68 protein-coding genes and 1 riboswitch (2 of these 69 only partly in view) are annotated in these 54,339 nt (G+C 46.3%); of the genes, 15 read left to right on the top strand and 53 right to left on the bottom strand.

Features of this window, described 5'->3' with window-relative positions; genetic code table 11:
- Positions 1-870, top strand: the 3' portion of a protein-coding gene (locus QMZ64_RS02030) for a TIGR03943 family putative permease subunit (RefSeq protein WP_265626749.1). Its footprint begins 3 nt before the window's first position; only the last 870 of its 873 coding nucleotides appear in the window; its start codon lies beyond the left edge, outside the window; its stop codon occupies positions 868-870.
- 71 nt (positions 871-941) lie between these two features.
- The gene (locus QMZ64_RS02025) at positions 942-1,073 is read left to right on the top strand and encodes a hypothetical protein (protein WP_023857374.1); all 132 of its coding nucleotides are present in this window, start codon (positions 942-944) and stop codon (positions 1,071-1,073) included.
- A 36-nt stretch (positions 1,074-1,109) separates the two neighbouring features.
- Here QMZ64_RS02025 and QMZ64_RS02020 read toward each other — a convergent pair whose 3' ends face one another.
- The 3 genes from QMZ64_RS02020 to QMZ64_RS02010 form a co-directional block, all read right to left on the bottom strand.
- Positions 1,110-1,421 carry a YodL domain-containing protein gene (locus tag QMZ64_RS02020; protein WP_243941189.1) on the bottom strand — a complete coding sequence of 104 codons (312 nt, stop codon included), beginning with the start codon at positions 1,419-1,421 and terminating at the stop codon, positions 1,110-1,112.
- A gap of 63 nt (positions 1,422-1,484) precedes the next feature.
- Positions 1,485-2,096 (bottom strand): phosphatase PAP2 family protein, encoded by a 612-nt coding sequence (locus QMZ64_RS02015; protein WP_301441108.1) that lies wholly within the window; start codon positions 2,094-2,096, stop codon positions 1,485-1,487.
- A 110-nt stretch (positions 2,097-2,206) separates the two neighbouring features.
- Positions 2,207-2,377 (bottom strand): YozD family protein, encoded by a 171-nt coding sequence (locus QMZ64_RS02010; protein ID WP_020451846.1) that lies wholly within the window; start codon positions 2,375-2,377, stop codon positions 2,207-2,209.
- Positions 2,378-2,498: 121 nt separating this feature from the next.
- On the opposite strand from QMZ64_RS02010, the gene QMZ64_RS02005 reads away from it, so the two are divergent.
- A complete protein-coding gene (locus QMZ64_RS02005; protein ID WP_243940926.1) occupies positions 2,499-2,633 on the top strand; it encodes a hypothetical protein in 135 nt (44 codons plus the stop codon).
- Here QMZ64_RS02005 and QMZ64_RS02000 read toward each other — a convergent pair.
- From QMZ64_RS02000 to msrA, 14 genes are all read right to left on the bottom strand, one after another.
- On the bottom strand, positions 2,626-3,306 hold the full coding sequence (locus tag QMZ64_RS02000; RefSeq protein WP_043054349.1) for a hypothetical protein: 681 nt from the start codon (positions 3,304-3,306) through the stop codon (positions 2,626-2,628). The two genes, QMZ64_RS02005 and QMZ64_RS02000, sit on opposite strands and share 8 nt — an antisense overlap.
- 165 nt (positions 3,307-3,471) lie before the next feature.
- The gene (locus QMZ64_RS01995) at positions 3,472-3,693 is read right to left on the bottom strand and encodes a YozE family protein (protein ID WP_020451849.1); all 222 of its coding nucleotides are present in this window, start codon (positions 3,691-3,693) and stop codon (positions 3,472-3,474) included.
- An 86-nt stretch (positions 3,694-3,779) separates the two neighbouring features.
- Positions 3,780-4,061 (bottom strand): YokU family protein, encoded by a 282-nt coding sequence (locus QMZ64_RS01990; RefSeq protein WP_301441107.1) that lies wholly within the window; start codon positions 4,059-4,061, stop codon positions 3,780-3,782.
- Positions 4,058-5,467, bottom strand: a complete 1,410-nt coding sequence (gene kamA, locus QMZ64_RS01985; protein WP_265626739.1) for a lysine 2,3-aminomutase — start codon at positions 5,465-5,467, stop codon at positions 4,058-4,060. The genes QMZ64_RS01990 and kamA overlap by 4 nt, the downstream gene beginning before the upstream one ends.
- 98 nt (positions 5,468-5,565) lie before the next feature.
- Positions 5,566-6,399, bottom strand: a complete 834-nt coding sequence (gene ablB, locus QMZ64_RS01980) for a putative beta-lysine N-acetyltransferase (RefSeq protein WP_301441106.1) — start codon at positions 6,397-6,399, stop codon at positions 5,566-5,568.
- Positions 6,400-6,426: 27 nt separating this feature from the next.
- Complete coding sequence (locus QMZ64_RS01975) at positions 6,427-7,695, bottom strand: peptidase (protein ID WP_243940936.1); 1,269 nt, start codon at positions 7,693-7,695, stop codon at positions 6,427-6,429.
- A 13-nt stretch (positions 7,696-7,708) separates the two neighbouring features.
- On the bottom strand, positions 7,709-8,362 hold the full coding sequence (locus QMZ64_RS01970) for a 3-oxoacid CoA-transferase subunit B (RefSeq protein WP_243940938.1): 654 nt from the start codon (positions 8,360-8,362) through the stop codon (positions 7,709-7,711).
- Positions 8,344-9,036, bottom strand: a complete 693-nt coding sequence (locus QMZ64_RS01965; protein WP_265626732.1) for a CoA transferase subunit A — start codon at positions 9,034-9,036, stop codon at positions 8,344-8,346. Before QMZ64_RS01965 ends, QMZ64_RS01970 begins: the two co-directional genes overlap by 19 nt.
- Complete coding sequence (locus tag QMZ64_RS01960) at positions 9,033-10,373, bottom strand: aspartate aminotransferase family protein (RefSeq protein WP_265626729.1); 1,341 nt, start codon at positions 10,371-10,373, stop codon at positions 9,033-9,035. The genes QMZ64_RS01965 and QMZ64_RS01960 overlap by 4 nt, the downstream gene beginning before the upstream one ends.
- A gap of 168 nt (positions 10,374-10,541) precedes the next feature.
- Positions 10,542-11,777: an MFS transporter gene (locus tag QMZ64_RS01955; protein ID WP_265626727.1), complete on the bottom strand. Its 1,236-nt coding sequence runs from the start codon at positions 11,775-11,777 to the stop codon at positions 10,542-10,544.
- Positions 11,778-11,909: 132 nt separating this feature from the next.
- Positions 11,910-12,038, bottom strand: coding sequence for a YjcZ family sporulation protein (locus tag QMZ64_RS01950; RefSeq protein WP_003182774.1), 129 nt, complete (start codon positions 12,036-12,038; stop codon positions 11,910-11,912).
- A gap of 80 nt (positions 12,039-12,118) precedes the next feature.
- Entirely contained in the window at positions 12,119-12,889 is a 771-nt protein-coding gene (locus QMZ64_RS01945) for a GNAT family N-acetyltransferase (protein ID WP_265626725.1), read from the bottom strand.
- Positions 12,890-13,324: 435 nt separating this feature from the next.
- Positions 13,325-13,765 (bottom strand): peptide-methionine (R)-S-oxide reductase MsrB, encoded by a 441-nt coding sequence (gene msrB, locus QMZ64_RS01940; RefSeq protein WP_165427271.1) that lies wholly within the window; start codon positions 13,763-13,765, stop codon positions 13,325-13,327.
- Positions 13,752-14,297 (bottom strand): peptide-methionine (S)-S-oxide reductase MsrA, encoded by a 546-nt coding sequence (gene msrA, locus QMZ64_RS01935; protein WP_265626723.1) that lies wholly within the window; start codon positions 14,295-14,297, stop codon positions 13,752-13,754. Before msrA ends, msrB begins: the two co-directional genes overlap by 14 nt.
- 356 nt (positions 14,298-14,653) lie before the next feature.
- Here msrA and QMZ64_RS01930 point away from each other — a divergent pair, with 356 nt between their 5' ends.
- On the top strand, positions 14,654-15,088 hold the full coding sequence (locus tag QMZ64_RS01930; RefSeq protein ID WP_020451863.1) for a MarR family transcriptional regulator: 435 nt from the start codon (positions 14,654-14,656) through the stop codon (positions 15,086-15,088).
- A gap of 65 nt (positions 15,089-15,153) precedes the next feature.
- Positions 15,154-15,405, top strand: a complete 252-nt coding sequence (locus tag QMZ64_RS01925) for a DNA alkylation repair protein (protein WP_065643838.1) — start codon at positions 15,154-15,156, stop codon at positions 15,403-15,405.
- Between the two features lie 49 nt (positions 15,406-15,454).
- Here the strand turns inward: QMZ64_RS01925 and QMZ64_RS01920 are convergent, their stop codons facing one another.
- Together QMZ64_RS01920 and QMZ64_RS01915 are read right to left on the bottom strand one after the other, a co-directional pair.
- On the bottom strand, positions 15,455-16,543 hold the full coding sequence (locus QMZ64_RS01920) for a diguanylate cyclase (protein ID WP_301441105.1): 1,089 nt from the start codon (positions 16,541-16,543) through the stop codon (positions 15,455-15,457).
- A 133-nt stretch (positions 16,544-16,676) separates the two neighbouring features.
- Positions 16,677-18,008 (bottom strand): MATE family efflux transporter, encoded by a 1,332-nt coding sequence (locus QMZ64_RS01915; RefSeq protein WP_243940954.1) that lies wholly within the window; start codon positions 18,006-18,008, stop codon positions 16,677-16,679.
- A 96-nt stretch (positions 18,009-18,104) separates the two neighbouring features.
- Here QMZ64_RS01915 and QMZ64_RS01910 point away from each other — a divergent pair, with 96 nt between their 5' ends.
- Entirely contained in the window at positions 18,105-18,809 is a 705-nt protein-coding gene (locus QMZ64_RS01910; protein ID WP_265626719.1) for a DUF4397 domain-containing protein, read from the top strand.
- A 94-nt stretch (positions 18,810-18,903) separates the two neighbouring features.
- Here the strand turns inward: QMZ64_RS01910 and ypmT are convergent, their stop codons facing one another.
- The 7 genes from ypmT to ilvA form a co-directional block, all read right to left on the bottom strand.
- Positions 18,904-19,104: a protein YpmT gene (gene ypmT, locus QMZ64_RS01905; protein WP_020451868.1), complete on the bottom strand. Its 201-nt coding sequence runs from the start codon at positions 19,102-19,104 to the stop codon at positions 18,904-18,906.
- Between the two features lie 31 nt (positions 19,105-19,135).
- Positions 19,136-19,708, bottom strand: coding sequence for a YpmS family protein (locus QMZ64_RS01900; RefSeq protein ID WP_265626716.1), 573 nt, complete (start codon positions 19,706-19,708; stop codon positions 19,136-19,138).
- A gap of 9 nt (positions 19,709-19,717) precedes the next feature.
- The gene (locus QMZ64_RS01895; protein ID WP_265626714.1) at positions 19,718-20,470 is read right to left on the bottom strand and encodes an SGNH/GDSL hydrolase family protein; all 753 of its coding nucleotides are present in this window, start codon (positions 20,468-20,470) and stop codon (positions 19,718-19,720) included.
- A gap of 142 nt (positions 20,471-20,612) precedes the next feature.
- On the bottom strand, positions 20,613-21,203 hold the full coding sequence (locus QMZ64_RS01890) for an SCO family protein (protein WP_301441104.1): 591 nt from the start codon (positions 21,201-21,203) through the stop codon (positions 20,613-20,615).
- Between the two features lie 8 nt (positions 21,204-21,211).
- Positions 21,212-22,054, bottom strand: a complete 843-nt coding sequence (locus tag QMZ64_RS01885; protein ID WP_065643831.1) for a DegV family protein — start codon at positions 22,052-22,054, stop codon at positions 21,212-21,214.
- Between the two features lie 148 nt (positions 22,055-22,202).
- The gene (locus QMZ64_RS01880; protein WP_301441103.1) at positions 22,203-22,454 is read right to left on the bottom strand and encodes a YpmP family protein; all 252 of its coding nucleotides are present in this window, start codon (positions 22,452-22,454) and stop codon (positions 22,203-22,205) included.
- Between the two features lie 92 nt (positions 22,455-22,546).
- Positions 22,547-23,815, bottom strand: a complete 1,269-nt coding sequence (ilvA, locus tag QMZ64_RS01875) for a threonine ammonia-lyase IlvA (protein ID WP_265626707.1) — start codon at positions 23,813-23,815, stop codon at positions 22,547-22,549.
- 232 nt (positions 23,816-24,047) lie between these two features.
- Between ilvA and QMZ64_RS01870 the strand changes: the two genes are divergently transcribed.
- Both QMZ64_RS01870 and trhA read left to right on the top strand, forming a co-directional pair.
- Positions 24,048-25,049, top strand: a complete 1,002-nt coding sequence (locus tag QMZ64_RS01870) for a sigma 54-interacting transcriptional regulator (protein ID WP_265626706.1) — start codon at positions 24,048-24,050, stop codon at positions 25,047-25,049.
- A gap of 15 nt (positions 25,050-25,064) precedes the next feature.
- Positions 25,065-25,706: a PAQR family membrane homeostasis protein TrhA gene (trhA, locus tag QMZ64_RS01865; RefSeq protein WP_065643827.1), complete on the top strand. Its 642-nt coding sequence runs from the start codon at positions 25,065-25,067 to the stop codon at positions 25,704-25,706.
- Between the two features lie 40 nt (positions 25,707-25,746).
- Here trhA and QMZ64_RS01860 read toward each other — a convergent pair whose 3' ends face one another.
- From QMZ64_RS01860 to QMZ64_RS01810, 11 genes are all read right to left on the bottom strand, one after another.
- Positions 25,747-26,370, bottom strand: a complete 624-nt coding sequence (locus tag QMZ64_RS01860; RefSeq protein ID WP_265626703.1) for a 1-acyl-sn-glycerol-3-phosphate acyltransferase — start codon at positions 26,368-26,370, stop codon at positions 25,747-25,749.
- 15 nt (positions 26,371-26,385) lie between these two features.
- On the bottom strand, positions 26,386-26,874 hold the full coding sequence (locus tag QMZ64_RS01855; protein ID WP_075754175.1) for a dihydrofolate reductase: 489 nt from the start codon (positions 26,872-26,874) through the stop codon (positions 26,386-26,388).
- Positions 26,875-27,233: 359 nt separating this feature from the next.
- Positions 27,234-27,782 (bottom strand): phosphatidylglycerophosphatase A family protein, encoded by a 549-nt coding sequence (locus tag QMZ64_RS01850; protein WP_165427277.1) that lies wholly within the window; start codon positions 27,780-27,782, stop codon positions 27,234-27,236.
- A gap of 15 nt (positions 27,783-27,797) precedes the next feature.
- Complete coding sequence (locus QMZ64_RS01845; protein ID WP_265626699.1) at positions 27,798-28,400, bottom strand: YpjP family protein; 603 nt, start codon at positions 28,398-28,400, stop codon at positions 27,798-27,800.
- Positions 28,401-28,670: 270 nt separating this feature from the next.
- Positions 28,671-29,441, bottom strand: coding sequence for a class I SAM-dependent methyltransferase (locus QMZ64_RS01840; RefSeq protein WP_265626697.1), 771 nt, complete (start codon positions 29,439-29,441; stop codon positions 28,671-28,673).
- Between the two features lie 36 nt (positions 29,442-29,477).
- On the bottom strand, positions 29,478-29,912 hold the full coding sequence (locus QMZ64_RS01835) for a BrxA/BrxB family bacilliredoxin (RefSeq protein ID WP_025811259.1): 435 nt from the start codon (positions 29,910-29,912) through the stop codon (positions 29,478-29,480).
- An 88-nt stretch (positions 29,913-30,000) separates the two neighbouring features.
- Positions 30,001-31,677 carry a dihydroxy-acid dehydratase gene (gene ilvD / locus QMZ64_RS01830; protein WP_265626694.1) on the bottom strand — a complete coding sequence of 559 codons (1,677 nt, stop codon included), beginning with the start codon at positions 31,675-31,677 and terminating at the stop codon, positions 30,001-30,003.
- Between the two features lie 342 nt (positions 31,678-32,019).
- Positions 32,020-33,156 (bottom strand): conserved virulence factor C family protein, encoded by a 1,137-nt coding sequence (locus QMZ64_RS01825; protein ID WP_265626692.1) that lies wholly within the window; start codon positions 33,154-33,156, stop codon positions 32,020-32,022.
- Between the two features lie 30 nt (positions 33,157-33,186).
- Positions 33,187-33,858: an HD domain-containing protein gene (locus QMZ64_RS01820; protein ID WP_265626690.1), complete on the bottom strand. Its 672-nt coding sequence runs from the start codon at positions 33,856-33,858 to the stop codon at positions 33,187-33,189.
- Positions 33,846-34,325 carry a glutathione peroxidase gene (locus QMZ64_RS01815; protein ID WP_265626687.1) on the bottom strand — a complete coding sequence of 160 codons (480 nt, stop codon included), beginning with the start codon at positions 34,323-34,325 and terminating at the stop codon, positions 33,846-33,848. Before QMZ64_RS01815 ends, QMZ64_RS01820 begins: the two co-directional genes overlap by 13 nt.
- A 15-nt stretch (positions 34,326-34,340) precedes the next feature.
- Positions 34,341-36,020, bottom strand: a complete 1,680-nt coding sequence (locus QMZ64_RS01810) for a formate--tetrahydrofolate ligase (protein ID WP_265627798.1) — start codon at positions 36,018-36,020, stop codon at positions 34,341-34,343.
- Between the two features lie 151 nt (positions 36,021-36,171).
- Between QMZ64_RS01810 and metA the strand changes: the two genes are divergently transcribed.
- Together metA and QMZ64_RS01800 are read left to right on the top strand one after the other, a co-directional pair.
- A complete protein-coding gene (gene metA, locus QMZ64_RS01805) occupies positions 36,172-37,080 on the top strand; it encodes a homoserine O-acetyltransferase MetA (RefSeq protein ID WP_020451889.1) in 909 nt (302 codons plus the stop codon).
- A 269-nt stretch (positions 37,081-37,349) separates the two neighbouring features.
- Positions 37,350-38,501, top strand: coding sequence for a diglucosyl diacylglycerol synthase (locus tag QMZ64_RS01800; RefSeq protein WP_065643814.1), 1,152 nt, complete (start codon positions 37,350-37,352; stop codon positions 38,499-38,501).
- Between the two features lie 55 nt (positions 38,502-38,556).
- On the opposite strand, the gene QMZ64_RS01795 is transcribed toward QMZ64_RS01800, so the two are convergent.
- Entirely contained in the window at positions 38,557-39,246 is a 690-nt protein-coding gene (locus QMZ64_RS01795) for an AIM24 family protein (protein WP_065643813.1), read from the bottom strand.
- Between the two features lie 284 nt (positions 39,247-39,530).
- On the opposite strand from QMZ64_RS01795, the gene cspD reads away from it, so the two are divergent.
- Positions 39,531-39,731, top strand: coding sequence for a cold-shock protein CspD (gene cspD, locus QMZ64_RS01790; RefSeq protein WP_003230776.1), 201 nt, complete (start codon positions 39,531-39,533; stop codon positions 39,729-39,731).
- A gap of 54 nt (positions 39,732-39,785) precedes the next feature.
- Here the strand turns inward: cspD and QMZ64_RS01785 are convergent, their stop codons facing one another.
- Positions 39,786-39,968, bottom strand: coding sequence for a hypothetical protein (locus QMZ64_RS01785; protein WP_003182837.1), 183 nt, complete (start codon positions 39,966-39,968; stop codon positions 39,786-39,788).
- Positions 39,969-40,128: 160 nt separating this feature from the next.
- Here QMZ64_RS01785 and QMZ64_RS01780 point away from each other — a divergent pair, with 160 nt between their 5' ends.
- Entirely contained in the window at positions 40,129-40,395 is a 267-nt protein-coding gene (locus QMZ64_RS01780) for a DUF2564 family protein (RefSeq protein ID WP_265626660.1), read from the top strand.
- Between the two features lie 68 nt (positions 40,396-40,463).
- Here the strand turns inward: QMZ64_RS01780 and QMZ64_RS01775 are convergent, their stop codons facing one another.
- The gene (locus QMZ64_RS01775; protein ID WP_003182841.1) at positions 40,464-40,649 is read right to left on the bottom strand and encodes a zinc-finger domain-containing protein; all 186 of its coding nucleotides are present in this window, start codon (positions 40,647-40,649) and stop codon (positions 40,464-40,466) included.
- 14 nt (positions 40,650-40,663) lie between these two features.
- Positions 40,664-41,305: a reverse transcriptase-like protein gene (locus QMZ64_RS01770; protein WP_301441102.1), complete on the bottom strand. Its 642-nt coding sequence runs from the start codon at positions 41,303-41,305 to the stop codon at positions 40,664-40,666.
- A gap of 93 nt (positions 41,306-41,398) precedes the next feature.
- On the opposite strand from QMZ64_RS01770, the gene QMZ64_RS01765 reads away from it, so the two are divergent.
- From QMZ64_RS01765 to sspL, 3 genes are read left to right on the top strand one after another with little or no spacing between them, the layout of a single operon-like run.
- Positions 41,399-42,100, top strand: coding sequence for a queuosine precursor transporter (locus QMZ64_RS01765; RefSeq protein ID WP_265626655.1), 702 nt, complete (start codon positions 41,399-41,401; stop codon positions 42,098-42,100).
- Positions 42,090-42,488, top strand: a complete 399-nt coding sequence (locus QMZ64_RS01760; RefSeq protein WP_265626653.1) for a reverse transcriptase-like protein — start codon at positions 42,090-42,092, stop codon at positions 42,486-42,488. Before QMZ64_RS01765 ends, QMZ64_RS01760 begins: the two co-directional genes overlap by 11 nt.
- A gap of 42 nt (positions 42,489-42,530) precedes the next feature.
- On the top strand, positions 42,531-42,677 hold the full coding sequence (sspL, locus tag QMZ64_RS01755; protein ID WP_003182847.1) for a small, acid-soluble spore protein L: 147 nt from the start codon (positions 42,531-42,533) through the stop codon (positions 42,675-42,677).
- Positions 42,678-42,686: 9 nt separating this feature from the next.
- On the opposite strand, the gene QMZ64_RS01750 is transcribed toward sspL, so the two are convergent.
- The 12 genes from QMZ64_RS01750 to QMZ64_RS01695 all read right to left on the bottom strand — a co-directional run.
- Positions 42,687-43,574, bottom strand: coding sequence for a 5'-3' exonuclease (locus QMZ64_RS01750; protein WP_409365385.1), 888 nt, complete (start codon positions 43,572-43,574; stop codon positions 42,687-42,689).
- 84 nt (positions 43,575-43,658) lie between these two features.
- Complete coding sequence (locus QMZ64_RS01745) at positions 43,659-43,808, bottom strand: hypothetical protein (RefSeq protein WP_003182852.1); 150 nt, start codon at positions 43,806-43,808, stop codon at positions 43,659-43,661.
- 78 nt (positions 43,809-43,886) lie between these two features.
- Positions 43,887-44,156, bottom strand: a complete 270-nt coding sequence (locus QMZ64_RS01740; protein WP_065643900.1) for a YpbS family protein — start codon at positions 44,154-44,156, stop codon at positions 43,887-43,889.
- Between the two features lie 74 nt (positions 44,157-44,230).
- Positions 44,231-47,794: a dynamin GTPase gene (dynA, locus tag QMZ64_RS01735; protein ID WP_301441101.1), complete on the bottom strand. Its 3,564-nt coding sequence runs from the start codon at positions 47,792-47,794 to the stop codon at positions 44,231-44,233.
- A 144-nt stretch (positions 47,795-47,938) separates the two neighbouring features.
- Entirely contained in the window at positions 47,939-48,034 is a 96-nt protein-coding gene (gene fbpC, locus QMZ64_RS01730; protein ID WP_003182857.1) for a Fur-regulated basic protein FbpC, read from the bottom strand.
- A gap of 63 nt (positions 48,035-48,097) precedes the next feature.
- Positions 48,098-48,604, bottom strand: a complete 507-nt coding sequence (locus tag QMZ64_RS01725) for an isoprenylcysteine carboxyl methyltransferase family protein (RefSeq protein ID WP_301441100.1) — start codon at positions 48,602-48,604, stop codon at positions 48,098-48,100.
- A gap of 7 nt (positions 48,605-48,611) precedes the next feature.
- Positions 48,612-49,709, bottom strand: a complete 1,098-nt coding sequence (locus QMZ64_RS01720) for a type III polyketide synthase (RefSeq protein WP_265626646.1) — start codon at positions 49,707-49,709, stop codon at positions 48,612-48,614.
- A gap of 41 nt (positions 49,710-49,750) precedes the next feature.
- Positions 49,751-50,302 carry a GNAT family N-acetyltransferase gene (locus tag QMZ64_RS01715; RefSeq protein ID WP_265626644.1) on the bottom strand — a complete coding sequence of 184 codons (552 nt, stop codon included), beginning with the start codon at positions 50,300-50,302 and terminating at the stop codon, positions 49,751-49,753.
- Positions 50,303-50,375: 73 nt separating this feature from the next.
- On the bottom strand, positions 50,376-51,692 hold the full coding sequence (pbuX, locus tag QMZ64_RS01710) for a xanthine permease PbuX (protein ID WP_265626642.1): 1,317 nt from the start codon (positions 51,690-51,692) through the stop codon (positions 50,376-50,378).
- A complete protein-coding gene (gene xpt, locus QMZ64_RS01705) occupies positions 51,689-52,273 on the bottom strand; it encodes a xanthine phosphoribosyltransferase (protein WP_243941003.1) in 585 nt (194 codons plus the stop codon). The genes pbuX and xpt overlap by 4 nt, the downstream gene beginning before the upstream one ends.
- A 117-nt stretch (positions 52,274-52,390) precedes the next feature.
- A riboswitch (purine riboswitch) is annotated at positions 52,391-52,490 on the bottom strand.
- A 140-nt stretch (positions 52,491-52,630) separates the two neighbouring features.
- The gene (locus tag QMZ64_RS01700) at positions 52,631-54,133 is read right to left on the bottom strand and encodes a carboxypeptidase M32 (protein ID WP_265626640.1); all 1,503 of its coding nucleotides are present in this window, start codon (positions 54,131-54,133) and stop codon (positions 52,631-52,633) included.
- Positions 54,134-54,248: 115 nt separating this feature from the next.
- Positions 54,249-54,339, bottom strand: the end of a protein-coding gene (locus tag QMZ64_RS01695; RefSeq protein WP_301441099.1) for an ATP-dependent DNA helicase. It continues 1,829 nt past the right edge of the window; the window shows 91 of its 1,920 coding nt (coding positions 1,830-1,920); the start codon falls outside the window, past its right edge; its stop codon occupies positions 54,249-54,251.

Raw genomic sequence — 54,339 nt, 5'->3', positions numbered from 1 at the left:
GTTTTTCAGCCTCGGCAATTTTTGCGCGCCCTCGTGTTGGCGGCTTTTTCCGTCTTGATTTTCAAGCTCCATTACACAGGGGAAATTGATAAGCTGATCAATCCGAAATACGATTACACAAGCCTCATCGCCGCAGGTGTGTTTGCGTTTCTGTTTATCATTCAGCTGACAAGGATCTGGACGGTGAAGGATGACCACACTGGAGATTGCGGCTGCGGACATGATCATGGCGAGTCAAAACCTTTTTTCATCAGACTGATGCATAATGGCATAATCGCTCTTCCCCTTATCACCGGATTCACCCTTGCCCCGGCTGTACTGAATTCGTCTGTCGCCGCCAAAAAAGGGACGATGCTCACCAAAACGGAGATCGCCCCTCAAACCGAAGGCGAAAAGGAACATGTCATGACACCGGAGATTCAGCAGGGGCTCGCCGATTCAGCAATGCCGAAGTCGGCGTATGACCGGAAGATGGAGCAATTTAAACATGAAAAGCGAATTGTCATGAATGACGATATGTTTGCAGACTATTATGATGAAGTGACAAGCCGTCTTGATCATTACATTGGAAAGGAGATCACGGTCAAAGGCTTCGTCCATAAGGAAGCGGGGCTGAGCGCACGCCAGCTCGTGCTGTCCCGATTTATGATCACGCACTGCATCGCAGACGCCAGCCTGATCGGGTTTCTCGCCGAATGGAACGGCGCAGAACAATTGCAGCCTGATACATGGATTGAATTGGAAGGTACGCTCGGCAAAGCATCTTATAACGGCGCTGTCATCCCGATCATCCGCACGAAACGATGGAAGGAGATCAGCGAGCCGGAGCAGCCGTATGTCTACCCGGCCGCAATCAATATGACAGAATAAAGACGACTTTCTCCTGGATAAATAGCGGGGCGTTTAGTCATCCTATTTTTTGAGGAAGGAGGTCATAAATGATGGGCAAAAAACAGCGAAACAGAGTCACCGGACTGAAAAAGAACAACCACATCCCGACAAAGGACGTCATTGCGGCAGAGGATGCACACGAAAAGGAATTCAGCGCCAGAAAACGAAAGAATACAACATAAAAAAACTGCGGACAGCGCTTCCGCAGTTTTTCTGCCTTACGATGACTGCAGCAAAATGCGGTTGATTTTGCTCCATCCCGTAGACAGCAGTTTATAATAGGTTTTTCCCTTTCTTCCTTCATCGATTAAAACGATGTCGCCTGTTGCAAGGAATCTCGCCTTATAATCATTCGGCACCGTGTCATAAACATTGAAAGTGGAAAATGTCCGCTCCAGCACATCTTCATGGGTTCTGCCGTTTATTTCCGTTCTGTAAACCATTTCATATCCCTTATCTTCACCAAAGCAAGGCGTTTGAAAAATCGTCACATCATAAAGTGTCAGCTTCTTTTTAAACAGTTGAAACATTAACGGCAATACAGATCCCTCCTTTTTTTATACAATTGGCGCTTCGCGGCTCAATCCCTTTGACTACTTTTGTCGAACAAGCGGGTACTTTTCGCCAATTTTTTTGAAGATGAAAAACAGCGCCAGACCGAGAGAAAATCCTGAGATGACATCTGTCATATAATGAACGCCAAGATACATGCGGCTAATGCCGATGAGTCCGACGATAAGGCCTGTCCACATGTAAAGTGCGCGGCTGCGTTGTTGAAAAAAAGGAATGCAGAGCAAAAGGAGATATGCGATAAACGGATATATGCTCGCCGCATTCATTGAATGGCCGCTCGGAAAGCTGTGTGACGGTTCGTGCACGAGCGGGTTTATCGCAGGGCGCTCTCTGGCAATCCAGCCTTTTAAAACTTCATTGGCCGTTCTCTCAACAAAAAATAATAAATAAAGATACAGTGATGCCGCTGCTTTTTTATAGACGGCAAGTACCAAAGTTAAAGCAAGCATCAGCGGCAGCATGAAGCCGCTTGATCCAAGCTCTGTCACCGCCTTAAAAAACGCTGTGAGAACCGGGTGTCTGACAGATTCGAGAGCTTGTATCACGCTCACATCAAACGATTGAACCGCCGGGATGCGGATAAGAATGGCCATGATTGCAAAGACAGCGGCTGAAAATAGTGCTTTATACATTGAAAAAATCAGTGCCTCCTTGTCATTGTTTTTAAACATTTTACACCCGGCTCCCCCGCCGGGCAAATATATAAGAAAAACCGGAGCAGTTGCGCCCCGGTTCCCTTTTTTCAATCCTCTATATGCTCATCTATCATACATTTTGCAATCAGATAATCAAAGGTGATATCGGCAATTTCGAACAGTTCGTCCTCGCTCGGTATGTAGCCTCTTCTTGTCAGCTCTAGATAAAAAAAATCAGCGATTTCTTCTGTATCTATCATCAGTTCAATTTCTTTCATTGTGATCGCCTCCTTATTCTGATGTATGAGCTGGCATCCGGTTTTATAACCGGTTTGTCATAATGTTTGTCCTCTGTCATATACATGTCGTAACAAGACAAAAGCCGGAAGGGGAAAGAAAATGATCCAAAAAACGCTTGAAGCAATTGACGGAGAAGGGTTTGACCTGGTGTTGGGGAAGGTCTTGAAAGCCATGTTCGGCCTGATTGTGTTCGGCTGTTTTCCTTACTTTTTATATTTGTTGTTTATCATTTGAAATATTCTTTCAGGCTGCTTAACACAAACTCCATCATTTCTTTATATTCCGCATCCTGAAACATTTCATACAATACTTTATAGTCATTGTAAATATCAAGCAGCTCATCCACGACAGCAACAGCCATGTTGCGCTCATGTTCCTGCTCCTCGGGATCCCCCGCAAATGGCAGAAACACCTTTTCAGATATCGGTTCATCAAGCTCTTGTCCGGCTTCGCCGACATAATGAACAAACAGAAGCTGATGGACGAACTGGTCCATTTCGTAAGTTCTGAGGACGAGCGTTAAATCTTCTTCTTCGGTTTCAAGCCATTCCCCGTCTTTCAAACGGGTCAGCTCGTAAATGATATCTTCCCAGCCATCCTCCACATATCTCCAAATTTCCGTTCTGTGCCCGGTGATTTTAAACAATTCTTTACCGTAATCTTTTACATAGACGACATCCCCGATTAAAAATTCATATTCGATGTCAAGCTTTTCCGTATCGACAATGACCCCGTCATAATCTTTGTAGAGCTGAAGAGAAGTCTCAAAATAAAGCACTTCATTATGATTGACTTCATACAAAAAATGCTTATCGATTTTATGAACTTTTGTAATCGTTCCGACCGTCCCGTACATCACGACAACGACAACATCCCCGACTTTGAATTTAGGCGCGTTTGACTTCATATTTGGATTCCCCCTTGCCTTAAAGCTTCCGTGTTACGCTTATCGTATGCTGAGCGCTGTTAATTCGCATGGGCTAAGGTTCCAAAGCCCGATGAGTTTTCCGAAAAGCCCAGCCGGCCCGGGAGAACGCAAAAAAATCCGCAGTTCTGAATAACTGCGGATTTTTTATCGCTTTGTTTCCGAAATATATTGCTCCCAAGCCTCATCAAATGTCGTCATTGACGATAAATAATCCCCATTAAGCTCAAGGTAAGAGCTGATTTCATCGTAATGAGTTGATGTCTTGGGAAATCCGTGATCAAGATAAGCGTGGTTCGCAAATTCACTGATCGCGTCCTTCGGTTTCGGATGGCGGTATTTCATTAAATAATGGTAAAAAGACTTCACGGTCTCCCCTCCTGTCCTCTTTTGATGTTCTATTATACAGGGCGTCTGAAAAAATACAAACAAAAAAAGCCGGCAAAAAGCCGGCTTCATGAAGAAAAATCAAAGTAATTGCGCTTCAATATGCGCTCTGTTTTCATCAGCGCATCATACGAAACGGGCGAAGGCAGTTTTTTTGTATCGATCAAAAGCAGCTGATTTTCAATTTCCCAAGTGACATTGTCCTCCTGATAGACCATGCCGCAGCCTTTGCATTCCACCGCAGGTGTATCGGTGATTTCGATCGCTTTCGTCCCATCAGGAAGCTCCCAATAAACCGCCGTACGGGCTTCCCCGGCTTTTTCTTCGCTGCACCATTCACACCTCTTCATTGCACACGTCCCTCAGCTTCGCCTTCTTTTTTTTGCTGGGCAAGGAATTTCTTTTCTTTCAATTCATCGCGCTTTGCCCGGCGGCTTTTCAATGTTTCATGATCGGGCCTTGTGGAATAGCTCTCCCTTCTTTCAAGCCGTTTTAAGCCTGCCGGTGTGTATGAAAGAGCTTGATCCGCATAGATTGCCGATATGCCGATCTCCTCTTTTTCCTTCATTACATCAGGGAAGATTTCGGCAAAATAGTCGTCCGCTCTTCCCGGAATGTAGTTTTCAGGCTCAGGATAAGACGTAATGACGCCTTCAAAATTGCGGAGCACGACTTTATCGGAGCTTTGCGAAATCAAGTAATTCGGCTGTATGGCGATTTTTCCGCCCCCGCCCGGCGCGTCAACGACAAAGGTAGGCACTGCATAGCCGCTCGTGTGTCCGCGCAAGCCTTCAATGATTTCAAGACCTTTTGAGACAGGCGCTCTGAAATGGCCGATTCCTTCAGACAAATCGCATTGATAAATATAATACGGACGGACTCTGATTTTCACCAAATCATGCATCAGCTTTTTCATAATGGGAACGCTGTCATTTACACCAGCTAAAATCACGGCCTGATTGCCGACCGGCACCCCGGCGTTGACCAGCTTCTCACAGGCTTCCTTTGCTTCCTTCGTGATTTCGATGCTCGTGTTGAAATGCGTATTCAGCCAAACGGGATGATACTTTTTCAAAATGCTGCAAAGCTTGTCGGTAATCCGCTGCGGGAAGACGACCGGGGCTCTCGTGCCGATCCGGATGATTTCCACGTGCGGGATGGCGCGAAGGTTTTTCAAAATATATTCAAGAATTTGATCGTTAATGAGAAGGCCGTCCCCTCCTGAAATCAGGACATCCCTGACATCGGGCGTATCCCGGATATATGCGATCGCCTGATCGAGCTGCTTTTTCGGCACGCCCATGCCGATTTGTCCGGAAAAACGCCGCCTTGTACAGTATCTGCAGTACATCGAGCATTGATTAGTGACGAGAAACAAAACCCGGTCCGGATATCGGTGAGTTAAGCCGGGGACAGGCGAATCTTCATCCTCATGAAGGGGATCTTCAAGATCGTATTTTGTTTTGTGCATTTCTTCTGCGAGCGGCACCGACTGCATTCTGATCGGACAGCGCGGATCATCCGGATCCATCAGTGAAGCGTAATACGGCGTAATATTTAAAGGGATCGTCTTTGTGGAGATTCGCACCCCTTCTTCTTCCTCTTTCGTCAGATTGACGACTTTTTTCAAATCGTCAAGCGTTCTGACGGTGTTGGTCAGTTGCCAGATCCAGTCGTTCCATTTTTCTTCGGGAACATCTTTCCAAAGCTCAATATCTTTCCAGTGCCTTTTCGGCTGAAACAGACCGTTTTCCATCTTTCATCCCCCTATCAGCATTTTCCCTATACTTTTCAGGTTATGTGACTGGTATGAAAAGTGTCTCTTCAAATGTAAAACCAGCGGAAGACCGCTTTTTAAGTGCGGCTTAAATTTTTGCACCAGATGTTCATGTTCTCCATGCTTTTATAAATGAGGCAGTTGTTCAATAGCCGGCCCCTGTATGAGTATGATAAATGATAAAGACTGGCGTTCATCCCGAAAGAAGCCGCTCTTGCGATTGAAAAAACGTAAAAGATACCCGCTTGTTTCAAATCGGTTTCGAGTGCGGCAATCAGCCGTCTCGTCAATGAAAAGCCCCTGTATTCCGGCAGGACGGCGCAGTCGGTTATTTCCGCATTCCCCAAAACGGGATTCACGTCTGCACCTGCTGATGCAATCACTTTTTCCCCGTCAAAAGCGAGATAGTAAACGGCCCCTTTCCCCATCGTTTCCTTAAGATATGCCGGATCTGAAACAGGCGCGGGGTATACAGGAAAGACGCAGTTGTAGAGATCGGCGAGACCAGGCGCATCACTTGGGGCGGCCCGCCTGATTTGAAAGGAAGCGTTTTGGGCCTCCGCGATGCGGGGAGTGGTGAACAGCTCTGTCAGCATTTGATCCTGTGCAAGCCAGTCAGCGGTTTTTCGCCTGTCTTCTTTCACATATTTTACGAACACGTCAGCATCATGCCCGTTAAAGTAGCCGTCAATTTTCCCTTCCGGTTCAAACGTCCGCTCAAGCAAAACGTTTCTGTCAGTCGTTTTGGTAAAAACGATCATTTTCCCTATGCCGTGTTTTTTTGCTTCTTTCAATATGGCGGGAAAAAATGAACAGACATCGCCTTCATAATTGATGATTCTGATTCTTTTACTGAACAAGTCGACATCCACTTCAAGCGTACAGCTGTCATTGCTCCATTTTTCCACCATATTTAACCTCCAAAACAGCTGATCTTTTCACCGTTCATAATCACACCAATTCATAATAAACAAGCTGATGATTTTGGCTGACTGGATCAGAGCTTCTTTTTCAATGTATTCATTTGCCTGGTGAGCCATTTTCGTTTCTCCCGGTCCGAAGACGATGACAGGGGTGCCTCCGGCGTGTGACAATATTCCGCCGTCTGTCGCCCACGGGGAAGCTTCGATTAGAGGATCTTTTGCCGTGATGGTTTGATAGGCGGATTTCAGTACTTTCGTCAGTTCATGGTCTTCAGCCAAATCGTTTGGGAGCCACATGGCGCCGAACCATTCTATGTCAACAGGGTAGTGTTTAAACCATTCATCATGGTATTGAAGATCATTGAGCCAGTTTTCAAACTCGGACTGGACGGCTTCAGGAGATTCGTTCGGAGCGATTCCGCACCTTCCTTCCAATGTCACCGTGTCGGCGACCGATGAAGGCCATGCGCCTCCGTTGATCGTGCCGATGTTAATCGGAACCGGAATCGGGATATTGTCATACAAAGAATCTGTTATTCTCTTATTCCTGACCTGTTCAAGCTGGCGGAGCGACTGGATGACAAGCATGCTTTTTTCAATGGCGCTGACACCTTCATATCTTGTGCCGCCGTGTGCAGAAAGCCCTTTGACCGTGATTCTGAACCACATCGATCCCTGCTGCTTAATAAACATTTTCATATTTGTCGGCTCGGGAATCAAAGCGCCGTCCGCCTTGTAGCCCCTCATGACGGCCGCCAGCGTCCCGGCTCCGCCACACTCCTCGTCTACGACACTTTGAAACATCAGGTCTCCTTTTAATTGAACCCCGCATTGCTCCAGCGCTTCCATCGCGATTAAAAGAGCCGTATTGCCGCCTTTCATGTCAGTTGTGCCTCGGCCGTATATCCGTCCTTGCTTCATGACCGGCTGAAACGGCTCCGTCTCCCAGTCTTTTCTGTTTCCTTCAGGTACGACATCGATATGTCCGTTTAAGATCAGCGATTTCCCGCCGCCCTTTCCTCTTTTGACAGCCGCAATATTCGGGCTTTCTTTAAAGCTTGTTCTGTCTGATTTAAACAGCGGGTGCTGTTCCAATTGCTTCATGCTCGGCTCCCAGACATCGATTTCAGCTTCGAATTGCCTCAGTTTCTCCAGGACGACAGCTTGGGCGGTAAATTCACTGCCCATTGTGCTTTTTTCTCCGACAAGTTTTTTCAAAAGGCGAACCGCTTTTTTCTCGTGCGAATCGATCCAATCGCACACCTTTCTCTCTATGTTCTCCATCCAATTCCTCCTCTTACGAAAGCGGCAGTTCGATCCGGACATTTCCATCCGTCAGCCGCAGCACATCATCAAGATCCTCTTCATTCATCAGCTCTTTTAATACAAAGCCGCCGCTGTCAATGGTGATCACGGCTTTTTCTGTAATCACCATGTCAACGCAGCCTTTTGCTGTCAGTGGCAGAGTGCAGTCGGCGACAAGTTTGGGTGCGCCGTTTTTATCGGTATGGCTCATCACGACAATGACTTTTTTCGCCTTTTGGGCAAGCTCCATCGCCCCCCCCATTCCAGGAACCTTTTTGCCGGGGACGATCCAGTTGGCCAGGTCCCCTGACTGGCTGACCTGCAGAGAACCAAGAATCGTGACATCAATCGCGCCCTTTCTGATCATGCCGAACGACAGAGCTGAATCAAAATAAGAAGCGCCTTTTACTACGGTGACAGGCCAGCCTGCCGCATTGCAAAGATTCTCATCTTCCCTTCCTTTTTCAGGCGACTCGCCGATACCGAGAAGCCCGTTTTCAGATTGGATCATAACGGAAGTGCCCGGGTCTAAAAAATTGGGAACTAAAGACGGAATGCCGATGCCCAGGTTGACAATCATTCCGCTTTTGATTTCGCGGGCCGCCCGTTTTGCAATTCTCTCCCGCTCTATGACTCCCAAACCCATCTCCAGTTCACCCCTTCCGTTTCAGCGACACCTTCGACAAAAACACCGGGTGTAACAATTTCTTCTTCATCGAGATCCCCAAGGGGAACGATCCGCTCTACTTCGGCAAATGTCCGATCAGCAGCCATCGCCATAAGCGGGTTCATGTTACGCGCCGTTTTGTCGTAAATGATATTGCCGAATTCATCGGCGGTTTTCCCATAAATAAAAGCGTATTCCGCACTCAGCGCTTCTTCGGCAAGGTATGCGCGACCATTCAAAGAAACGATCTTCTTTCCTTGACGCACCATGTCATTATCGATCCCAATATCGGTTAATATGCCGCCAAGACCTGTGCCGCCCGCACGGATTCTTTCTGCGAGCGTCCCTTGCGGTGAAAATTCAACGGCGAGAAAACCGTCAGTCATTTGTTTTCCCGCAACAGGATTTGATCCGATATGGGAAGCGATCAGCCGCCTTACGCGGTTATTGACGATTAATGGACCGATGCCGATGCCGGGAAAGCCTGCATCATTGCATATGACCGTTAAATTTTTTACGCCTTTTTTCAAAATCGCACTGATGAAAGAAGGCGGTGAACCGACTCCCCCAAATCCGCCAAACATGACGGTCGCTTCGTCTTTCAAATCAGCAATCGCATCTTCAACAGCAATACGTTTGTTCAGCACCGTCATCTTTCGCGTATCACCTTTTCTGCTTGTTTTTCAGTCTCGTGTACGGCATGTTTAAATATATGAATGAGCTCTTCCAGCTCTTGATCCGATATCGTAAGGGGCGGTGCAATGATGACCGCATCTCCCCCGCCGCCGTCAATACCCGCCTGGGACGGATAAAGAAGCAGGCCTCTTTTTTTCGCTTCGGAAATGACGAGAGCCGACACCGGCATTGATGAAGGAAATGTCTTTTTGCTTTTTCGATCGGCGACAAATTCAATCCCGAGAAGAAGCCCCTTGCCCCGAACGTCGCCAATGATGCTCGACTGTTTCATGACTTCTTTCAGCATCTTTTTCAGCTTTTCCCCTTTTATCCCGGCTTGTTTGACAAGATCGTGCTTCAACATGTAGCGGAGAACGGCGAGCGCCGCACGGGCTGAAAAAGGGTTCCCGCTGTACGTATGTCCGCTCATGATGACTCCTGAGCCGTTTTTGACCGTTTCCATGATGTCATCGGATATGACCGCTGCGGCAATCGGTGAATACCCTGCGCTCATCCCTTTGCCAAGTACGGCAATATCCGGGGTCACACCCCAATGTTCAATCGCCAGCAACCGGCCGGTTCTTCCCATCCCGCTCATGACTTCATCCGCGATAAAAAGAATTTCATTTTCTTCGCAAATCTCTTTTACTTTTTTGTAATATCCATCAGGCGCTGTTATGGCTGCTCCAGCAGCCCCGATGACGGGTTCGGCCACGAAGCCCGCGATGAATTGCTTGCCGATCCGTTTAACGGCGAGCTCGATTTCTTTCACGCACGCTTCCTGGCATTCGGGATGAGAAAGCCGGCACCTGTAGCAGTTTGGCGCGGAAGCGGCGGGATACTTGTGCAGCATGTGCGTAAACCTGTAGCGGCGCTCATAAAACCCCGACAGCGACAGGGCTCCGTTTGTAATTCCGTGATAGCTGTTCCATCTTGAAAGGAAAATCGTTTTGTCGTTTTGTCCTTTTTCTTGCCAGTATTGAACGGCGATTTTCATGGCGGTTTCAACAGCTTCCGACCCGCTGTTGACAAAAAAAGACCAATTCAGATCACCCGGCAGCCATTCAGCGAGAAGTTCGGCAAGCTGTTCAGCCGGTTCACTCGTAAACTGTGAACGGTAGACAAATGAAACGGCATCAAGCTGTTCTTTGAGAGTCGCAATCACTTCTTGTACACCGTGCCCGAGATTGCAGGTAACAGCCCCTGAACAACCGTCAAGGTACCGCTTTCCGGAATTGTCGACAATCCAGCTTCCTTTTGCATACTGAACGACCGGATAACTTCCATGCAAATCCGGCTTAATCAAAAACGACATAAAAACTCCCCCCTTCCCCAATGAGAGGTTTTTCTTTACATTATATGAATGGGGAAAAGGCGGCATTCTCTTTTCAAGCGGAAATGGTTGATTTCGGAGCGATCGCCGTTAGTTGTAAACAAAAAAAAATAAAAGGACATGTCCTTTTATTTTTCCAGGCGCGCTTATTCACATTGACGTTTTGTCCTGCAAAGCAACTGTTTCCTTCGTCTGTTTTTCCCATAAATAAAATGATCTCATCATCGAAAACGCAGCAAACGGCGCGGGCAGTGCGACGATGAGAAATAAATATTCGGGACTGACGGCATCCGACAACATCCCCGCGGCCGCATAGCCGAGCGGCATAAAAGAGCTGTTGACCGCAAAAAAAGAGCCCAGCGACCTGCCTCTGTTTTCACCTTCCGTTACCCTTTGCAAGTAACCTTCAATATAGATGTTGACTACGCCGCTGATCATTCCAATGACGATCAAAATTGCGGCGCCGAGCACGACATGATTAATCCAGCCGAGAGGCGACAAAAGCAGGCCGAAAATCAGCATTAAAGCGGGCACAGCTGCTTTTGCGTGCTCCGGTTTTGCGATAAAGGACAAGAAAAGCGCCGCAGACAGTGTCCCGCACGCCCAAAATGATTGAAAAGCGCCGCCCAGCCAAGCCTGATCTTTTAATAATAGCGAAGTCCAAATGACGATATATATTGGAAAACCGCTGAATACAAGCTGCTGTATGCTCGTCCCATACAACAAATACTTGAGCGGCTTATTTTGAAACAAGCTTGTAAAACCGCTGAACAACTGTTTGTTTGTAAAAGGAATACGCTTTTGGCTGCCCCTTTTATCTTTGATTCTCCACTCCAAAAAGATGGACAGGAAGGAGAGGCTTCCGCACAGCACCCATAACCAGCCGAAATGCAGAAAGGAAAACAGAACCCCTGTGACAAGCGGAACGATCACTTGGATGAGCTGTGTGATCACTTCTTGAAATGCGATTCCTTTTTCAATTTGTTCTTTTCTCAGTGTATCCGGCAAGAGCGATCTTGCAGCAGGTTCGATTGCGGTTAAACATGCCGATACAATCACCCTTGCAACCGCCAGTAACATCACTGAACTCATGCCTGACAGCGACAAAAATCCGATTATTAAAAATACAGTTGAAATGATCATATCTGAAGCCGCAATCAATTTCCCCCTGTGAAACCTGTCGGAAAGCCAGCCTGTAAACGGCGATATCAAAATTGAGACAGTCAGCCCGATGCCGATCACGACGCTTCCCGAAAGGGCGCTTCCGGTTTCAGATAGAGACCACCATACCAATGAATAATAGAAAAAAACCGAACTAAAGAGCGATAAAAATGTTCCAGACCACAGTCTGAAAAAGTCCCCTTTTATGACCCAAGCATATTTCAAAGTTACTCCCCCGTTTGTCCGATATTTCCATATCGTAATCATTTTACATATATATGTAAAAATTTACAACAAAAAACCTTCCGGATGGAAGGCTTTGTGAGCATGTCAAGCGACCGGGCGTTGGGCTTTTAGCTAGCAAATGAAAGCCGCACCAACAATGATGAGCAAAATAAAGAGGACAACGATGAGCACAAATGTGTTTCTGCCGTGAAACCCGTAGCCGTATCCTCCAGTAGGACAGCAATAATGGGAGTAATGCACAGGCTTATCATCCTTTCGTATAAAGTCTACACCCCAGCCTATGCAGGCCAAGTCCCAATTGGTATGTGCACCTGCCTACTTTATTCGAACAAATATTTAAATATCGTTGTGAGCTTTTCCTCCTGCTGAAAACCCAGCTTTTCATAAAACGTTTTCACCTGATCGCTTCCCGAAGTCACAAGATAGCACGATTCCATGCCAGATTGTTTGGCAGCGGCGAGCATCTGCTTGATAAGGCCCGATCCATAGCCTTTCCGCTGGTAAGGCTCCAAAATGGCGACTTCTTCGATTTTAGCAACGTTTTCATCCTGATCGAGATAAAGCTCGGCACATCCAATCGGTTCACCTTCTTCCGAGTAGCAGACACACAGCTGAATGATGCCTTCCTCGTAAAAAGGATATTTGCGCAGCAGCTTTTCCTTCGCAAACGTTTCATTGATCGACAACGAATCATAAGCCTGCATGATGCGACAGCCGTCAATGAGCGATTTCTTCGTCCCCCATTCTGCCAGCACACCAGGGGAATCTTCTTTCCAATCTGCAAGCCTGATGGAATAAAACAATTCTTCATCAAGAATATATCCAAGGTCAAAGAGCGACTTTTTCATCGTAAAAGGGAGATCGCGGTTAAAAGAGCTTTTCACATGAACATAATTTCGTTTTAAAATTTCGGGTACCCGAACGAGCAGGGAGTACAGCTCTGTCAGCGGAAATTCGTCCTGCAGCTGCAGAAAATGAGATGAAAACATTTGCGGGATCTGGTCATCTGTGTATATATGATAATGCGGCTCAATTTTTTTGCTGCATGTCAGCATTAAATAACGATCTTCTGTGATTGAAATGGATGTCACAACGGCTGCCTCTTTTCTCAAGATGTTCTATCATTATGTTTTTCGCTTTCAGAGCAGAAAATCCTCTAAAAAGATGACTCTTTGAAAGAAAGGATTATCTACTCCGGATTCCTTTCACATTCTTTCATAGACGAGTTTCTTCCACATGATATGGAAGTTCATAAACCGCTTTAAATTAACATTTTTCCTTGTTTGTCTTTCTTGGGATGTTAACGGATTTTTCGTAACATGTTTCAAATTTTTATTGTATGCTGGGTATCCTCGCGGCAGTCTTCATGCCGCTTTACTTTATCAATAGAAACTATTCGACTTTTTAGTTCGGAGTATACAATTCTAAATTCGGAGATGAAAAAGCCCTCTTTGCTTTGGGAGAGCAAAGAGGGCAAACCATTGGTTATTTATTATACTAAGATGCACGACAAGCGCCTTTAAGACCTATTTTTCACGTTCAAACAGCTTGACATATTCGCCGTACCCTTCTTTTTCAAGGTCATCCTTCGGCACAAACCGGAGGGCTGCTGAATTGATGCAATAGCGCAGGCCGTCCGGTCCGGGCCCGTCCGGAAACACGTGTCCAAGATGGGAATCGGCAGATTTGCTTCTCACTTCAGTCCGAACCATGCCGTGTGAAGTGTCAAGTTTTTCTTCGATCTCCCCGGTATCGACCGGTTTTGTGAAGCTTGGCCAGCCGCAGTGTGCGTCAAATTTGTCAAGCGATGAAAACAGCGGTTTTCCCGACACGATATCGACATAGATTCCGTCTTCGCGCAGATCCCAGTATTCGTTTTGGAATGGAGGCTCCGTCCCGTTTTTCTGCGTCACTTCATACTGCATCCGGGTCAGCTGTTTCAGCCGTTCTTCTTTATTGTTCGTCATGCTTTCGCCCCCAATGCTGTTGTAAAAATCCTTCTCTTCCGCTTCCGATCCGGTACTGTGTGTAGCGTGCAGGATGCTTTTTATGATAGTCCTGATGATATTCTTCAGCCGGATAAAATGGCCCGGCTTCCAGAATGTCGGTCGCGACCGGATCTTTAAAGATGCCGCTTTCTTCAAGCTTTTTCTTCGATTCCTCAGCGAGTTTCCGCTGCTTATTATTGTGGTAAAAAATCGCTGTCCGATAAGACTCGCCTCGGTCTGCGAATTGTCCTCCGCTGTCAGTAGGATCGATTTGCTGCCAGTAGAGTTCCAGCAGTTTTTCGTATGAAAACACATCGGGATCAAACGTGATTTGCACCGCTTCCCTATGTCCCGTTGTATTGCTGCAAACCTCTTCATAGGTCGGATTTTCCGTATGACCGCCAGTATAGCCGGATTCGACTTTTATAATGCCCGGCTGTTCGTCAAAAGGCTTAACCATACACCAAAAGCAGCCTCCGGCAAATGTGGCGAGTTCTCGTTTTTCAGCCATCTGTTCTGCCTCCTTCTCTTCAACTTTTGTTGGGAACCATTATATCACAGCATGCTCATTTTTAAGCCCTCTCCCGCTCATCATAAAATCAGCCGCTGCCTAAAAAGAAAAAATGACAATAATATGTCATTGCCATCACCATATTTTAAGAAACAGCAGTATTCATCTATCATTGTCATGGACCGTTGTTCAATTGATGGTCAAATGAACTAAAAATCTTCTGAAACATACACTTGAAAAACGAAAATTATGGTATCATAGTGATATCATGTTCATGAAAAATAATATTCATGCTGATTCGGTCATTCCTTTTTAAAAAAAGCTGAAATTTGCTACTTATATGGAGGGGCGAAATTTTGAAAGTAAGAGAACAAATGATGTATGATATGGAAGCACTGCTTCGCACAGTATTTAAACAGATACGTGATGAAATAAATGAGCTGCTCGAAAAAGAGATGTCCCGCAATGAATTCATGATTCTCCGCCTGCTGAGCGAGCAAGGTCCGAAGAAAGTCACGGAGTTTGCAACGATTTTAGGCGTTTCTGCGAGCCATATCACAGCTGTAACCGATGCGTTGGTTGAAAAAGGCTGGATCACGAGAGTCCGGTCAAAAGAAGACAGACGGATCATCAAAATCCATCTGACAGACGCGGGAAAAGAAATTATCAGATATTTTGAAGAAAAGAAAACGGAATATTATTTCAAGCGGTTCAGCAGCTTCAGTGATGAAGAGCTGAAAACGCTGATTGAACTGTTCAGCAAATTGGACAAAAAACGGGAACAGCGCTAATCGGGTTTTACATAAATTGGCCCGAATCTGTGCACCTTAAATTAAAAAAAGAGGTGTACTGACTTATGACAGCTCCTTATCTTTGTCCTAACTGCAAAACAAACCGAACACGGTTTAACTTAATCGAACAATCCCCGATATCCGTCAAGATTGATCCTGCAACAGGGGAGATCATGGAAACGTATTCAGATGAAGAGCTTTCTCCATTTCACCTGCCGTACAGCGGCCCTGCCATAAAAGTGCAGTGCGGCGCGTGCGGATTAATTGAAGATGAAAAGACTTTTATCAAACTTGCCGAATTCGATAAACGTACCTAACAAAGACAGGATAGATGAACATCGTTTCATCTATCCTTTTTCGTTCAGCTCAAAGTGATGTGCACACCCGGTTTCTCCCAAGGTGTTTAGCCTTGTACAAACATTGGTCGGCTTTTTCAATCAACTCGTCCGTACTGCGATTGACCTCCGGAAATGCTGCAACCCCTATCGAAACGGTAATATGAATCTTTTTAGAATGAGAAATTGAAAAAGTGTGTGTCTCCACTTCCTTGCGTATCCTTTCAGCGATCTCTGCGGCCTGCGAATGGGAACTGTTCGGCAATATGACCGAAAACTCTTCTCCGCCGTTTCTTGATACGATATCTTCCGCACGTGTTGTCTTTTTTAAAATCGTTCCCAGTTCTTTTAAAATCACGTCTCCGTTTGAATGTCCGTATGTATCATTAATCGTTTTGAAATAATCGATATCGATCATAAGCAAAGACAGTTTCTCGTTCTTCTCCATTGCGTTTGAAATTTGAGCATTCCATATTGCATCAAAATGGCGGACATTATTCAATCCCGTTAAATAATCAAGCGACGATTCCTCTTCATATTTTTTTAACAGAAAATGAGATTTTTTCAAATATGAGACGACGTATACTGATGTAAATCCGCCGATAGTAGATAAAATCCAGAACCATATCAATAAAATTTTCACTAAATGGAAATCATGGAGGAGCATCAAGATCACAATTGAAATCGCCACATTGGCAAAAATGACTAAAGCAAATGTCTTTCGATAAGTGTCAGCGTCTTTATCCATGACCCGGAGGATGAGATAATATCCTATGAATATAACGATCATTCCTGTGAGCGCCGTAATCGATGATGTATTTCCCCCGTAAACAAATCTTCCTCCTATAATCAGCAGAGAACAAATAAAGGCCGGAAAGGCGCCCGTAAATAAAAACAAAATCATGACGGGAACATAACGCAAATCAACGATCGTTTCATCGGTTGCCTGGATCGAAAAGAACATGAGCACATTTCCGAGCAACCCTCCCATGACGCCGTCAATCCAATCAAGTTGTTTATTAGTCGCTTTTCGGGAAAAAATATTCCACTTTAGCTGAGTGTAAATAAAGAGCGAAGTGATTAAAATGCACAAATTCAAAAATAAATCGATTAAAAACATGACAAGCCCCCAACACCAAACTCATTTTATATTGTATATATCGTCAATTATTAAGACGTTAAAAGTATTTTTGTTTGTTTGCTTCAGATGCCCGGCGGGAGGCGCTTCCGGGGCTTGCCGCAGAAGCTTGCTTTCATTTTTCAAATAAAACAAGGTGCTTCCACTTCCCGTAGCGGTAATATAAAAACGCGGTCAGGCTGCTCAGCATAAAGCTCATTCCGATGCCAAGCGCTATGCCGTTTTCGCCAAGCCACTTTGAAAATAAGTATGTAAACGGATAGCGCAAAGCCCAAAAAGAAATCACGTTCAGCACCAAAATTTGAACCATCGCGCCGGCTGCCCTTACAACACCGTTTAACACAAAGTTAATCCCGATAAACGGATAGAAAAAAGCAATCGTTCTTAAATACTCTTCCCCGAATCCGGCTGAATCGGCTTCCGAAATAAACAGCCTGACCGCATGATAGCCTGTCAGAAATATCGCGGTGCTGACAGCAGCCATAAATAGCAGGACATAAATGACGCCGTCATGAGCGATTTTTTTCGTACGCTCCATATCGCCGCTGCCGACGGTTTGGCCAGCCATACTGTTGACAGCCGTGCCGATGGCCATCGCCGGGAGAATTAGCAGGCTGTCAAGCCGCTGTACCGCGCCAAACCCTGACACGACACGTTCTCCAAATGAATTGACAACGCTCATAATCGCCATCGAGCCGCCTGAAATCACCATCATTTGCAAGCCGGCAGGCACTCCGAGCTTCAAAATGACGGACGTCTCTTCCAGCGACGGAAGCGCCGGCTTTGAAAATGGAACAAGCCGCTTTCTCACCGTATAGACCACACCGTAAACGAAAGCAATCCCTTGGGAAACGACGGTTGCATAGGCTGCTCCGGAAATTCCGAGGTTGAATACCGAGATAAACAGCGGATCCATAAACAGATTCAGGATGACGGCCAAGAGGACGAAACGCAAAGGTGTTTGACTGTCGCCGACCGCTCTTAACACGGTACTGATGAAATTATAGCCGAATAAAAATATAATCCCGATAAAATGAATGCTCAAATAGCTTACAGCCAAATCCATCATATTGCCGGGCGTTTGAAGAAGCGAAAGCAGAGGCTCTGTGAAAAAATAGCCGATAACCCCGAGCAATACGCTCATCGCCGTCATCAGAACGACAAACGCGTTGACATATGAAGCAAGTCCCTTCTTATCCCCTTTTCCTTTTTGCTGCGCAAGAATCGTCAGTGCCGCATTGTTGACGCCTAATACGAACGATAACACCGTAAAGAAAACCGTCCCTGAGACGGCCGCAGCACCGAGAGCTTTTGCTCCGAGCAGATTTCCGACCCACAAGCTGTCAACGAATTGAAATGAAATCTGCAAAAGATTGGCTAAAATGATCGGGCCGGAAAAAAAGACCAGCTGTTTAAACACATTTCCGTATGTAAAATCCGTTTTCATTGTTTACTCCTTTTCATCTGTCATCTTGATCGCGATGTGACCGATGGCTTCAGAGCCTCATATGATGTCAGAAAGCATGCAAAGGGGCGTGACAAGATGTTCTCTACAGATCATGATGCCCGTCAAATGGCGGAAGGTTTTCGGTGGAACTGCTGCCATCTTCCGCCTGCAGAGGCGCCCTTTTATTTTCGTGACAGCGGAAAAGCAGCGATGATCAGACTGCTCCACGCGGCTCCTCACACCGACAATCTCGACGTATTCGTAAACGGAATATCCGTTTTTCAAAACGTCTCCTATACAGATTTATCTTCTTATGTCCGGTTTCCTGCCGGCCGTATTCAAATCGATGTTTTCCAAAGAGGCAGGACGCACGGTCCGATGCTGACGGTACAGTATCACCTGATCCACGGCGGGTACTGCACGGTTGCCGTTACAGGCACAGCCGCAAAGCTCGTTCCCGTTGGAATGTATGACCGGCCTGCGGCTGATCCGGAAAGCCGCAGCATCCGATGCGTCCATTTATCGCCGGATTCTCCGGCTCTTGACTTTGCAGTGCAAAACGGACCTGTCCTGTTTTCCGGTGTCCCCTTTCAAACGGTCACCAGGTACATCGAGGTGCGTTCACAGAAAATCGACATGGAGTTAAAGGCCGCCGGTTCAACAGCGGTCTTGCTGAAGGTCCCGAAAATCACGCTTCACGCCGGGGAATCCGCAACGTTGTATGGCCTTGGTTTCGTCAACGGCTCTCCTTCTCTCACCATAAAAGCTGCGCCGTTTCCTGCCAAAGCTCCGCCTTCATAGCGAAAAAAAGAGACCTGATGTCTCTTTTACAGTCTGCTGAAGCATGGACAACAAAATCCTAAAACGGTCTCATGTTTTAGGATTTTGCCGGCAATTATTGATTGTGATGGTCAGTTTTTTTATGTTTTTTAGCATCTAGGGTAAAGATCATAATGCTTAAAAACAACGCACAATACCCGATGTTCAAATACATCTTGTCCATGTTTTCATCGATGAAACTGAAGGCGGCGAGACCGCCGAAGTACAGCGAAAACAACATAGACAGCAAGCTGAAATATGTGTAGATACGTTCCATATGTTCACCCCTGTAAATCCCGCTGCACGATCTATGAATCTGTTTGTGCAGGCTGATAATAAACAAATTCGATTTGATCTTTTTCTAAATCAATGTCTTTTGCTTTCACATACATTCCGTTTTTAAGCGGCATCTCTGACAGACGGACTTGAATTTCTTTAGCGTCCGAACGAACGTGGACAAAATCAGGAAGATCATAAAATTGATCCATGTAGTTCAGCACCATCGATATCGGAACATTTAACTTGCCGATCGAAAATCTCGTCACGTCAAGAACCACATCTCCGTTTTTTTCCACTGTCGGCCGAAAGGACACCTTCGCATCAACTGTCGAGGAAAAGGCGCGGATCGCACCGACGATGTGGAATTCGTCATCGATTTCGATTTGATAGTCAAGATCCGACGAAGACTCCTTTTCCAAATACGTGTTGATGAATGCGGCCAATGACTCTTTCGTGCTCGTCACGTTCAATTGGTATTCGCTCGGAGTCGGCCGCGACGGTTCCTTTTGACCGCCGGGCATGAATACGAGAATGAAAATCCCGGCAAGTATGATGACGTTGACTGCTGCTAAAATTAAAAATAAACTCTTCCATTTCTTCATTTTTTCACCTTATTCTGCTGAGGGGTCTTCGTTTTTAATTTGTTCGTAAACGCGTTTCGCTATTAAAGAATACCCGTATTGATTAGGATGAAACTCATCTTTTGCAATCTTCTTTTCATCGCTGTTTTCCTCAAAAATATCAGCGATATCCGCCATTTTCGTATTGGAGACCTTTTTCAGGCTTTTTTCTGCGCCTTCATTCCATTCGTCTACGACTTGGTCAATTTCCCTCAGTTCAGACAGCGTAAACTTAAATGGATTATACATGCTGACATAAATCAATTCAGCGCTGGCGTTTTGCTCTCTGATTTCCGCTAAAATATTCGAAAACCGCTTTTCAAACAGTTTTTGTTCAGCGCGGAAAGGTGGGAGCGTTAAGTGCGCGAAGTTTTGGCGGACGACTTTCATCAGGTCGTTGCCCCCGATTGTAAATAAAATGTAGTCTGCATCTTTCAGGCCCTCTTGTACTTCTTTTTCTTTTAATCTTTCAAGCAGCTGATCGGTCCGGGAGCCTTTAACGGCATAATTTTTGACCGTTACGGACTTCACATCGCTCCGGCTTTCAAGCTCGTCGGCCACCATGCCGACATAGCCTTTCTTTTCTTGATCGCCTACCCCCTCTGTCAGAGAATCGCCCACTGCTGCAATCACGATATCGCGCTTAGGGGAGACCGATGTTTTTTCAACGCCCGCATTCCATTCCGTACAGGCTGAAAGCAGACAGACGAGGGCCATCATGGCTGTTATAAACCGTATGTTCAATGATGATGCCCCTTCCTTCTAGATAACCTAAAAAAAAGTGTACCATGTTTTGATTCTTTTGAAAATGATTTGGCAGGTGTAAAAAAAAGCCTGTTTTCCGGTGGTCAGGAAACAGGCTTTTAGCGGCAGGCCGCCCGTTTTTTCAACGGTTTTCCAGCGTCTTAATATCGGCGATGATTTCATCGTACGGCGTATCTTTTGCACCGTCATAATCCTTGACGACTTTGCCGTTTTGATCGACTAGATAAAATGACGATTGGTGAATCACCTGATCCTCATCTTCAGGTTTTTTCACGATTGCTTTAAAGCTTTTCAGCGCAAATTTTTCGATTTCCTCCTGCGAGTATCCGGTTAAAAAATCCCAGTTTTGAAAATTGAGCGGATAGTTGGCCGCAAATTTCTTCAATTTTTCGGGTGTATCATTTTCGGGGTCAACGCTGAATGAGACGATGCGGGCCTGCAGGTTTTCCTCTTCCATTTGTTTTTGCAGTTCAGCCATATGTGAAGTCATCGGCGGGCAGATCGTTTTACAGTTCGTAAATATAAAGTCTGCCACCCACACCTGGCCTTTTAAACTTTCAAGAGACACGGTTTTCCCGTCGTGATTTTGAAAAGAAAAAGATTGTACGTCATAGTTTAAAGAATTTTCAATCTTGCTAGTTCCGCAGGACGAAAGAAACACTGTGAGAATACCTGCAAGGAAAATGCCGAAAACGTTTTTCAATCCTTCCATCCCCTTTTTCAATCGGTGTAAAAGGTAAAACCGATCGCTCCTTTTCCGGTATGAACAGAGATAATCGGCGTTGTGTACGCAATATCAATATCGATTCCCGGGATATGTTCAAGCAAAGAGTCTTTCAGCCTATGGGCGAGGTCAAGTGCATCGGCATGGGCGATTCCAATCGCCTGCACCGTCCTTCCCTTCACCGCGGAAAGAAATTGACCAGTCAAATAACGGATAAGCTGACTGCTGCTCCGGACATTTTTTTCAGGCGTATAGATTCCGTCCTCGAGCCTCGCGATCGGCTTAACCTTGAGCAATGAGCCGATCAGCGCTTTTCCTCGCCCAATGCGGCCGCCTTTGATCAAGTTATCAAAATGATCAATTGTCACATAGAGGGATGTCCGGTCGCGCAAGTTCTCCAGGTCTTTTACAATCGCTTCGGCCGTCATGCCCTCTTCGGCCAGCAAGGCGGCCCGCAAGACCTGAAAGCCGAGCCCTTTTGAAATATACATGGAATCAATCACCGTAATGTTCCCGTCGACCATATTTGAAGCGCTTACAGCCGTCTGGTATGTCCCGCTCAATTGGCTTGAGAGATGGATGCTGATCACTTCGCTTCCGTCAGCGGTCAGCTCTTCATACAGTTCGATAAAAGCGCCTAAAGGCGGCTGTGAACTTTTCGGGAGTTCTGCGGCGCTCTCCATTTTCTCAATAAATTCGTCCGGCTGAATATCGAACCTGTCTCTGTAAACAATGCCGTCGATTGATATCGAAAGCGGGAGAACGGAAATATGATATTCTCTGAGCAGTTCTTCGCTCAAGTCAGCTGTTGAGTCCGTTACAATTTTAATGCTTGGCAATTCCCTTCACATCCTGTCGGTTCAAATGGTGAATTTCCTAGTGAGCCAAATCGGCATGAAAAATTCTTTGCCGGCCGAATGCCGTCTCCCGCCCTTTTCCAAGCGGATTTGGCTGTCTTCATGGGCCGGCAAAGAATGCTATCAATTCTTATGCATTATGCTTCAATTCTTCCTCTTGATAAATGGCGAGGTAATCCTGCCATTTCAATGCTCTCTTTAAGTAGTCCCTAAAGGAGTAGACGTTTTTTTTCCGCTTTGAGCAATAGAGCTTCTTTAAAAAGATTTCGAGCCTCAGACTGGCCATAAAAAAATGCGGGTCGTCCTTCTTCAGCACGGGTATTTCCGTCACCTTCACCTTCTGTCCATCCGAACGTTTGAACTCCAGGCTTTTAAGTAACAAGCTATCAATCCTCATTTATGAGATATTTTCTTTATTATACATAATCTCAGGAGCCGTTGTCTGTGATTTATGCGCGTTTTCAAAAAAATTTCTTAAATCAGCAAATGAAAGAGCCCTTCATCTTTATTCACTTCGACATAGCGGAAGCCTTTCCGGTCCATTCTCGCAATCAGCGGCTCGTAGTCTTCGCGCTGCTTCAATTCGATGCCGACGAGCGCAGGGCCGCTGCTTTTATTATTTTTCTTCGTATATTCAAACCGGGTGATATCATCGGTCGGCCCGAGCACTTCATCCAAAAATTCGCGCAAAGCTCCCGCCCTTTGCGGGAAGTTCACGATGAAATAATGCTGGAGTCCTTCATACATCATCGATCTGTCTTTGATTTCCTGCATTCTGCCGATGTCGTTGTTTCCTCCGCTCACAATGCAAACGACATTTTTCCCTTTAATTTCTTCCCTGTAAAGGTCTAAAGCGGCGATCGGCAGCGCTCCCGCAGGCTCGGCGACAATCGCACATTGGTTGTACAGCTCAAGAATCGCGGTGCATACCTTTCCTTCGGGAACGAGCAAAATATCATCTACAACGGTTTCAAGCGTTTTAAATGTCTCCTCGCCGATTTTTTGCACGGCGGCTCCGTCTACAAATTTATCGATTTTCTCGAGGGTGACGACTTCGCCTTTTTTGTTTGATTCAAATAGAGCCGGCGCGCCTTTGGGCTCGACCGCGATCAGCTTTGTATCCGGGGACACGTTTTTCATGTAGGTTCCCACTCCTGAAAGCAGGCCGCCTCCGCCTACGCTTGCGAATAAATAATGGGGTTCTGTTTCGATATCGTTTAAGATTTCGACCGCAACCGTTCCCTGGCCGGCCATGACGGCAGGATCGTCAAACGGGTGGATAAATGCCCGTTTTTCTTCCTCGCAGCAGGCGACTGCGCTTTGATACGCATCATCGAACGTGTCGCCAGTCAGGATGATCTCGACGTATTCCTTGCCGAACAATTCGACTTGAGAAATTTTCTGCCTCGGAGTCGTCGACGGCATAAAAATCTTTCCGTGAATACCGAGATGTTTACAGGAAAAAGCGACCCCCTGCGCATGGTTTCCTGCACTGGCGCAGACAATCCCGTTTTTCGTCGTTTCTTTGGAAAGCTGCTTCATTTTATAATAGGCGCCTCTCAGTTTAAAAGAGCGGACAACCTGCAGGTCTTCTCTTTTTAAATATACGTTGCAATCGTACCTCTCGGAGAGCCTCTCATTTTTTTGGAGGGGGGTATGAATGACAACATCTTTTACATTTTGATGGGCTTTTAAAATGTCTTTGACTTGGATGAGAGAGTTTTCTTTAAGCAACGGTTTCATGTATAAGATCCTTTCTGTATAAAGCTTTATTTAATACGCCATTATATCATGAATATTCAAAATTTAAAGGGCAATTCTTTGTTATTTACAGAATATTATACATCTTCTCAATATATACGGCGTTCTTTTCGATTGTTAATGTGCAGCCAAATACACTTTTTTTCAAAAAACTCTTTATTTGTTCTAATTGGGTGTTATAATAGAACCAATTAGAACCAAAAGGAGATCCGCCATGATTAAACACACGTATCCGTCCGTAGGGTTCTCCGAACTGATCGGGGAATGCGATTCCTTTTTGCAAACGAAAAACAGAGCGATACAATTTGCAGCCTCTTCCCATCCGATCCTGATTCATGGAGAAACAGGCACAGGCAAAGAGCTGTTCGCCAAAGCCATTCATTCCGGATCATCTTTCAAGCATGATCCCTTCACACACGTAAGCTGCAGCACGCTGAATGAAGATGAAGCGGCTGAAGACTTTTTTCTTTCAGAGATGAATGAATCCGGAACCTTGTTTCTCGACGAAGTGTGGGGGCTTTCCTTGCCTCTTCAGGGCAAGCTTTTGGCAGCGATTGAAAAAGGGATGCCAAAAAGACTGATCGCCACCTCAAGCGTGCCGCTCGGTGAACGGATTGAAAACAGCGAATTCCGCAAGGATTTGTACTACAGGCTCAATGTGCTCGACCTTCCGCTTCCACCCCTTGCTGAACGGCGAAGCGACATCCCCCTTCTCGTGCATCATTTTGTAAAAAGCGGGGATCATGACATATATGTCGAACCGGTCGTTTGGAAGGCTTTAGAGCAGCATGAGTTTGAGGGGAACGTCAGAGAACTCAAAAACATGACGGATTATATGAAAACCGTCTCAGACAGGAAAACGATTCAGCTTTACGACACTCCGCCGGCGTTAAGAGAACAAATCGAAAAGAAGAAGCCAAAAGATAAAAAAACGGCTTCAACATCACTGACTTTAATGGAAAAAGAGGAGTTTGCGTTTTTGCTCGATGCAGTCAAACAATTAAATGAAAAAGGAGAGCCTGCCAGCCGCAGGGTTCTGTCTGAACTGAGCAAAAACGGGAAGTCGGAGCTTACCCCCCAGCAAGTGCGCAGCAGATTGGATTATTTGGAAAAAAGAGAGTTTATTACAAAGGGCCGCGGAAGAGCCGGGACAAAAATCACGCTTGAAGGCCTCCGCTTTTTAAGCTCTTTAAAGCATCACATTATTCAAGATTAGAAAGGGTGTCTTGGTATGTACACGATTAAAGAAGAAATTGCGAATGCAATAACCCATGGACTCGGCGTTCTCCTCTCCATACCCGCCATCGTATTTTTGGTGATATTTGCGATCCGCTACGGAAGTCCGGTGGATGTTGTCAGCTTTTCGATTTTCGGCGCTTCCATGCTGTTCCTGTATTTAAGTTCGACCCTTCTGCACAGCATTCAGCACAAAAAAACGAAAGATATTCTTGAGATCATCGATCACTCAGCCATCTACGTACTGATTGCGGGTACATACACACCGCTGCTTCTCGGACCTTTGAAAGGCGCGCTCGGCTATACAATGCTTGCAGTCGTCTGGGGACTTGCGATTGGCGGAGTTGTATTTAAAATCTTTTTTGTGAAACGATTTATCGTGGTCAGCACGCTGGTGTATCTTGTGATGGGCTGGATGGCGATTATTGCGATCAAGCCGCTTTATACGGCCTTGACCGGAGAAGGATTCGCCCTGCTGCTCTTAGGGGGAATATTGTATTCCGTCGGAACGATCTTTTATTTATGGAGAAAGATCCCGTATCATCATGCGATTTGGCACACTTTCGTACTCGGCGGCAGCGCCTCCATGTTTTTCTGCGTGCTTTTCTACGTGGCAAAGGTGCCGTTTGTATCATAAACGGCGAAAACCAGGCTTCCTTTATGGGAGCCTGGTTTTTTTATGCCCGAAGCTGTTTGTTTTCGGTCAGGACGTATGCCGGGTGGATCGTCAAGTCGATATCAGCAGGTCTCAGCCTCTTGAACAACTTGCCTTTCTTCATGTCTTCCGTACCGGCTGTTTCGACTGCAACAATCGGAATGCCGAGCCTTTTGGATAAAGATTTGTAATCGAGCCCGTCATCTTCAGACAGAATAAAGCTTTGGCCTTTCCTGACGAGCTCTTCCACTTTTTCAAGTGATGCTTCCTTGTCGGCGCTTTTTTTGACCGCGGCCATTTTATTGAGCCAGCCGCTGAGCAGCGGATAACGAAAGGCGCGCGGATCAGCAAAAAACGAAGCCGTTTTATCAAGGTGTCCGAGCAGAACGGCGAGCTCTGACAGGCCGAGCTTTGGATGCACGTAAAGGGCGGGCCCCGCCGGGGATCTTCCGTTCTGATGGATGGAAACGGTCGAACCGGTTAAGCCGATGCACCCCCGCAAAAAAGCTTTCGGCTTATCAAAAACAGCTTCCATCTGATTGGCATACGAAAGGCGCGGATCAAGTGTCTGCAGGGCCTGCAGGAGCTTGATATGCTTGATGAACATATAGGCTGAATAAACCCATAAAAAACAATAGCGAAACATGAAAAATCCTCTCCTCTATCCTTTTCTTTGATAAACGAGGAATTCGTAGTCATAAGGATTTTTGTCATCTTTCAGGCCTTTCCGCCTCGAAACGATTTCCCATTCGGCTTCGCTGAATTCAGGAAAATACCGGTCTCCTTCAAAGGTTTCATCGATTTTTGTCACATACAGCTTGTCCGCAAAAGGCAGAATCTCCGCGTACAGTGTTGAACCGCCGATGACAAAACATTCTTCATTTTTATTTTTCGCAAACCGCACCGCTTCCTCTGCCGAGTGCATCACCTGACAATTCGGGATATCCAGTTCTTTATTGGATGTAACGATGATGTTCTCACGGTGAGGCAAAGGTCTGCCGATGGATTCAAATGTCTTTCTCCCCATGATCACGGCGTGTCCTTTCGTCACCTCTTTAAAATACTTCAAATCCTGCGGCAGATGCCATGGCAGATCATTATCTTTGCCGATCAGGCGGTTTCTGTCCATGGCGGTAATCAATGAAATCATTAATTTAAAGCCCCCTTATGATGTTTGTAGCGAAATAAATCCGGATGATGCTCATCTCTTTGTGTGATCATCTGTGAACATGATGCATGAAGATGGAGGTTAAAGCTGTGATGAGAGGAAACCTTTCTTCGAGGTTTTCATTCTGATCAGGCCGCCCGAATGCATTGGTGTCATTCCCCGTTTTGTTCAATTCCGGTTCTCTAACATATGACGGCATATATCCGCATGATGTTTCATTTTTTTCATCCTTTTGTAGTGTATCTTGTTTAACCTTTCGAAAACAAGATATTTTTCGAGAAAAGGCGTAAAATATGCGGCATTAAAAAGTCCCCGCCTGATGGCGGGGACGGCCGGGTCTTTCAGCGGCTTTTCGCAACGCTCTGTCCGTCTGTTCTCTCTTCCTGCACTTCATCCTCAAGATCCTGATGCGAATGGGCAATTCGACTTGCAGCAGCAGCCGCCAAGGCAGCGACGATATCATCAAGGAACGTGTGAACCTCATCGTCCGGACAGTCGTCCAGTTCTTTAATGATGCCGAACTTTTCTTTATCCAGATAGCCGAAGTTCGTCAAGCCGATCGAACCGTAGACGTTGACGATGGAAAGCGGAATAATCTCGTCGATCCCGTAAAGAGGTTCATCCGTTTCGACCAAATATTGAAGCGGTTCAGGCAATAGCTTTTTCTCGGCAAGCTGGTCAAGCGCTATCCCCGTTAACACGGCATGAACGATTTCCCTTTTGTTTAAGACCTTTTCGACATTCTCAACGCATACTTCAAGCGACAGATCAGGATGATATTTTTCCTGCAGCTTTTGTACGATCAGCGCGATATCCTCAATCGTAACCCCGCGCTCATTCAGCATATTTTTCGTTATGTGCACCATTTCATTCATCGTATACTTCTTCATCTGCATCAATCTCCTTTAGTGGCTCATCCAGTTAGGCGGTGTATTGCGGTCCCAGTAAATGCTTCCGAGATCGTGATGTTTTTGAAAGCCGTCTTCGGCAGTATGATAATGAAAGTTAAACCAGTACCCTTTATGCGGCGGCTTGTCCCTGCGCACATGGAACCTCAGCACATCTTCCCCCGTTTTCCGGTTGTAAACGTGGAAGATTCTTTCCGACTTCCCCGCCGTCGGCGTTTTGGAAATGACGAGATCCTGGTAAGCGTCATTGTCCTGCATTGTCATGAGATGGCTGACGATGATCTCCTCAACCTTTGGAAGCACTTCTTCCCTGTACTCGTCTTCAATGACCGGCGATATCCTGCTGCCGAATTTTACAAATGACAGATCTTCCGCTTCATTGAGCAGTTCGTCCTTGTAAGTGTCAAATGAAGATTTGGATTCGCTGTCTCCTTCAAGTTCGTGCTCTTCCTGCTTTTGATAAACAGCTGTATACCCGGATTCTTTCACGCTCTGATGCTCCTGCAGCTTGTCCGCCATTAATGCCGCAGGAGGAGATACAAGGCCGAATGTTGCAATTGTAAATAATGCGACAAGCGCTTTTCTCATCCACATCTTCATGACTGATTAGTCCCCTTCTGATCGCTTTCTCATTTTCTCTTATTCTATCATAGGTTGAATTTTCAGTCATTCATAAAGTGGCAGTGCAGAAAAACAAAACGCCTTTTCTTTTGCCGATAAAACGTTTACAATTAAAGATGAAAATTCAAAGCTGGGAGTGGTCGTTCATGGTTGAAGGTCTTTTTATAGCCGCTTCATTCATTACCCTCGCTTATTTTATCGTCATGGAAATCGCAGATTAAAAAATCCCAAGGTATATACCTTGGGATTTCATTTTTCGAGGACACCGTAATGAAACAGGGCTGTTTTTCGTTTTTTTACGGAAAATCCGTATTTTTCAAAGCGCGGACTTTTCCAGTGGTCTTTCAGGACCACTCTTTTTCTGGCGACCCGAAGAGCTTCATGTAAAGCACCGTCAAGCGTAAACTCGGAATGCGCCCACTTTCTTAAAGGGGCGATGCCGTCTGATTCTTTGATTCCATCATCAAACATCGGGTCGAAGTAGACGATATCTGCTGAATCATCACCAAGTTCCAGCAGATAATCAATGCTGTCGCCGGAATGAACCCGAATCCTTTTCATCGCCTGATCTAAAGCGTCAAGGCCCGTCTCCCACGATTGAAGCCCCGCCTCGACAAGAAAGGCAAGAAGCGGGCTTTTTTCAATTCCGCGCACTTCGCCTTGTTCGCCTGCGGCAAGGCTCGCAATGATCGCGTCTGATCCAAGGCCGAGCGTACAATCGAGCAGCTTGTCTCCCGGTTCAACTTGTGCAGCTTCGACAAAAGGATCCGGTTCGCCCCTTAACATGCGCTTCGCCCGGAACATCGCAGAGTTCGGGTGAAAAAAGAATTTTTCGCCTTCTGAATGATACAGCTCAAAGCGCTCTTTTCCAACCACGAGAACATCGTCCTGCTCTGTCTGCCGGATTTGGCGAATCGGCCGTTTTCTCCGTTCGGAAAAGCGGGCGCCGAGCGTCCGGCTGATTTTTTCTGCCGTTAAAACCGTGCTTTCAGTCGGTCTGTAGCTTGTTGTGACAATCATGTTTTTCTCCGTAAAAAATGCCCTTCAAAGGGCATTTTAGCAATGTTTTTCAAAAGCGTCCGTGATGTTTTTCATAATCTCCGTCATTTCACGGCCTTCAATCTGTTCACGCGGAATGAAATGAACGACTTCTTTGCCTTTCAGCAGTGCCATTGAAGGTGAAGACGGTTCATATCCTTCGAAGTATTCCCGCATTTTTGCCGTTGCTTCGCGGTCCTGTCCGGCAAAAACTGTAACGGTCTCGTCAGGCCCGTTTTCGCTTCCGGAGACGGCCTGAACGGCTGCCGGTCTCGCCAGTCCGGCGGCGCATCCGCAGACTGAATTGACGACGACGAAAGTCGTGCCTTCTGCACCTTCCATGAAAGTCTCAACTTCTTCCGCAGTCGATAATTCTTTAAAGCCGGCCTGCACCAATTCCTGACGCATCGGAAGAACGAGCTGGCGCATGTATTCTTCATAAGCTGTTGACATATTAAAAAGCCCCCTCTATAAACCTTGACTACTGATGTCAAGGATACTACAGCGGGGGCTGAATTTCAAACACCGGGCGAAAAAACCGCTAGATTTTCATAATGCCTCCGGTATTGGCAGATGTCACCAGCTTTGAATACCGGGCGAGATAGCCTGTTTTCACTTTCGGTTCAAATCCGGGCCAGTTTGCTTTTCTTTTTTCCCATTCTTCATCTGAGATTTCGATGTTTAAAATCCGCTTTTCGATATCGACAATGATATGGTCGCCGTTTTCTACGAAAGCAAGCGGGCCGCCTTCGGCTGCTTCTGGCGAAACGTGGCCGATCGAAAGACCGCGGGAGGCTCCGGAAAAGCGGCCGTCGGTAATTAAGGCGACTTTCGGACCGAGGCCCATTCCGACGATCTGCGAAGTCGGTGCAAGCATTTCAGGCATTCCCGGTCCGCCTTTAGGACCTTCATAGCGGATGATGACGACATCTCCCGCTTTTACTTTACGGTTGATGATACCGTCAAGCGCTACTTCCTGTGAGTCAAAGACAACCGCAGGTCCTTCATGGCGGGTAATCCCGTCTTGGACGCCGCCGGTTTTAATGATCGCACCGTCAGGCGCCAGGTTGCCGAACAGGACGGCAAGTCCGCCTTGCTCTGAAAACGGCTGATCGATCGGATGAATGACCTCGTAATCCGTCACTTCGCGACCGGCAATATTTTCGCCAAGCGTTTTTCCCGTTACGGTCAGCGTATCCAAGTGAAGCGCGCCTTCTTTTTTCGACAGCTCGTTTAAGACTGCTGATACGCCTCCAGCTTCATGCAAATCTTCAATAAACACATCGGAAGCCGGCGCAAGCTTTGATAAATGCGGAACCCTTGCCGCTACCTCATTGATCCGTTCAAGCGAGTAGTCTACCCCCGCTTCATTGGCGATCGCAAGCGTGTGGAGGATCGTATTCGTTGATCCGCCGAGCGCCATGTCTAAAGCGAACGCGTTGTCGATCGCTTTTTCGGTCACGATGTCGCGCGGTTTGATATCCGACTTGATCAGCTCCATCAGCTGGCGGGCCGACTGTTTGGCAAATTCCCTGCGGTCGGGCGATGTCGCCAAAATGGTGCCGTTGCCCGGCATGGCGATGCCAAGAGCTTCAGAAAGGCAGTTCATCGAGTTGGCCGTGAACATGCCCGAGCATGATCCGCATGTCGGACAGCCAAACTGTTCAAGCTCCTCAAGCCCTTTCTCATCGATCTTGCCTGATTGATAAGCGCCAACGCCTTCAAATACAGAGGAAAGCGAGATTTTCCGTCCGTCGCTCGTTCTTCCCGCTTCCATCGGTCCCCCGCTGACAAACACGGTCGGAATATTGATCCGCATTGCTGCCATGATCATGCCCGGCGTGATTTTATCGCAGTTTGGAATACACACCATTCCGTCAAACCAGTGCGCTGATACAACCGTTTCCACTGAATCGGCGATGATTTCGCGGCTCGGAAGAGAATATCTCATTCCGATGTGCCCCATCGCAATTCCGTCGTCGACCCCGATTGTATTAAATTCAAACGGAACACCGCCGGCCTCTCTGATCGCCTCTTTGACGATTTTTCCAAACTCCTGCAAATGGACATGACCCGGTACGATATCGATGTATGAGTTGCAAACGGCAATAAACGGTTTGCCGAAGTCCTCTTCTTTTACCCCAGCCGCTCGCAACAAACTGCGGTGCGGTGCTCTGTCGATCCCTTTTGTAATCATGTCACTGCGTAAACCTGTCATCGTGATCCTCCTAAACATCTTCGTATTTACATTCTATATTTTCTGAATATTCAGTTTTAAAAAACTGTCTGTTAACCGCTTGCCGGACTGATCCGCAAGATGACGGCTGTTTTGATCTTCATCTGTAAATCATTCCCCATGAATCAGAACCTCCACATTCCATATGATTGCTAACTACTATATATATTTTCAGCGTGTTTTTCAACAATATTCGAAATATTTTTATAGAAAAAGTGATATTTTATAACAAGACGCGTGACTTTTTTCAAAATTCCCGGATCGCAGCTTCGGAGCGGAGGGCTTGAAGCATAAAAAAAAAAGACGCTGTTTCCAGCGTCCTTGTCAGCCGTCTTTTTTGCGGCTTTCCGTCATTTGCTTCCATACGGAGCCTTTCGCTTCTTCACCGTATTCGATCCGTTCGATCGCCATTTTGACTTGAAGGCTGACTTCAAATTCGGGATCGTTTTCAGCTTCTTTTAAAGCGGGAAGCGCGCGCTCATCGCCGACTTCGTACAGAAACATGGCGGCTCTCCAGCGCACAAGCTTGCTCGGGTCCTTGAGCGATTTGATCATTGCCGGAATCGCTTCCGGGTTTCCGATGTCTGACAGACAATCACCGGCTGTTCTTCTGACCGTGATCGTTTTGTCTTCGAGCGCTTGATATAAAAGAGGAAGCACCGCAGGCGATTCGATCATGCCCAAATAAACGACAGCAAGCCTTCTGATCGATGTTTTCGGGTCCTTGAGCGCTTTTTCGAGTACTGGAATGTCCTTTTCATCCGGGTCCATTTGTTCTAGATGGGCATAGCGTTTTTGCCAATCTTCCTCATCCATCATTTCAAGCGTAACCCGGTAAGACTTTCGCTGCACAGCCGCGCGTTTATCCTCAGCATCGCTTGATGCGGCTGATTCCGTCAGCTTCCGCAGGCGCTCCTCATCGTAAGCCGCCTCAAGCTCTTCCGTTACTTCACGGCCGATTTCTGAAAAATCGCCGAATCTGACGCCTTGCTCTTTCCATGACCGTTCGAGCACGACGTTGGAAGACGCGGTTTTAAGCTTCAGGATCGCTTCCTGGAAACGTTCCGGGAGACCGAAGCGCTCCTCGCGCTCGCCGTCGGTCAATTTCACCTGCATCGGTATCCCGCTGAACATTTGCACGAAGACTTTAACCTCGCCGAACGATTCTTTTTCTTCGGAACGGCCCCCCGCCTCTTTGGCTTCGTCCATTCCGAAGGCAGCGCGCACAGCAGGAAGGATGTCTTTCCAGTCAAATCTCGCATTGCGCTCGACAGCGATAAAATCGGCCACATGGTAGACGCCTTTTACTCCGTCTATGTTTAAAACCTCTTGGATGACGGGAGGCGCGCCTTCCGCATGGTCCTTTTTATAATTATTGCTTTTTCCGCCCGGCAGTTCTTCGGTCAAAATCACCTTCATTGTATTCGGGCTCGGTGTCGGTTCTATCGATTTAATTTTCATCATTGTCCCCCTCTGTTAAAAGATCCGGTCTTATTCTACCATAACCCCCGGCCCTGATCTATCAAGGCGGCTTTCTCCGGAGAAGGCGCATTCATTTTCCAGTTCGCCGAGAAATTCGAGCATCAGCTGATGCCTTTTTTCCGCGAGCATCCGTCCCGTCTTTGTATTCATCAAATCTTTTAAAAGGAGAAGCTTCTCGTAAAAGTGGCCGACAGCAGTAGGGGCATTGGCGCTCCCATAGAGGAGATGGCCCTTTGCCCCCGCATACATCAAAGCCCTGGCGATCCCGACGGCGCCGATCGCATCAAGCCGATCGGCATCCTGAACTGCCATACCTTCTTTTGAAAGGGGTTCGTCTTTATATTTTTCTCTGTCTCTGAATGAAATTCTTGTGATGATGGCAAGAATCCCGTCAACCGTTTCCGGATCGACCTTCCAGTCTTCTGACAGGCGCCTTTTCAGCTCATGAAGCGGAACCCGGTGTTCATCGGCAAGCTTTACATCAATCACATCGTGGAGAAGTGCGCAAGCTTCGGTCATAAACAGGTCTGCACCCTCTTCTTTTGCAATCTGAAGGCTTATGTTCCGAACCCTTTCAATATGCAGCCAGTCGTGTCCTGTGCCTTCGGCTGCGAGCTTTTTTCTTACCCATTCGGACATCAAGCGGATCTGTTCTGTTTGTTCCTGATTCAGCCGAGCCATTTCTGAATGGCCTCCTCCATCTCCTTTGGATTGGTTTGCGGTGAAAAACGCTCGACGTTCTCCCCGGTTCGATCAACGAGAAATTTTGTGAAATTCCATTTGACCGCTTTTGTTCCAAGCATGCCCTTCGCCTTGTTCGTCAAGTGGCGGAACAGCGGGTGGATTTGATCTCCTTTTACATTCACCTTCGAAAACATCGGAAACGTGACACCGTAGTTTACGCTGCAAAATTCTTCTATGCTTTTTTCATCGCCAGGCTCCTGATTCATGAATTGGTTGCTGGGAAAGCCAAGAACCTCAAGCCCCCGGTCTTTATATGTTTCATACAAGTCTTGAAGCTGTTGATATTGAGGTGTAAAGCCGCACTTTGAGGCCGTGTTGACGATGAGAAGCACTTTGCCTTTATACGGCCGCAGTGTCGTGTCCTCGCCTTGAATCGTCTTGACGCTGATATCGTAAATGGACATGACGGTCCCTCCTTTTTAGAATAACCCTTTGGCCCTGCCGTCTTCACCGACATCCATTTTAAGTGCAGCAGGATGTTTCGGCAGCCCGGGCATTGTTAAAATGCTGCCAGTTAAAGCGACGATAAATCCCGCGCCTCTCGATGGTTTTAATTCACGGACGGTGATGCTAAAACCTTTCGGCCTGCCGATTTTCCCCGGATCATCTGATAAAGAATACTGAGTTTTGGCCACGCATACTGGCAGCCCGTCCAATCCGTTCTTTTTCAATTCCAGCAGCTGCTTTTTCGCCTTTTCGGTAAACTCTACCCCTTCGGCTCCATAAACGGTGCGGGAAATCTTGGTTAATTTGTCTTCGATCGAATCGGTTAATTCATATAAATAGGAAAAACGATTGTCCTTTTGTTCCATGACATGAATGACTTCCCTTGCCAGGTCAGTCCCGCCTTTTCCGCCTTCTTCCCAAACATTGCACAGTGCAGCCGGATGTCCGTTTTCCCTGCACCAGCCAAGAACCGTCTCAAGCTCATCCTCCGCATCGTGTACAAATCTGTTGACGGCCACAACGTACGGAAGACCGAAGGCGTCTATCGTTTCGATATGCTTCGCAAGGTTTGCGATTCCGCTTTTTAATGCTTTTACGTCTTTTTGCTTCAAATCGGCGAGAGGCGTCCCGCCGTGCATTTTCAGCGCTCTGACGGTGGCGACGATCACGACCGCTCCCGGGGTGAACCCGCCGGCTCTCGTTTTGATGTGCATGAATTTTTCCGCACCCAAATCCGCGCCAAATCCCGCTTCAGTCACGACATAATCAGCCAGTTTCGCCGCCGTTTTCGTCGCGATCAAACTGTTTGCCCCGTGAGCGATGTTTGCAAACGGGCCACCGTGGACGAGCGCCGGTGTTCCTTCAACAGTCTGAACAAGGTTTGGTTTGATGGCATCTTTTAACAAGAGGGCAAGCGCTCCCTGGACACCGAGCATGCCGGCCGTCACCGGCTGTCCGTCAACGGTGTAGGCAACGATCATTGCCGCCAAGCGCCTTTTTAAATCAGCCAAGTCTCCGGCCAGGCATAAAACGGCCATGATTTCCGATGCGACAGTAATGTCAAAGCCGTCTTCCCGGGGAAATCCGTTCGCTTTTCCGCCCAAGCCGACAACGGTTTCGCGCAGTGCCCTGTCATTGAGGTCAAGCGTCCTTTTCCAGACGATTTTTCTAATATCGATGTTTAATTCGTTCCCCTGATGAATATGATTGTCTATAAAAGCCGCCAAAGCGTTGTTCGCAGCTGTGATCGCATGCATATCTCCTGTAAAGTGGAGGTTGATATCCTCCATCGGAAGAACCTGGGAATACCCTCCTCCGGCAGCCCCGCCTTTCAGTCCCATTGTCGGACCGAGTGAAGGTTCCCTAAGTGCAACGATCGATTTTTTGCCAATCTGCCAGAGCGCCTGGCTCAATCCGACGGTGACAGTCGACTTCCCTTCGCCGGCCGGGGTCGGGTTGATGGAAGTTACCAAAATCACCTGTCCATCGTTTTTTTCTTTCAAACGCTCAAAAATTTTTAAAGAAATTTTTGCTTTTGTGCAACCAAAACACTCTATTTCATCGTCATTTATATTGAGCTTCCGTGCAATTTCGGCAATCGGTTTTAATTCTGTACTTTGGGCGATTTCTATGTCTGATAAATGGGATTTCATTTGCAAGAGGAGCCTCCTTTTGGTTCATCACACGATGATTTTCCATATTTTTCACACACTTCTTTCATTGTAACACAATTCACACATTGAAATATCGCCAAAAAGTTCCTATAATGAAGAAAAATCAGCGGAGAAAACCGGAGGTGGCGTGTTGCCTATCAACATACCTATCAATTTGCCAGCGAAGCAGATTCTTGAAAGTGAAAATATTTTTGTCATGGATGAAAAACGGGCTTTTCATCAGGACATCAGACCTTTAAATATTGTAATTCTTAATCTGATGCCGCAGAAAATCAGGACCGAGACACAGCTGCTCAGGATGCTCGGAAATTCTCCTTTACAGGTATATTTCACTTTTTTAATACCGTCTACACACACGCCAAAACATACACCAAGGCAGCATTTGGAACAGTTTTATACAACTTTTTCTTCAATCAGGAACAGAAAATTCGACGGCATGATTATTACCGGTGCGCCGATCGAGCACCTGGAGTACGAAGAAGTGTCCTATTGGAAAGAACTTCAGGAGATTTTAGAGTGGAGCAAAACGCATGTCACGTCAACGCTTCACATCTGCTGGGGAGCGCAGGCGGGACTGTATCATCACTACGGAATTCGCAAAGTCAAACTGCCGAAAAAAACATTTGGCGTTTTCGAACACAGAATAATGGAGAAAAATGAAAGACTTGTCAGAGGCTTTGAAGAATTCTACTATGTCCCGCATTCGAGGCATACAGATATCAATATGGATGACCTGAAAGCCGTGTCCCATTTAAAAGTGCTCAGCGTATCCGATGAAGCGGGCGTCTGTTTAATTGCTTCAAAAGATGAAAAACAAGTTTTTTTAACTGGACATCCTGAGTATGATACAGATACTCTTAAAGAAGAGTATGAAAGGGATTTGGCCAGGAACATGGACATTGATCCGCCGGTGAATTATTTTAAAGACGGGCCGGACGGCGCGGCGCCTGTAAACCGCTGGAAAGCTCATGCGACTCTTTTGTTCATGAACTGGCTGAACTATTACGTTTACCAGGAAACACCATATGAGTGGAAATGAAATTCTCATGCCCTGGTCTGATGCAAGACCTTCAAAATGTGTTAAAATACAGTTGGGTTAGTCTTCCATTAGGGGTTTCGGCTTTGCCGCGAAAGCAGGAATAATAAGGAACCCAGTGCTTTCCTGCCGATCCATACTTTAAAAATACCTTAATTTTTGTTCTTCATTTATAATTAAAATAATATTTATGGTATGGTATGTGTGGACATTGACTCCTGTTTTTTTACCATTTTAGCTCTTGCTGTTTGAATTAATTGAGGTGAATATGCTTGAATACCAATAAAAATATATTAATTTTGACTGCAAATTACGGAAATGGCCATGTTCAAGTAGCCAAAACGCTCTACCAAGAGTGCGAACGGCTCGGTTTTAAGAATGTAACTGTTTCGAATTTGTATCAAGAATCAAACCCGATTGTGTCAGAGATCACACAGTATCTCTACCTGAAAAGCTTCTCAATCGGTAAACAGTTTTATCGTCTGTTCTACTATGGGGTCGATAAAATTTACAATAAAAGAAAGTTTAATATTTATTTCAAAATGGGAAATAAACGGCTGGACCAACTGGTTAAAAAACATCAGCCAGACATCATCATCAATACGTTTCCAATGATTGTCGTGCCCGAATACAGACGGAGAATGGGAAAAGTCATTCCGACTTTTAACGTCATGACAGATTTCTGCCTTCATAAAATTTGGGTCCACGAACATATTGATAAATATTACGTAGCAACTGATTATGTGAAGGAAAAACTGCTCGAAATCGGCACTCACCCGAGCAATGTCAAGATCACGGGTATTCCGATCCGCAGGCAGTTTGAAGAAGAAATGGACAAAGATAAAATCTACGAGAAGTATCAGCTGTCTCCCGACAAGAAGATATTGCTGATCATGGCAGGCGCACACGGGGTTCTGAAAAACGTAAAAGAACTGTGCGAATCTCTGGTGACGGAAGAAGATGTTCAAGTCGTCGTTGTGTGCGGAAAAAATACGATGCTGAAATCTTCACTGGAAGACATTGAAGCCCTTTATCCAAACAAGCTGAAATCGCTCGGTTATATCGAAAGAATTGACGAGCTGTTCAGGGTGGCTGACTGCATGATCACAAAGCCGGGCGGAATTACCTTGACAGAGGCCACGGCAATCGGCGTTCCTGTCATCCTTTACAAGCCTGTTCCCGGGCAGGAAAAGGAAAATGCCCTGTTCTTCGAAGACAGAGGAGCTGCCATCGTCGTCAACAGGCATGAGGAAATTCTTGAATCAGTCTCTTCCCTTTTGGCTGATGAGAAAAAGTTAAACGAAATGAAGAAAAACATTAAAAGCCTGCATTTATCCAATTCATCAGAAGTCATCCTGACAGACATTATCGAGCAGTCTGAAATCATCATGAACAAAAAACAGACTGTCCGGGCGCTGTCCTAAAAAAAATTCCATTCAAAAAAACACTTGCTCTGCAAGTGTTTTTTTTCGTCTAATATTAAGATTCCGAGTAATAAACTTCCTCAAACGGCTGTACAACGACAAACCCGTTCCCTGAAAACTTCATTTGGATCGATTCCCCGCTTCCCCTGCCGATGAACGTCTTAAAAGATACATCTGTCACAAATTCAGGCTGCAGGCTTCCAGACCAGGCAACCGTTGCGTTTGGATCGGTATAGACTGGGCTTTCCGGGGTTACGATCAAAGTGAGCGGCTCGTAATGGCTTGTGATTGCAGCCATTCCAGTACCCTCAAGCTTAATGTTAAACAATCCGCCGGCCAGCATGCCGGAAATTCTTTTCATCAGTTTGATGTCCCAATCGATCGACGGCTCAAATGCGAGCAGATCGTGCCCGTTCACAAAAATGGAGTCCCCCTTCAAGTTTAAGATGGAAATCTTCTTTCCTTGATCCGCGAGGTACACCTTTCCGTTTCCTTCCGCTTTCATCAGTGCAGCCCCTTCGCCGCTGAATACTTTTTTCACCATCCGTCCAATTCCGTGTTCAAATACCCCTTCACGCTTAAATTTGACTCTTCCCCTGTAGGAAACCATCGAACCGGCCTTTGCCCACACTTTTCCATCGAGATTAACTTCCAAGAGACGGGGTGTTTCCATTTCAAACAGCCCCTCCCCTTTGTCTTCCTGCTGGGTTTTGGATACAAACTCATCAACCGAATAACGGTTCATCTATAAACACTCCTCTTCGCATTCCTGATATTGGTTTTATTATATACGGGCTGACGCTTAAAATGTTTCGTCCACTTTGCGAAAAATAATGATCAATAACCAGAAACTGAAAACGATTTCAAAGAAATTCCTTAAAAAAGCATTAAAGTTCATTTTTTTCTCTTGACAGCTTGACGAAGCCTCCATAGATAGTGTATAGTGAAACCATCATTTAGCAGAACACCGTTAGATGATGAAAATTTTTTTTAGCACATTGTGCTACAGTACTAGGAGGATTAAGCAATATGCAAAACGGTAAAGTAAAATGGTTTAACAATGAAAAAGGCTTCGGCTTCATCGAAGTTGAAGGCGGAGACGATGTATTCGTTCATTTCACTGCAATCGAAGGTGACGGATACAAATCTCTAGAAGAAGGACAAGAAGTTTCTTTCGAGATTGTTGAAGGTAATCGTGGACCTCAAGCATCTAACGTTGTAAAGCTTTAACAAAATCAAGACAATTGAGACTTCAAATAAGAGGAGAGGCATTTTTTGCCTCTCCTATTTAATTTTCAGCTGAATTTCGATTGCCAGTATATTTTGCTTCAACCTTTGCTCGATTTCCTCAATGTTCTTCTCGAGAGATGGACGCCCCTTTTTCGCGATATCAACGAGCTGTTCAAGATCTTTATATACCTCCACAAATGTCTTGTGAAGAACGGTTTGCAGTTCATTGCTTTCCACTGTTCCTCAGACTCCTTTTTTTCATGATTACCTAAATTAGTAATAAAGACTTATATTTTTTAGGTTCAATAGTTATATCGGATTAATTTTACTTTATTTTTTCTATTTCACACATAAAAATGCCTTTTTTAGAAAAAATACTTGTCGGAGGTGTATGATCATGAACTCAGAACATCGCGATGATCTCGTAACGGGATTTAATCAGCGCAAGCAGCTTGAAATAGCCGTAGAAACCGCACAAAAGACGACGGGATTGGCGACGAGGCAAAAAAGCTCCACTTTGCTGAAATCGGCGTATCAATCGATTGAAGATGCCAGACAGCTGTCACAGGCTGAGGAACTATCCGCACTGGATGAAGACTTTTTAAACGAACAGCTCAACATATTAATTGATTGCCAGCACCAGCTTGACGAATCACAGCATTAAAAAAACCGCGTTCAGCGGTTTTTTTACGCGGCCCAAGGATGATGGCCTATTGGGGAATGGTAAAGGGATCAATTTTTGTTTGTCAGCACGTCTCCATAGGTGCGGAGCTTTTCCCCGACCGTACATTTTGAGATACAAAATGCGTGGGCATACGTTTTTCCGTATTCTTTTCTGAAGTGTTTTTTGATGAAGCACCCTTCACAGTAGGTGTCCTGCAAATGTGTGAGTTCCTTAAAGATCTCTTTCTTATCCAAAACGTTCATCTCCGTTATTCATCTAGTTTGATTTGGCTTTCCACAATGGTATGCTCAAGCATTTTTTTTGCGAGCTGATCCGCTTCCTTGTTGTCATTGCGGCTGATTTGAATATAGGTGGGCGTGAGCTTTAATTTTTGAAGCTGGCTTTCGATTCTGTCCAGCCATTTCGAATGGACGGGGTCATAGCATGGCCAGTTCCCTTCAAGCTGGTTAAGCACGACGAGCGAATCCCCTTTAATGACGACGGAGTTCCTGCTTGCCCCGAGATCTCTAAGCTCTTTAACGGCTTCAGAGAGAGCCGCATATTCCGCCTCGTTATTCGTTGTCAGCCGAAAGCTCTTGTTCTTTCTCAATCGATACCGGTCCCCGCCGAGGGAGTAATATATTACAATGCCTAAACCAGCGAGCTGACTTTCTTTATCATAGCTGCCGTCAAAATAGACGGTGATCTCATCCGGTTCAGCCGCAAGCTCTTCTTTCAGCTTTTCCAGCTCTTTCAGAGTCCAAAAGCTGCCCTTCTCATCTTCGAACTCAAGTTCAGTCACATACGGACTTTGAGAAAGCTGACGCCCGGCCGCCACTGCCTCTTTCACCTCGATCCATTCATCAGCTGTAAATGGAATCGGTGAAGACCCTTTAATCTTGATTTTCATACCTGCTCTCAGTTTCACAAAATCACCTTTATTCAAATTATGGCTTGTTATGCTATAATCAAAACAGTTTATTCAGAAAGGAAGTACCCGTTCTTGTTTAACGAAATATTATGGATTAGTTTTGCGATCATTAATTTTATCATTGTTCTCTTCTTTTTTAAACGATTTGGCAAAACCGGTTTATTTGTCTGGATCAGTTTTGCGACAGCCGCCGCCAATATCGAGGTGGTCAAAACGGTCGAGCTGTTCGGGTTGACCGCGACACTCGGCAACATCCTGTACGGAAGCGTATTTTTTGCGACCGACGTCATCAATGAAAGATACGGAAAGGCAGAAGCGAAAAAAGCCGTTTCAATCGGTTTTTTCATTCTGATTGCCTTGACGCTCGTCATGCAGGGAGCGCTTCTGTTCAAGCCGCATCCGGAAGACATCGCACAGCCTGCGCTGGAGACGATATTCGGCTTCTTGCCCCGCGTGGCCCTCGGCAGCCTGCTCGCCTATATCATCAGCCAAACGCTTGATGTTTATGTATATTCGGGAATCAGAAGGTTATTTCCTTCCGATCGGGCACTGTGGCTTCGCAACAGCGGCAGCACAGCTCTAAGCCAGCTGCTCGATACGTTGATTTTTACAAGCGTCGCATTTATGGGCGCTTATCCGCTCGATGTATGGATTCAGATTTTCATCACGACATACGTCTTGAAATTCGTTGTCGCCGTTTTCGCAGCGCCGTACGCTTATGCCGCTAAAAGAATCATCCCTTTGGATGAAAGGAGTGAAAACAATGCCGGTTGAGGTCTATATCGACGGAGCAAGCGCGGGTGATCCCGGACCGTCCGGACTTGGCATTTTCATCAAAGACGGTCAGAAGACTGAGTCCTTCTCCCTTCCCGCCGGCTTACTGAGCAACCATGAAGCGGAATTCAAGGCGCTGATCGAAGGAATGAAGCTGTGCGCCGAACGAAACTATCGGATCGTTTCGTTTCGGACCGATTCGCAGATCGTTGAGCGCACGGCGGATTCGGAGTTTGTCAAAAATCAGGCATTTAAGCCTTATCTGGATGAAATCATCCGCTTAAAAAGGGATTTTGATTTATTTTTTATCAAGTGGATTCCTTCGAAGTCTAATCAGGCGGCTGACAAGCTTGCGAAAAAGGCGATATTGCTGAACCACCCCGAGTAAAATCCATTCCCGCTGCACATCATAACGAGTGAGGTGGTTCATGTGGAAAAACAGCATTCAGCAGGAAGAGGCCGCCTGACAGGCGGTGTCACGCCCCAGGGAGATATTGTATTGAACCGGGATAACCGGCATACAGACCCAAAAACCGAGCTTGAAAACCGGGCGAAAAAAAGCAATACAAAACATTAGAGAGATCGGTTATCCGATCTCTCTTTTTTCGAATTTCATCAGCAGCGGTTCGATTCCCCGTATTTGATGAAGTCTCAGCATCGCTTTCGCCCTGTCATGCATCAAGGTGAAGTCCGCGTCGTCCAATGAGCAGGAAAGCGGTACATCGCATTTGATTTCTGCAAGGATTCTGGACAGCTTCAGGTCTTCAAGACATTCGGTTATTTTCGTCTGCTGGCCTTTTGTCAGCTGACCGATGTTTTCCAGCAGCCGGTCAACAGTCGAATATTCCTTGATCAGTTTGTAGGCCGTCTTTTCGCCGATGCCTTTTACACCCGGGTAGTTATCGCTTGTATCACCCATCAGCGCTTTGATGTCAATTAAAGCCTTCGGCTCGACACCGGTCTCTTCACTGAATGATTCTTCCGTGTATACTTTATAATTGCCGATTCCCTTTTGAAGCAGGGCGACTTTAACATTGACTGTTAAAAGCTGAAGCAAATCTTTATCACCGGTGACGATCGTGATCTCCGCTTCTTCGCTGAACATCGCTGACAGCGTGCCGATGCAGTCATCGGCTTCATAGCCCGCAAGGCCGATATTTAAAATCCCGAGCCCTTCCGCCGCTTCCTTTGCCATGTCAAATTGCGGAATCAATTCTAGCGGCGGCTCGCCCCGGTTCGCTTTATAGTCCTTAAATAAATCGTTGCGGTACGTTTTGCTCCCCATGTCCCAGCAGCAGACGACATGACTCGGTTCAAACGCAGACACCGCGGTTAACAGATGCTTTAAAAAGCCGTGAACCCCGTTTGTCGGCACGCCTCTGTCATTCAGCATAAAATTGCGGTGCACCGCAGTCGCAAAAAAAGACCGGAATAATAAAGCCATCCCGTCTATAAGCAGCAGCTTCTTGTTCATTATGGAAACTTCCTTTCATCATACAATGCACTTATTGTACCACAGGAGCAAAAATGATGAAAACAGCGTCAATCGACGCTGTTTCTATTTTTGGTGCTGTTTTTTGCTAGAAATTAATTTTGCGGCTTCCATTTGCGAATAGGATTCAGTCGCAAATTCAGTGTTAAAGCCGTTCTTCTTTTTAGCGTTGTTGTTTCGCTGTGCATTCGCATTGCCAAGCTTTGTTCTTCCCATTACACTTCACCTCCAGCGGGCGGTTCATGTTTATGTTTTGCAAAAAAACATGACGCCACACGCGGAAGGATTCACCAGTTAGGCCTGCGGATATTTTCGGCTGACGTATTCGGCGACCATTTCTTTCGAGACGAGCCGTCTCGTAGGAACGATGCCTTTTTTGGCCAATTCGTTCATCTGCATGGTAATTTGGTTGATGAGGTCGGTTGAAAATGCTTCATTTCGCCGGCACTTGTCAACCGCTTCATCGATCGCTTTTTCCCTCTCCTGTTCGAGACGCACGAACTGCTTGATGTGCTGGTGCTGTTTTTTGGAATGTGCTGTAATTGCTTCATGAACGTTTGTCATCATCTAATTCCCTTCTTTTTTTATACAGTCTATCATGTCTGCCAGCCAGATATCCATACCCATATCAATCTGATTCAACTTGAGCGGAGCCATTCGCCTGCCAAGGCATGCGCTTTTTCAATGCTTTCACGCTCTGCGCTTTCCAACGGCTCATGAAGGTACGCTTCTTTTTGTTCTTCGAGTTGAGCTTTTGCGGACAGAACAGCCGCTTTCTGTAATTGTCCGGCGCTCGTTTTGCAGCGGTTTAAAAATGTCCGCTTTTCACGTTGAATCCATTCGTTCGTGATGGCCGAAAGCTTTGCAGTAAACGCCTCGACAAGCCGGGCTTTTCCATTTTGCTGGAAAAACGTTTTAGGCGTTTTGAACATTTTCAGTTCATCTGCAAATTCCCTTTCATCCGCTGACACTTCAGCCGTTTCCCAACTGTTGGTCTCAGGCCGGTCAGCTGTGATGTGGACCGAAAAATAAGGATTATCGGCAAGCCGCTCTTTTACGGAATTGGCCCACTGTTCGCCCGCATACTTGAGCATGATGTTTTCCATTCTGATATCAAGCGCTTTTAGTTCCTGCAAAAATTCGAATTCATACTCCTTTAAGCAGCTTTTCAAAGCGGTTTGCAGATTGGCGCGCCAATCTCCGTTCTGAAGCCCGGGATGGATCGCAGCTTTAAATAAATCGTGTGCATAAAAGGCCAAGCGCTGCCTCATGTGGTAAAATTGCTCTTCCACATCCTTTTCGGTCAGTTGAAGGATTGATGATCCCTTCTCTGCTTCTTCAATGGCAGTCAAAGCCTCTTGATAAGCTTTGGCGATCCGCTTTTGCTCCGCTTCCGTTTCTTCAGCGGAACGGTGCAGTGAACGGCGGAGCTGAAAGACGGTTTCACACAGTTTTTTTCCTTCATCAAGCAGCTCTTCGACAGCTGTTCTGGCCAAACCGTTTTCAATAAAATCGTCGAGCTCCTTCTTCAATCTGCTGAAGTCGTTGTACGGCGAAGCTTTCTTGCTGAGCTCCTGTTTACTCGATACATGGTACAGGTGCGGATTTTGAATGCCTTCTTTCAAGAGCTCTCCCCTTACATAGTCTTCAACCGTCTGTAATTCGGCCGGGCTTTCCGCGAGATCAGCCGCATTTAAAATAAAAAACATTTTATCCATGCTGAAAGCGTCTTTAATGAGCCCGAGCTTGCGCAAAAACGACCGGTCCGCTTTGGAAAATGCATGCTGGTAGTATGTTAAGTAAAGCAAACCATCGGCATCTTTCATGTATTGAAACGCAAGCTCTGTATGCCGTTTATTCATGCTGCTGGCCCCCGGTGTATCGACGATCGTGATTCCTTTCTCCGTGACCGGTGTGCTCAAATAAACGGTAACTTCACGGACGGCACAGGCCGTTTGTTCTTCAGCGACATACGGATGCAGATCGTCAGCGGAAATCGTCAGGATTTCCTGATTGTTGATATATGAACCATAGCGCTCATAAGCTTTGAGGAAGTTCTTGATCAGCAGCCGTTCATCATCGTGCAGATCTCTTTTTTTCAAGAGGTTTCCAAGTTTTTCGGCAAAAGCGGAGCCTTTTGCCGCAGCCATTTTCCCCTCCAAAAGCTGATCCAGTTCCGCTCTGATTTCCTCTTCCGTTTTAAAAACGACTTCTGCTGTCCCATCCCTTTTGGTTCCCGACGGTTTTGTTATTTTATTAATCGTTGCCGTTGTCGGCGTCGGCGATGACGGCAGCACTTTCCTCCCGCAAAGCGCATTTGCAAAAGACGATTTGCCGGAACTGAATGCGCCGAAGAGCGCCAGGGTAAACTTCCTAGTATGTAGGCGTTCCGTTTTGTCCAGGAATGCTTTTCGCTGCTTTTCCAAAACCGGGATATCCGCCAAAAACCGGGCCAGTTCAAAAAATTGCTCAATGTACTCAGAAACGCCCTTTTTCGGATGGAGCGCCTCGTCTTTACGGCTGCTGTTCTCCTCTTGCACACGGACCGGTTCCGCCCGTCGGGCATCAAGCGTTTTTTCAAGAGGCTTTTTTTCGGCGGCATACCAATTTTCTGGCAGCTCGCTCAGATCGCCGTGTTCCCAATGATCCCAGAGACGATTTGCTTTTTCATATGACTTCTGCTGTTCGATCAACCGGCTTTCGCGCTCGGCGAGCTTCGCTTGTTCCGCTTCATATTCGGCTTTCATCGCTTCCGCCTGCAGGCCGATTCTTTCTTTGATGAACGTTTTGAGCTGGTCGATAAACGGCTGCGCTTGTCTTTTTGCCTTTCTTCTGATGTTTTCAGCCAGTTCTTTCGTATAGTTCAGCACGTATTCCGGAGTAAGCTCAGCCCCTTTTTTCTGGGAATGAAGCAGTTCATTTTCATCTACCTCCGTCCGAAATTGAACAACGTCCCGAAGCAGTTCATCATTCTGGACGTTAAAGCGGTTCATGAAAGCCTTAATTGCTTCAATGACATGCCAGTCAATTTCGGCTTGAACCCTTTTTTGGACGTCGGCAAGAAACACTTCTTTTCGTTTTTGTTTTTCTTCAAGCGTTTTGGCCTTACTGAAAAGAAATCCTTTTTTAAAACCTTTTTCGATTGATTCCAAATACGATTTGGCCAGCTCTCTCATCTCAAACGGCGTTAAATTCGCATTTTGGGCAATCGTTTGAATGTCTTTTTGGATTTGTTCCTCCGCCCGTTTTTCCTGTTCTGTCAAATCGGCAAGCCGCGCTTTTACAGCCTCGACTTTTTCTCTTGAGGAAGCGGTTTCTTCAGACAGAGCCGTATCTTCGTCACTGATCAGCATTTTGATATGTTCATGAATCAGACTGCTGATTTTTTGCTCCGTATATGCCTTTAGCTGCTGTTCGGATTGATGCTGCAGCCTTTCCAGCACAGCGCGAAGCCGGTTGAATTCGTTCAGCGGATGACCGGCTTCGGTGACAGATGTAAAAAAGAGATGGTCTTCATTGAGCCCTTCTTTCAGCAGCATATCAAGCACTTGCTTTTTATAGACATGGAAGCCTGTTTCCGCTTCGTCATGACGGTCAATCTGGTTCACGATGAAAAAAATATTGGGTATCTTATCTTTTATTGATCGAAGAAACTTCACATTTTCTTCGGAATGGACATGATTGTAATGCACGACATAAAACAAGGCATCCGCCTGGTGAAGAATCGAAGACGCCGATAAAAAATGGGCATCGTCCGTCGAATCAATTCCGGGCGTGTCAATTAAGACGGCTTGAGGCGCGATTCCAGAAAAATGCCCCTCGATTTCCACCATTTCAATCTGGCTGCCGTCCCTGCAGTACGCCTGCACTTTTTCTTTATCATAAGAGCCATCCATCCGGGCGTACCTTCCATCGATCGTATGGAGTGTTGTTTTCATTTCCCCCCGGCGGACCAGCACAAGATTGGCGCTCGTCGGTATCGGACTTGTCGGCAGGACGTCTTCCTGAAGCAGTGCGTTCAATAGCGATGATTTTCCTGCTGAATAATGTCCGGTTAACGCGATGTACACTTCTTTTCTCAGCCATTTTCGGATGATTCCCGCAAGCTGTGCCGACCGCTTGTCATCCCCGTTCTTCCTGAGCTCCCCGAAAACCGCTCCGGCTCTTTTCATCAGATCGTCTTTCGTGTTTATTTGTGCCATGTTTCCTACCCCTTTTATGCGTTGTTGTTTGCCATCTTAGCCCTTTCTCCCATTTTACACAACCTTGCTGTATTTTTCTTCACAATCTGAAAGAAAAAACGAGAAAAAGCTGCCGGTTTCGGCAGCTTCAGCACGTGTATTTATTTATTTTTGCGGATTCGCTCCTGCGATACCTTTTAAAACATAACCAATCAATAAACTGTATGTACTGACCGCCGCCAGCAAAAAAAACATCGTCATACGCGACTCACCATCCTATAATGAGAATGTTTATCATCATTATAAATGAAATGATAATCATTTTCAATGGTGTAATTTTTCTAATGCCTGTTCTTCCGTGCGGATGCGGATGTACATGACAGCAGCATTGAGCACCGTAAATAAAAGTGCGGTGGCGTATGCCTGGAAAAGCAAGGGCAAAAGCAGAAATTCAAGAGCCACCGCCACATAGTTCGGATGTTTGAACCATTGATAAGGCCCCTTTCGGACAAGGTTCGTTCCAGGGATGACAAGGATTTTCGTGTTCCAGCATCTCCCCAGAGAAGAGAGCGCCCAATACCGGAGGGCCTGAGTGAAGATGAGGCCTGTTAATACGACAAGCGCCATCGGAAGGGGTCCGCGTTGAAACGCGATCGTTTCCCAAATCAAAGATATGAAAAACAAAACATGCATCGCGACGATGTAAGGGTAATGACGTCTCCCGTATTCGACCGCTCCCTCTTTCAGAGCGTTTTTTTCATTGAACTTCGCGACTGCCAGCTCAAGCAGGCGCTGGGCGGCAAAAATGCTTAAAATCGTCCAAAAAAACATGTGTCAGTCACTCTCTTTTTGTCCATTTCAAGAGCAGCAGCTCCGATGAAAAGCCCGGACCGAGCGCCCCTAAGAGACCGTATTTTTCCGGCACGGGACTGCCATGCAAGCAATATTCTTTTAAAACATGCATCACAGTGGCCGATGACATATTGCCGTGCCTGGCCAAAATTTTTCGTGAACAGTCGATGTGCACTTCGGAAAAGCCGAGGCTTTCCAAATAAGCGTCGAGAACTTTTTTTCCGCCCGGATGGGCCAGGAATACTTGAATGTTCTCCAAAGCGATTTGTTCCTTATGGAGAAATGCTTCGACATCGTTCTTTAAATGTGTTTTGATCAATGTCGGAATGTCCCTGGAAAAAACGACCCGGAAACCGTTGTCATTGATTTCCCAGCCCATGACATCTTCCGAATCTTCCAAGGTGGCTGATTGTGAGCTCACTACTTCCGGAAGAACCTCCAATCCGGCTGATGAGATATCCGCTTCCTTGCCGCACATTAAGAGCGCGGCGATTCCATCGCCAAATAAAGATGTGCCGATAAGGTTGCTTTTCGATTGATCATCCTTTTGAAACGTTAAGCTGCACAGCTCCGTCGCAATCACAAGGACATGGGCTTTTGGAAACGCTTTGCAGTATTCGAATGCCCGCGCTATACCTGAAGCTCCTCCTGCACAGCCGAGCCCCCAAATCGGAATTCGCTTCGTCCGTTTTGAAAAAGGCAGAATGTTCATGAGCTTCGCTTCAATGCCGGGAGTCGAGATGCCTGTAGAAGATATAAAAAAAATCGCTTCAATTTTTTCGAAAGGGATCTCTTTTTTCAAAAACCGTTCGTCTGACAGGCAATTCGAAACGGCTTCTGCACTGTGTCTGACAGCCATTTCAATGTACGCCTGATTTTTTTCCTTGAAGCTCCTGGCTTCTTTATACCAATCCAAAGGCATGACAAATTGTCTTGAAGCGATTTCTCCATTTTGGAAAGCTGACAGCAGCCGGTCAATGTCTTTAAATGAATCTTTGAACATCTCCCTCGCAAAAACGGCCGCTTTCTCCTGGTCGACATGAAAGCGGGGAAGGCTTGTCCCCGCCGAAATGACATAGGCCATAACACCACCTCTATTTACAGCGTCTCCCGAATCGCCCGGCCTTATGTGGACCTCTCGAAAAAATAGGCCATCAGCACTTCATCTTCATATTTCCCATCCGCCAAAACCTGCTCCTTTAGAACCCCTTCAATGATAAAGCCGCTTTTCTCATAGAGCGACAGCGCTGCTTGATTTGCGGAAAATACGGTCAGGCAGAGCTTATGCAGACGATGCAGCCTGCACCAGTTGAGGGTGTAGGACATGATTTCCCTGCCGATCCCAAGCCCTTGCGCTTTGCTGTGAAGCCATGTTCTGAACAGCCCCGTGTGCCGCTTCATTTTGAGGTCGCCGCGAATGACCCGGGCAATTCCGTACACCGCACCATCGATTTCAACCGCCGCATACATGTTATCCTTTTCCATCATATCGCTGATGAATGCCCGCTCTTCCTCAAGTGTGCGCGGCCGTTCTTTTTGAATGTAAACACCGGTTTGAATCACATCTTTTACCGCTTCAATGATGTCGGGGGCATCCGCCATTTTGACGGGACGGATGACGGCTTCACCGCCGTCTTTCGTGCTGATGCGTTCGACAAGCTCATTCACAGTTTCCATTCGTTATGCCTCCTCTTCATACCGGTAGTATGGCTAATCCGCAACGCAAAAAAACCTCACAATCTGTGAGGTTTTAAACGGCGGATTTTTCAGTTGGAACTGCTTCAGGCTGTTCAGCATGACGAGAAAACGGATGGATATGAAAGATCGCATTCAAAAGAATGGCTGTAAAGCTTCCCGCGACAATTCCGTTCTCTGTCAAAAGCTTGACGGCATCAGGAAGGTTTTGAAACATTTGCGGTACGACTGTCACGCCGAGGCCGATTCCGACTGAACACGCTACGATCAACAAGTTCTCCTGCTTTCCGAAATCAACCCGGCTCAGCATTTTGATCCCGTAGGCGATCACCATGCCGAACATCGCGACCATAGCGCCGCCGAGCACAGGTTTAGGAATGATCGTCGTTAAAGCAGCGGCTTTCGGAAACAGCCCCAACAGAATAAGAAAAGCTCCAGCGAGCGCGATCACGCTGTTTTTCTTAACCCCTGTCAGCTGAACGAGGCCGACGTTTTGGGAATAGGCCGTATAAGGGAAGGCGTTGAAAATCCCGCCCAGCAGTACGGCAATCCCTTCAGCGCGGTATCCTTTTGCCAAATCTTTTTCTGTCAGGCGGCGGTCCGTCAAATCACCCAATGCAAAGTAGACGCCTGTAGACTCGACAAGGCTGACGATCAACACGAGAGACATCGTCAAGATCGGTGTGACCTCAAAAACAGGAGCGCCGAAGTAAAACGGATGGATCATCTGCACCCAGCCTGCGTTTGCCACTTCTGTAAAATCAACTTTCCCTATCAGAGCGGCGCCGGCTGTTCCTGCGATTAAACCGATTAAAATGGAAATTGATTTGATAAATCCTGTTGTAAAACGATATAAAAGGACGATGACCAGCAAAACGGAAAAAGCTAATGCAAGATTGGACAGCTCGCCGAAATCGCTGCTGCCTTCACCGCCGGCCATGTTGTTCATCGCAACGGGAATCAAGGTGATCCCAATCACCGTGACGACCGATCCTGTGACCACGGGAGGGAAAAACTTAACAAGCTTTCCGAAGAAAAAAGAAACGAAAACGACAATCACACCGCCTGCTATGATGCTTCCATAGATCGCTGGAATACCGTATTTCGAAGCGATCGCAATCATCGGGGAAACGGCTGTGAACGTACACCCCAATACAACAGGCAAGCCGATTCCGAAAAAGCGGTTTTTCCAAACTTGCAGCAGTGTCGCCACACCGCACATCAAAATGTCGGCAGACACAAGGTATGTCAGCTCGGCCGGCGTCAAGCCGAGAGCGCCGCCGACGATCAGCGGCACGACAACAGCTCCTGCATACATGGCCAGGACGTGCTGAATGCTTAATGAAACGGTTTTACCGGCCGTAAGTTTCATGACCCAACCTCCTGTAAAAAGGTAACTTTTCCATCGGCAAGAGATGCAATACGCGCAAGGGATTCAACTCTGATTCCAAGATTGTCAAGCTCCTCCCTGCCCGTTTGGAATGATTTTTCGATGACAATTCCGATTCCGCACACCTTTGCGCCGGCCTGCTCAATGATGGAAACAAGCCCTTTCGCCGCTTGTCCATTTGCCAAAAAATCGTCGATGATCAGAACTTTGTCATTCTTTGAAAGATGGCTGGCTGATACGGCGATCGTACTTTCCGTTTTCTTTGTAAAGGAATAGACAGAGGCCGTCAACAGATTTTCCGTTAAGGTAAGCGATTGACGCTTTCTTGCAAATACTACCGGCACGCCCAGCTTCAAGCCCGCCATCACGGCAGGTGCTATCCCTGAGGATTCAATCGTCACAATCTTTGTGACGCCTTCCTCCCGGAAAAGCGAGGCAAACTCTTCGCCCACAGCAAGCATTAATTCCGGATCGATTTGATGATTTAAAAATGAATCAACTTTCAGCACTTCGTCAGACAACACCGTGCCATGCTCTGCAATTTTTCGTTTTAGCTTTTCCATTAAACCCCTCCGTTCATCAATTGCCTTCATAAAAAAAAGCATTGTCCGCTCGGATTTTGAATGCGAGCAGGCAATGCTTAAAAAGACGAATTCCGTCTGTTTCACTAAAAGACGTTCGTTTTCTCAGCGCCCACTCATAGTCGGACATTTACGGTGTCCGGTAGAAACTTGCGTGCCATATCCACGCGATTATATGAGTGATATAATGTATCAAATTATATCAACTTTCGATCTGAATGAAAAGGGATAAAACAAAAAAAGACGAACCTGCACACATTTTTTCAGTTGAATGTTCGTATTTAACAGAAAATTCTGACCTGAAAATCCCTCCCGGGCACACGGGAGGGATTTCTTTTTTTACAAATAGAGTGTTGTATATTTTTCTTTCAGGTAGCGGATTAAATGACGGACGTTTAATTCTTCGCCTGTCGCAGACTTGATGATGTCCAGCGGTTTTTTTCTTTTGCCGTGGATGTGAACGTGCTCTGTCAGCCACTTTCTGATCGGTTGAAATTCGCCGTTTTCAATCAGGCGGTCAAACTCAGGGAAATCTTTCAGCATGCTTGATTTCAGTTGAGCCGCATACATATATCCAAGCGCATATGAAGGGAAATAACCGAAATCACCGCCGGACCAATGGACATCTTGTAAAATTCCTTTAGCATCGTCGGGAGGCGTAATGCCCAGATATGCTTCATATTTGTCATTCCATAGTTTCGGAAGGTCTCCGACCAATACTTCCCCGCTGAAAATCGCTTTTTCAATTTCGTAGCGAATCATAATATGCAGCGGATATGTCAGCTCATCAGCCTCAATCCGAATCAGCGACGGCTTTGATTCATTAACGGCCCTGTAGAACCCTTCGGCAGTAACACCTGCAAACTGGTCAGGACTTGCTTCTTTTATTTTCTCAAAATACCGCTTCCAAAAGCCTTGATGCCTGCCGATAAAGTTCTCATAGAAAAGGGATTGGGATTCATGTATCCCCATTGATGCGCCGTCTGCTAAATTGGTTCCGCCCAGCGCTTCATCAATGTTCTGTTCATAAATGGCATGGCCGCATTCATGAATCGTTCCGAAAACAGCCGAGCGAAAATCGTTTTCATTATAAGCTGTGGTCACCCGGGCATCCCCTTGGCTGATCGTCACCTGGAAAGGATGAACCGTCTCATCCAGGCGCCCCGCCTCAAAATCATAGCCCAGTTCTTTTAAGAAAAAGTGGCATACATCGCGCTGCCGCTCTTTTGGAAAACGTTCGTGCACAAAGCTCGTATCAGGCTTTTGATCACTGGCGGCAATCTTTTGCACAAGCGGAACGATCGCCTCCCGCAATTCAGAAAAAAGGCCGTCGAGCTTTTCGACTGTAACGCCTGGCTCGTATTGATCGAGAAGGGTGTTATAAGGGTGGCCTTCATATCCCCAGTACGAGATAAACCGTTTTTTATAGTCGATGATTTTTTCTAAATACGGAGCAAAGAGAGAAAAATCGGACGCCTTTTTCGCTTTTTCCCAGACGGATTCCGCTTTGGATGTCAGCGTCGTATATTCTTTGAACTCCTCTTCCGGAATCTTGCTGTTTAAATCGTATTCTTTTTTCGCTTCCTCAACCGCTTTCTGTGTATCGGCAGGCAGATCCTGTTTTTGCTCGGCGAGGCCATCCAAAAGCTCCTTCATCCGCGGGGACGTTCTCATCTGAAAGACGTCTGCCGACAATTGGCCGATCGCTTCGGCGCGGCTTTCTTCGCCTTTTCTCGGCGCGCCCGTTCTCATATCCCAATACATCACGTTAATCGCCTGCTCATACCGGCTGATTTTCTTTAATGTTTCTAAAAACTCTTTTTCATATGTATTGATCGACATCATTCATCCTCCTCTTCCCTTATATGATGCGAATTGTAATCAGACTAATGGAAATATTTACGAAAGTCAACTTTTATGCGGGCAAAAAAAAGAAAAGCGGAATGTCCGCTTTTCTTTATACATAGACCGGCTGAACAGGAAGCACAGATTCGACTTCTTTTATTACATTCCATTCTTGTTCATCGTCCGCAAAAATGCTGATCGTG

The sequence above is a fragment of the Bacillus sp. LB7 genome (assembly GCF_030449715.1).
GTDB lineage: Bacteria > Bacillota > Bacilli > Bacillales > Bacillaceae > Bacillus > Bacillus paralicheniformis.
The sequence above is the reverse complement of the archived record's forward strand: the minus strand, read 5'-3'. Positions and strand labels throughout refer to the sequence as shown.

What these genes read in the sequence shown, in the direction of transcription:
- QMZ64_RS02025 (WP_023857374.1), top strand. Translation starts at nt 942, where the DNA reads ATGGGCAAAAAACAGCGAAACAGAGTCACCGGACTGAAAAAGAACAAC.
- QMZ64_RS02020 (WP_243941189.1), bottom strand. Translation starts at nt 1,421, where the DNA reads ATGTTTCAACTGTTTAAAAAGAAGCTGACACTTTATGATGTGACGATT.
- QMZ64_RS02015 (WP_301441108.1), bottom strand. Translation starts at nt 2,096, where the DNA reads ATGTATAAAGCACTATTTTCAGCCGCTGTCTTTGCAATCATGGCCATT.
- QMZ64_RS02010 (WP_020451846.1), bottom strand. Translation starts at nt 2,377, where the DNA reads ATGAAAGAAATTGAACTGATGATAGATACAGAAGAAATCGCTGATTTT.
- QMZ64_RS02005 (WP_243940926.1), top strand. Translation starts at nt 2,499, where the DNA reads ATGATCCAAAAAACGCTTGAAGCAATTGACGGAGAAGGGTTTGACCTG.
- QMZ64_RS02000 (WP_043054349.1), bottom strand. Translation starts at nt 3,306, where the DNA reads ATGAAGTCAAACGCGCCTAAATTCAAAGTCGGGGATGTTGTCGTTGTC.
- QMZ64_RS01990 (WP_301441107.1), bottom strand. Translation starts at nt 4,061, where the DNA reads ATGAAGAGGTGTGAATGGTGCAGCGAAGAAAAAGCCGGGGAAGCCCGT.
- kamA (WP_265626739.1), bottom strand. Translation starts at nt 5,467, where the DNA reads ATGGAAAACGGTCTGTTTCAGCCGAAAAGGCACTGGAAAGATATTGAG.
- ablB (WP_301441106.1), bottom strand. Translation starts at nt 6,399, where the DNA reads ATGGTGGAAAAATGGAGCAATGACAGCTGTACGCTTGAAGTGGATGTC.
- QMZ64_RS01975 (WP_243940936.1), bottom strand. Translation starts at nt 7,695, where the DNA reads ATGGAGAACATAGAGAGAAAGGTGTGCGATTGGATCGATTCGCACGAG.
- QMZ64_RS01970 (WP_243940938.1), bottom strand. Translation starts at nt 8,362, where the DNA reads ATGGGTTTGGGAGTCATAGAGCGGGAGAGAATTGCAAAACGGGCGGCC.
- QMZ64_RS01965 (WP_265626732.1), bottom strand. Translation starts at nt 9,036, where the DNA reads ATGACGGTGCTGAACAAACGTATTGCTGTTGAAGATGCGATTGCTGAT.
- QMZ64_RS01960 (WP_265626729.1), bottom strand. Translation starts at nt 10,373, where the DNA reads ATGTCGTTTTTGATTAAGCCGGATTTGCATGGAAGTTATCCGGTCGTT.
- msrB (WP_165427271.1), bottom strand. Translation starts at nt 13,765, where the DNA reads ATGACGAACAATAAAGAAGAACGGCTGAAACAGCTGACCCGGATGCAG.
- msrA (WP_265626723.1), bottom strand. Translation starts at nt 14,297, where the DNA reads ATGGCTGAAAAACGAGAACTCGCCACATTTGCCGGAGGCTGCTTTTGG.
- QMZ64_RS01925 (WP_065643838.1), top strand. Translation starts at nt 15,154, where the DNA reads ATGACAGCTCCTTATCTTTGTCCTAACTGCAAAACAAACCGAACACGG.
- QMZ64_RS01920 (WP_301441105.1), bottom strand. Translation starts at nt 16,543, where the DNA reads ATGTTTTTAATCGATTTATTTTTGAATTTGTGCATTTTAATCACTTCG.
- QMZ64_RS01915 (WP_243940954.1), bottom strand. Translation starts at nt 18,008, where the DNA reads ATGAAAACGGATTTTACATACGGAAATGTGTTTAAACAGCTGGTCTTT.
- QMZ64_RS01910 (WP_265626719.1), top strand. Translation starts at nt 18,105, where the DNA reads ATGTTCTCTACAGATCATGATGCCCGTCAAATGGCGGAAGGTTTTCGG.
- ypmT (WP_020451868.1), bottom strand. Translation starts at nt 19,104, where the DNA reads ATGGAACGTATCTACACATATTTCAGCTTGCTGTCTATGTTGTTTTCG.
- QMZ64_RS01900 (WP_265626716.1), bottom strand. Translation starts at nt 19,708, where the DNA reads ATGAAGAAATGGAAGAGTTTATTTTTAATTTTAGCAGCAGTCAACGTC.
- QMZ64_RS01890 (WP_301441104.1), bottom strand. Translation starts at nt 21,203, where the DNA reads ATGGAAGGATTGAAAAACGTTTTCGGCATTTTCCTTGCAGGTATTCTC.
- ilvA (WP_265626707.1), bottom strand. Translation starts at nt 23,815, where the DNA reads ATGAAACCGTTGCTTAAAGAAAACTCTCTCATCCAAGTCAAAGACATT.
- QMZ64_RS01870 (WP_265626706.1), top strand. Translation starts at nt 24,048, where the DNA reads ATGATTAAACACACGTATCCGTCCGTAGGGTTCTCCGAACTGATCGGG.
- trhA (WP_065643827.1), top strand. Translation starts at nt 25,065, where the DNA reads ATGTACACGATTAAAGAAGAAATTGCGAATGCAATAACCCATGGACTC.
- QMZ64_RS01860 (WP_265626703.1), bottom strand. Translation starts at nt 26,370, where the DNA reads ATGTTTCGCTATTGTTTTTTATGGGTTTATTCAGCCTATATGTTCATC.
- QMZ64_RS01855 (WP_075754175.1), bottom strand. Translation starts at nt 26,874, where the DNA reads ATGATTTCATTGATTACCGCCATGGACAGAAACCGCCTGATCGGCAAA.
- QMZ64_RS01850 (WP_165427277.1), bottom strand. Translation starts at nt 27,782, where the DNA reads ATGAAGAAGTATACGATGAATGAAATGGTGCACATAACGAAAAATATG.
- QMZ64_RS01845 (WP_265626699.1), bottom strand. Translation starts at nt 28,400, where the DNA reads ATGAAGATGTGGATGAGAAAAGCGCTTGTCGCATTATTTACAATTGCA.
- QMZ64_RS01840 (WP_265626697.1), bottom strand. Translation starts at nt 29,441, where the DNA reads ATGATTGTCACAACAAGCTACAGACCGACTGAAAGCACGGTTTTAACG.
- QMZ64_RS01835 (WP_025811259.1), bottom strand. Translation starts at nt 29,912, where the DNA reads ATGTCAACAGCTTATGAAGAATACATGCGCCAGCTCGTTCTTCCGATG.
- ilvD (WP_265626694.1), bottom strand. Translation starts at nt 31,677, where the DNA reads ATGACAGGTTTACGCAGTGACATGATTACAAAAGGGATCGACAGAGCA.
- QMZ64_RS01825 (WP_265626692.1), bottom strand. Translation starts at nt 33,156, where the DNA reads ATGAAAATTAAATCGATAGAACCGACACCGAGCCCGAATACAATGAAG.
- QMZ64_RS01820 (WP_265626690.1), bottom strand. Translation starts at nt 33,858, where the DNA reads ATGGCTCGGCTGAATCAGGAACAAACAGAACAGATCCGCTTGATGTCC.
- QMZ64_RS01815 (WP_265626687.1), bottom strand. Translation starts at nt 34,325, where the DNA reads ATGTCCATTTACGATATCAGCGTCAAGACGATTCAAGGCGAGGACACG.
- QMZ64_RS01810 (WP_265627798.1), bottom strand. Translation starts at nt 36,020, where the DNA reads ATGAAATCCCATTTATCAGACATAGAAATCGCCCAAAGTACAGAATTA.
- QMZ64_RS01795 (WP_065643813.1), bottom strand. Translation starts at nt 39,246, where the DNA reads ATGAACCGTTATTCGGTTGATGAGTTTGTATCCAAAACCCAGCAGGAA.
- cspD (WP_003230776.1), top strand. Translation starts at nt 39,531, where the DNA reads ATGCAAAACGGTAAAGTAAAATGGTTTAACAATGAAAAAGGCTTCGGC.
- QMZ64_RS01780 (WP_265626660.1), top strand. Translation starts at nt 40,129, where the DNA reads ATGAACTCAGAACATCGCGATGATCTCGTAACGGGATTTAATCAGCGC.
- QMZ64_RS01770 (WP_301441102.1), bottom strand. Translation starts at nt 41,305, where the DNA reads ATGAAAATCAAGATTAAAGGGTCTTCACCGATTCCATTTACAGCTGAT.
- QMZ64_RS01760 (WP_265626653.1), top strand. Translation starts at nt 42,090, where the DNA reads ATGCCGGTTGAGGTCTATATCGACGGAGCAAGCGCGGGTGATCCCGGA.
- QMZ64_RS01750 (WP_409365385.1), bottom strand. Translation starts at nt 43,574, where the DNA reads ATGAACAAGAAGCTGCTGCTTATAGACGGGATGGCTTTATTATTCCGG.
- QMZ64_RS01745 (WP_003182852.1), bottom strand. Translation starts at nt 43,808, where the DNA reads ATGGGAAGAACAAAGCTTGGCAATGCGAATGCACAGCGAAACAACAAC.
- QMZ64_RS01740 (WP_065643900.1), bottom strand. Translation starts at nt 44,156, where the DNA reads ATGACAAACGTTCATGAAGCAATTACAGCACATTCCAAAAAACAGCAC.
- dynA (WP_301441101.1), bottom strand. Translation starts at nt 47,794, where the DNA reads ATGGCACAAATAAACACGAAAGACGATCTGATGAAAAGAGCCGGAGCG.
- fbpC (WP_003182857.1), bottom strand. Translation starts at nt 48,034, where the DNA reads ATGACGATGTTTTTTTTGCTGGCGGCGGTCAGTACATACAGTTTATTG.
- QMZ64_RS01725 (WP_301441100.1), bottom strand. Translation starts at nt 48,604, where the DNA reads ATGTTTTTTTGGACGATTTTAAGCATTTTTGCCGCCCAGCGCCTGCTT.
- QMZ64_RS01720 (WP_265626646.1), bottom strand. Translation starts at nt 49,709, where the DNA reads ATGGCCTATGTCATTTCGGCGGGGACAAGCCTTCCCCGCTTTCATGTC.
- QMZ64_RS01715 (WP_265626644.1), bottom strand. Translation starts at nt 50,302, where the DNA reads ATGGAAACTGTGAATGAGCTTGTCGAACGCATCAGCACGAAAGACGGC.
- pbuX (WP_265626642.1), bottom strand. Translation starts at nt 51,692, where the DNA reads ATGAAACTTACGGCCGGTAAAACCGTTTCATTAAGCATTCAGCACGTC.
- xpt (WP_243941003.1), bottom strand. Translation starts at nt 52,273, where the DNA reads ATGGAAAAGCTAAAACGAAAAATTGCAGAGCATGGCACGGTGTTGTCT.
- QMZ64_RS01700 (WP_265626640.1), bottom strand. Translation starts at nt 54,133, where the DNA reads ATGTCGATCAATACATATGAAAAAGAGTTTTTAGAAACATTAAAGAAA.